Source organism: Providencia sp. Je.9.19, assembly GCF_051129765.1.
GTDB lineage: Bacteria > Pseudomonadota > Gammaproteobacteria > Enterobacterales > Enterobacteriaceae > Providencia.
This window is the reverse complement of record NZ_JBCPSS010000009.1, coordinates 1-57,671: the sequence shown is the minus strand read 5'-3', so window position 1 is coordinate 57,671 and position 57,671 is coordinate 1. Positions and strand designations below refer to the sequence as shown.

The 57,671-nt window shown below is 38.2% G+C and carries 61 protein-coding genes and 6 pseudogenes (1 of these 67 running past the window's edge); 34 read left to right on the top strand and 33 right to left on the bottom strand.

What is annotated here, in order from left to right; all coding sequences use genetic code 11:
• Both AAZR93_RS20380 and AAZR93_RS20375 read left to right on the top strand, forming a co-directional pair.
• On the top strand, nt 1–657 hold the 3' portion of the coding sequence (locus tag AAZR93_RS20380) for a ParA family protein (RefSeq protein WP_434720900.1). 588 nt of this gene lie to the left of the window's left edge; only the last 657 of its 1,245 coding nucleotides appear in the window; its start codon lies beyond the left edge, outside the window; its stop codon occupies nt 655–657.
• 5 nt (nt 658–662) lie between these two features.
• Nucleotides 663–1,685 carry a ParB family protein gene (locus tag AAZR93_RS20375; RefSeq protein WP_434720899.1) on the top strand — a complete coding sequence of 341 codons (1,023 nt, stop codon included), beginning with the start codon at nt 663–665 and terminating at the stop codon, nt 1,683–1,685.
• 562 nt (nt 1,686–2,247) lie between these two features.
• Here the strand turns inward: AAZR93_RS20375 and AAZR93_RS20370 are convergent.
• Nucleotides 2,248–2,436 (bottom strand): annotated as a pseudogene (locus AAZR93_RS20370) (hypothetical protein); the annotation flags it as partial.
• 38 nt (nt 2,437–2,474) lie between these two features.
• Here AAZR93_RS20370 and AAZR93_RS20365 point away from each other — a divergent pair.
• The 3 genes from AAZR93_RS20365 to AAZR93_RS20355 all read left to right on the top strand — a co-directional run bounded on the left by AAZR93_RS20365 (nt 2,475) and on the right by AAZR93_RS20355 (nt 5,544).
• Nucleotides 2,475–2,729 carry a LysR substrate-binding domain-containing protein gene (locus AAZR93_RS20365; RefSeq protein WP_434720898.1) on the top strand — a complete coding sequence of 85 codons (255 nt, stop codon included), beginning with the start codon at nt 2,475–2,477 and terminating at the stop codon, nt 2,727–2,729.
• 876 nt (nt 2,730–3,605) lie between these two features.
• Nucleotides 3,606–4,919: an NAD(P)/FAD-dependent oxidoreductase gene (locus AAZR93_RS20360; RefSeq protein ID WP_434720897.1), complete on the top strand. Its 1,314-nt coding sequence runs from the start codon at nt 3,606–3,608 to the stop codon at nt 4,917–4,919.
• 394 nt (nt 4,920–5,313) lie between these two features.
• Nucleotides 5,314–5,544 (top strand): hypothetical protein, encoded by a 231-nt coding sequence (locus tag AAZR93_RS20355; RefSeq protein WP_434720896.1) that lies wholly within the window; start codon nt 5,314–5,316, stop codon nt 5,542–5,544.
• A gap of 307 nt (nt 5,545–5,851) precedes the next feature.
• Here AAZR93_RS20355 and AAZR93_RS20350 read toward each other — a convergent pair whose 3' ends face one another.
• The 10 genes from AAZR93_RS20350 to AAZR93_RS20305 form a co-directional block, all read right to left on the bottom strand.
• Nucleotides 5,852–6,907, bottom strand: coding sequence for an MrpH family fimbial adhesin (locus AAZR93_RS20350; RefSeq protein WP_434720895.1), 1,056 nt, complete (start codon nt 6,905–6,907; stop codon nt 5,852–5,854).
• A gap of 14 nt (nt 6,908–6,921) precedes the next feature.
• A complete protein-coding gene (locus AAZR93_RS20345) occupies nt 6,922–7,431 on the bottom strand; it encodes a fimbrial protein (RefSeq protein WP_434720894.1) in 510 nt (169 codons plus the stop codon).
• An 11-nt stretch (nt 7,432–7,442) separates the two neighbouring features.
• Nucleotides 7,443–7,970: a fimbrial protein gene (locus tag AAZR93_RS20340; RefSeq protein WP_434720893.1), complete on the bottom strand. Its 528-nt coding sequence runs from the start codon at nt 7,968–7,970 to the stop codon at nt 7,443–7,445.
• Nucleotides 7,963–8,313, bottom strand: a complete 351-nt coding sequence (locus tag AAZR93_RS20335) for a hypothetical protein (RefSeq protein WP_434720892.1) — start codon at nt 8,311–8,313, stop codon at nt 7,963–7,965. Before AAZR93_RS20335 ends, AAZR93_RS20340 begins: the two co-directional genes overlap by 8 nt.
• 28 nt (nt 8,314–8,341) lie before the next feature.
• Nucleotides 8,342–9,070 (bottom strand): fimbrial biogenesis chaperone, encoded by a 729-nt coding sequence (locus tag AAZR93_RS20330; RefSeq protein ID WP_434720891.1) that lies wholly within the window; start codon nt 9,068–9,070, stop codon nt 8,342–8,344.
• Between the two features lie 13 nt (nt 9,071–9,083).
• Nucleotides 9,084–11,573: a fimbria/pilus outer membrane usher protein gene (locus AAZR93_RS20325; RefSeq protein WP_434720890.1), complete on the bottom strand. Its 2,490-nt coding sequence runs from the start codon at nt 11,571–11,573 to the stop codon at nt 9,084–9,086.
• Between the two features lie 34 nt (nt 11,574–11,607).
• The gene (locus tag AAZR93_RS20320) at nt 11,608–12,177 is read right to left on the bottom strand and encodes a fimbrial protein (RefSeq protein ID WP_434720889.1); all 570 of its coding nucleotides are present in this window, start codon (nt 12,175–12,177) and stop codon (nt 11,608–11,610) included.
• 44 nt (nt 12,178–12,221) lie between these two features.
• The gene (locus AAZR93_RS20315) at nt 12,222–12,773 is read right to left on the bottom strand and encodes a fimbrial protein (protein ID WP_434720888.1); all 552 of its coding nucleotides are present in this window, start codon (nt 12,771–12,773) and stop codon (nt 12,222–12,224) included.
• A gap of 183 nt (nt 12,774–12,956) precedes the next feature.
• A complete protein-coding gene (locus AAZR93_RS20310; RefSeq protein ID WP_434720887.1) occupies nt 12,957–13,226 on the bottom strand; it encodes a helix-turn-helix domain-containing protein in 270 nt (89 codons plus the stop codon).
• Nucleotides 13,227–13,273: 47 nt separating this feature from the next.
• The gene (locus AAZR93_RS20305) at nt 13,274–13,528 is read right to left on the bottom strand and encodes a helix-turn-helix domain-containing protein (protein ID WP_434720886.1); all 255 of its coding nucleotides are present in this window, start codon (nt 13,526–13,528) and stop codon (nt 13,274–13,276) included.
• Nucleotides 13,529–14,953: 1,425 nt separating this feature from the next.
• Between AAZR93_RS20305 and AAZR93_RS20300 the strand changes: the two genes are divergently transcribed.
• Nucleotides 14,954–15,307, top strand: coding sequence for a VOC family protein (locus AAZR93_RS20300; protein WP_434720885.1), 354 nt, complete (start codon nt 14,954–14,956; stop codon nt 15,305–15,307).
• A gap of 324 nt (nt 15,308–15,631) precedes the next feature.
• On the opposite strand, the gene AAZR93_RS20295 is transcribed toward AAZR93_RS20300, so the two are convergent.
• Nucleotides 15,632–16,117, bottom strand: coding sequence for a hypothetical protein (locus AAZR93_RS20295; RefSeq protein ID WP_434720884.1), 486 nt, complete (start codon nt 16,115–16,117; stop codon nt 15,632–15,634).
• Nucleotides 16,107–16,856 carry a winged helix-turn-helix domain-containing protein gene (locus tag AAZR93_RS20290; protein ID WP_434720883.1) on the bottom strand — a complete coding sequence of 250 codons (750 nt, stop codon included), beginning with the start codon at nt 16,854–16,856 and terminating at the stop codon, nt 16,107–16,109. The genes AAZR93_RS20295 and AAZR93_RS20290 overlap by 11 nt, the downstream gene beginning before the upstream one ends.
• 563 nt (nt 16,857–17,419) lie before the next feature.
• On the opposite strand from AAZR93_RS20290, the gene AAZR93_RS20285 reads away from it, so the two are divergent.
• Nucleotides 17,420–18,619, top strand: coding sequence for an IS91 family transposase (locus tag AAZR93_RS20285; RefSeq protein ID WP_434720882.1), 1,200 nt, complete (start codon nt 17,420–17,422; stop codon nt 18,617–18,619).
• A gap of 404 nt (nt 18,620–19,023) precedes the next feature.
• On the opposite strand, the gene AAZR93_RS20280 is transcribed toward AAZR93_RS20285, so the two are convergent.
• Both AAZR93_RS20280 and AAZR93_RS20275 read right to left on the bottom strand, forming a co-directional pair.
• Nucleotides 19,024–19,590: a hypothetical protein gene (locus AAZR93_RS20280; RefSeq protein WP_434720881.1), complete on the bottom strand. Its 567-nt coding sequence runs from the start codon at nt 19,588–19,590 to the stop codon at nt 19,024–19,026.
• 231 nt (nt 19,591–19,821) lie between these two features.
• Nucleotides 19,822–20,178 (bottom strand): hypothetical protein, encoded by a 357-nt coding sequence (locus tag AAZR93_RS20275; RefSeq protein WP_294350588.1) that lies wholly within the window; start codon nt 20,176–20,178, stop codon nt 19,822–19,824.
• A gap of 2,030 nt (nt 20,179–22,208) precedes the next feature.
• Here AAZR93_RS20275 and AAZR93_RS20270 point away from each other — a divergent pair.
• From AAZR93_RS20270 to AAZR93_RS20235, 8 genes and pseudogenes are all read left to right on the top strand, one after another.
• Nucleotides 22,209–23,048 (top strand): replication initiation protein, encoded by an 840-nt coding sequence (locus tag AAZR93_RS20270; RefSeq protein ID WP_294350591.1) that lies wholly within the window; start codon nt 22,209–22,211, stop codon nt 23,046–23,048.
• 488 nt (nt 23,049–23,536) lie between these two features.
• On the top strand, nt 23,537–24,370 hold the full coding sequence (locus tag AAZR93_RS20265) for a DNA replication terminus site-binding protein (protein WP_198623863.1): 834 nt from the start codon (nt 23,537–23,539) through the stop codon (nt 24,368–24,370).
• Nucleotides 24,367–24,663, top strand: coding sequence for a hypothetical protein (locus tag AAZR93_RS20260; RefSeq protein ID WP_434720880.1), 297 nt, complete (start codon nt 24,367–24,369; stop codon nt 24,661–24,663). The genes AAZR93_RS20265 and AAZR93_RS20260 overlap by 4 nt, the downstream gene beginning before the upstream one ends.
• The gene (locus tag AAZR93_RS20255; RefSeq protein WP_198623861.1) at nt 24,663–25,085 is read left to right on the top strand and encodes a hypothetical protein; all 423 of its coding nucleotides are present in this window, start codon (nt 24,663–24,665) and stop codon (nt 25,083–25,085) included. The genes AAZR93_RS20260 and AAZR93_RS20255 overlap by 1 nt, the downstream gene beginning before the upstream one ends.
• Nucleotides 25,086–25,117: 32 nt before the next feature.
• Nucleotides 25,118–26,170, top strand: a complete 1,053-nt coding sequence (locus AAZR93_RS20250) for a hypothetical protein (RefSeq protein WP_198623860.1) — start codon at nt 25,118–25,120, stop codon at nt 26,168–26,170.
• Nucleotides 26,171–26,478: 308 nt separating this feature from the next.
• Nucleotides 26,479–26,896 (top strand): annotated as a pseudogene (gene umuD, locus AAZR93_RS20245) (translesion error-prone DNA polymerase V autoproteolytic subunit).
• Nucleotides 26,896–26,988: pseudogene (locus AAZR93_RS20240) on the top strand (hypothetical protein); the annotation flags it as partial. The pseudogenes umuD and AAZR93_RS20240, both read left to right, overlap by 1 nt.
• A 141-nt stretch (nt 26,989–27,129) precedes the next feature.
• Nucleotides 27,130–28,164, top strand: coding sequence for an IS110 family transposase (locus AAZR93_RS20235; RefSeq protein ID WP_004264637.1), 1,035 nt, complete (start codon nt 27,130–27,132; stop codon nt 28,162–28,164).
• Between the two features lie 950 nt (nt 28,165–29,114).
• Here AAZR93_RS20235 and hxlB read toward each other — a convergent pair.
• From hxlB to AAZR93_RS20210, 5 genes are read right to left on the bottom strand one after another with little or no spacing between them, the layout of a single operon-like run.
• Nucleotides 29,115–29,636, bottom strand: a complete 522-nt coding sequence (gene hxlB, locus AAZR93_RS20230) for a 6-phospho-3-hexuloisomerase (protein ID WP_198623859.1) — start codon at nt 29,634–29,636, stop codon at nt 29,115–29,117.
• A 56-nt stretch (nt 29,637–29,692) separates the two neighbouring features.
• Nucleotides 29,693–30,151, bottom strand: a complete 459-nt coding sequence (locus AAZR93_RS20225; protein ID WP_198623858.1) for a PTS sugar transporter subunit IIA — start codon at nt 30,149–30,151, stop codon at nt 29,693–29,695.
• Nucleotides 30,152–30,158: 7 nt separating this feature from the next.
• Nucleotides 30,159–30,443 (bottom strand): PTS sugar transporter subunit IIB, encoded by a 285-nt coding sequence (locus tag AAZR93_RS20220; RefSeq protein WP_198623857.1) that lies wholly within the window; start codon nt 30,441–30,443, stop codon nt 30,159–30,161.
• 22 nt (nt 30,444–30,465) lie between these two features.
• Nucleotides 30,466–31,842 carry a PTS galactitol transporter subunit IIC gene (locus AAZR93_RS20215; RefSeq protein WP_198623856.1) on the bottom strand — a complete coding sequence of 459 codons (1,377 nt, stop codon included), beginning with the start codon at nt 31,840–31,842 and terminating at the stop codon, nt 30,466–30,468.
• Nucleotides 31,843–31,845: 3 nt separating this feature from the next.
• Complete coding sequence (locus tag AAZR93_RS20210; RefSeq protein ID WP_198623855.1) at nt 31,846–32,382, bottom strand: RpiB/LacA/LacB family sugar-phosphate isomerase; 537 nt, start codon at nt 32,380–32,382, stop codon at nt 31,846–31,848.
• Nucleotides 32,383–32,758: 376 nt separating this feature from the next.
• Between AAZR93_RS20210 and AAZR93_RS20205 the strand changes: the two genes are divergently transcribed.
• The 4 genes from AAZR93_RS20205 (at nt 32,759) to AAZR93_RS20190 (ending at nt 35,700) form a co-directional block, all read left to right on the top strand.
• Entirely contained in the window at nt 32,759–33,514 is a 756-nt protein-coding gene (locus AAZR93_RS20205; RefSeq protein ID WP_198623900.1) for a DeoR/GlpR family DNA-binding transcription regulator, read from the top strand.
• A 602-nt stretch (nt 33,515–34,116) separates the two neighbouring features.
• Nucleotides 34,117–34,674 (top strand): OsmC family protein, encoded by a 558-nt coding sequence (locus AAZR93_RS20200; RefSeq protein WP_198623899.1) that lies wholly within the window; start codon nt 34,117–34,119, stop codon nt 34,672–34,674.
• Nucleotides 34,675–34,777: 103 nt separating this feature from the next.
• On the top strand, nt 34,778–35,344 hold the full coding sequence (locus AAZR93_RS20195; RefSeq protein ID WP_198623898.1) for a TetR/AcrR family transcriptional regulator: 567 nt from the start codon (nt 34,778–34,780) through the stop codon (nt 35,342–35,344).
• Nucleotides 35,345–35,361: 17 nt separating this feature from the next.
• Nucleotides 35,362–35,700 (top strand): carboxymuconolactone decarboxylase family protein, encoded by a 339-nt coding sequence (locus tag AAZR93_RS20190; protein WP_198623897.1) that lies wholly within the window; start codon nt 35,362–35,364, stop codon nt 35,698–35,700.
• Between the two features lie 139 nt (nt 35,701–35,839).
• Here the strand turns inward: AAZR93_RS20190 and AAZR93_RS20185 are convergent, their stop codons facing one another.
• Nucleotides 35,840–36,169 (bottom strand): thioredoxin family protein, encoded by a 330-nt coding sequence (locus AAZR93_RS20185; RefSeq protein WP_198623896.1) that lies wholly within the window; start codon nt 36,167–36,169, stop codon nt 35,840–35,842.
• 219 nt (nt 36,170–36,388) lie between these two features.
• On the opposite strand from AAZR93_RS20185, the gene AAZR93_RS20180 reads away from it, so the two are divergent.
• From AAZR93_RS20180 to AAZR93_RS20165, 4 genes are all read left to right on the top strand, one after another.
• Complete coding sequence (locus AAZR93_RS20180) at nt 36,389–37,495, top strand: alkene reductase (RefSeq protein WP_198623895.1); 1,107 nt, start codon at nt 36,389–36,391, stop codon at nt 37,493–37,495.
• 85 nt (nt 37,496–37,580) lie between these two features.
• Nucleotides 37,581–38,282, top strand: coding sequence for a DsbA family oxidoreductase (locus tag AAZR93_RS20175; RefSeq protein ID WP_198623894.1), 702 nt, complete (start codon nt 37,581–37,583; stop codon nt 38,280–38,282).
• Between the two features lie 60 nt (nt 38,283–38,342).
• A complete protein-coding gene (locus tag AAZR93_RS20170; protein WP_198623893.1) occupies nt 38,343–39,116 on the top strand; it encodes an SDR family NAD(P)-dependent oxidoreductase in 774 nt (257 codons plus the stop codon).
• Nucleotides 39,117–39,396: 280 nt separating this feature from the next.
• Nucleotides 39,397–39,858, top strand: coding sequence for an Lrp/AsnC family transcriptional regulator (locus AAZR93_RS20165; RefSeq protein ID WP_198623892.1), 462 nt, complete (start codon nt 39,397–39,399; stop codon nt 39,856–39,858).
• A gap of 242 nt (nt 39,859–40,100) precedes the next feature.
• Here AAZR93_RS20165 and AAZR93_RS20160 read toward each other — a convergent pair whose 3' ends face one another.
• Nucleotides 40,101–41,360: an aromatic amino acid transport family protein gene (locus tag AAZR93_RS20160; RefSeq protein ID WP_198623891.1), complete on the bottom strand. Its 1,260-nt coding sequence runs from the start codon at nt 41,358–41,360 to the stop codon at nt 40,101–40,103.
• Between the two features lie 14 nt (nt 41,361–41,374).
• A complete protein-coding gene (locus tag AAZR93_RS20155; protein WP_198623890.1) occupies nt 41,375–42,589 on the bottom strand; it encodes a MalY/PatB family protein in 1,215 nt (404 codons plus the stop codon).
• 811 nt (nt 42,590–43,400) lie between these two features.
• Here AAZR93_RS20155 and AAZR93_RS20150 point away from each other — a divergent pair.
• The 7 genes from AAZR93_RS20150 (at nt 43,401) to AAZR93_RS20120 (ending at nt 48,162) form a co-directional block, all read left to right on the top strand.
• A complete protein-coding gene (locus AAZR93_RS20150; RefSeq protein WP_434720879.1) occupies nt 43,401–44,048 on the top strand; it encodes a DinB/UmuC family translesion DNA polymerase in 648 nt (215 codons plus the stop codon).
• The gene (locus tag AAZR93_RS20145; RefSeq protein ID WP_434720878.1) at nt 44,048–44,281 is read left to right on the top strand and encodes a DUF4113 domain-containing protein; all 234 of its coding nucleotides are present in this window, start codon (nt 44,048–44,050) and stop codon (nt 44,279–44,281) included. Before AAZR93_RS20150 ends, AAZR93_RS20145 begins: the two co-directional genes overlap by 1 nt.
• Before the next feature lie 356 nt (nt 44,282–44,637).
• Complete coding sequence (locus AAZR93_RS20140; RefSeq protein WP_294350662.1) at nt 44,638–45,633, top strand: ParB/RepB/Spo0J family partition protein; 996 nt, start codon at nt 44,638–44,640, stop codon at nt 45,631–45,633.
• A 2-nt stretch (nt 45,634–45,635) separates the two neighbouring features.
• Nucleotides 45,636–45,995 carry a single-stranded DNA-binding protein gene (locus tag AAZR93_RS20135; protein ID WP_198623887.1) on the top strand — a complete coding sequence of 120 codons (360 nt, stop codon included), beginning with the start codon at nt 45,636–45,638 and terminating at the stop codon, nt 45,993–45,995.
• Nucleotides 45,988–46,410, top strand: coding sequence for a hypothetical protein (locus tag AAZR93_RS20130; protein WP_198623886.1), 423 nt, complete (start codon nt 45,988–45,990; stop codon nt 46,408–46,410). The genes AAZR93_RS20135 and AAZR93_RS20130 overlap by 8 nt, the downstream gene beginning before the upstream one ends.
• 685 nt (nt 46,411–47,095) lie before the next feature.
• Nucleotides 47,096–47,575: an Hcp family type VI secretion system effector gene (locus AAZR93_RS20125; protein ID WP_198623885.1), complete on the top strand. Its 480-nt coding sequence runs from the start codon at nt 47,096–47,098 to the stop codon at nt 47,573–47,575.
• A gap of 8 nt (nt 47,576–47,583) precedes the next feature.
• Nucleotides 47,584–48,162, top strand: coding sequence for a hypothetical protein (locus AAZR93_RS20120; RefSeq protein ID WP_434720877.1), 579 nt, complete (start codon nt 47,584–47,586; stop codon nt 48,160–48,162).
• 740 nt (nt 48,163–48,902) lie between these two features.
• Here the strand turns inward: AAZR93_RS20120 and AAZR93_RS20115 are convergent.
• A pseudogene (locus AAZR93_RS20115) lies at nt 48,903–49,216 on the bottom strand (Tn3 family transposase); the annotation flags it as partial.
• Nucleotides 49,217–49,441: 225 nt separating this feature from the next.
• On the opposite strand from AAZR93_RS20115, the gene AAZR93_RS20110 reads away from it, so the two are divergent.
• A complete protein-coding gene (locus tag AAZR93_RS20110) occupies nt 49,442–50,146 on the top strand; it encodes an IS6 family transposase (protein ID WP_434720876.1) in 705 nt (234 codons plus the stop codon).
• A 637-nt stretch (nt 50,147–50,783) separates the two neighbouring features.
• On the opposite strand, the gene AAZR93_RS20105 is transcribed toward AAZR93_RS20110, so the two are convergent.
• Together AAZR93_RS20105 and AAZR93_RS20100 are read right to left on the bottom strand one after the other, a co-directional pair.
• Nucleotides 50,784–51,056 (bottom strand): cytoplasmic protein, encoded by a 273-nt coding sequence (locus AAZR93_RS20105; protein WP_434720875.1) that lies wholly within the window; start codon nt 51,054–51,056, stop codon nt 50,784–50,786.
• A gap of 24 nt (nt 51,057–51,080) precedes the next feature.
• Nucleotides 51,081–51,662 (bottom strand): recombinase family protein, encoded by a 582-nt coding sequence (locus AAZR93_RS20100; protein ID WP_434720874.1) that lies wholly within the window; start codon nt 51,660–51,662, stop codon nt 51,081–51,083.
• Nucleotides 51,663–51,871: 209 nt separating this feature from the next.
• Here AAZR93_RS20100 and AAZR93_RS20095 point away from each other — a divergent pair, with 209 nt between their 5' ends.
• Nucleotides 51,872–52,114 carry a type II toxin-antitoxin system ParD family antitoxin gene (locus AAZR93_RS20095; protein WP_434720873.1) on the top strand — a complete coding sequence of 81 codons (243 nt, stop codon included), beginning with the start codon at nt 51,872–51,874 and terminating at the stop codon, nt 52,112–52,114.
• A complete protein-coding gene (locus AAZR93_RS20090) occupies nt 52,107–52,400 on the top strand; it encodes a type II toxin-antitoxin system RelE/ParE family toxin (protein WP_434720872.1) in 294 nt (97 codons plus the stop codon). Before AAZR93_RS20095 ends, AAZR93_RS20090 begins: the two co-directional genes overlap by 8 nt.
• 114 nt (nt 52,401–52,514) lie before the next feature.
• Here the strand turns inward: AAZR93_RS20090 and AAZR93_RS20085 are convergent, their stop codons facing one another.
• Nucleotides 52,515–53,210 (bottom strand): IS6 family transposase, encoded by a 696-nt coding sequence (locus tag AAZR93_RS20085; protein ID WP_434720871.1) that lies wholly within the window; start codon nt 53,208–53,210, stop codon nt 52,515–52,517.
• A gap of 131 nt (nt 53,211–53,341) precedes the next feature.
• On the opposite strand from AAZR93_RS20085, the pseudogene AAZR93_RS20080 reads away from it, so the two are divergent.
• Nucleotides 53,342–53,689 (top strand): annotated as a pseudogene (locus AAZR93_RS20080) (transposase); the annotation flags it as partial.
• 167 nt (nt 53,690–53,856) lie between these two features.
• On the opposite strand, the pseudogene AAZR93_RS20075 reads toward AAZR93_RS20080, so the two are convergent.
• From AAZR93_RS20075 to AAZR93_RS20050, 6 genes and pseudogenes are all read right to left on the bottom strand, one after another.
• Nucleotides 53,857–54,401, bottom strand: a pseudogene (locus tag AAZR93_RS20075) (transposase); the annotation flags it as partial.
• 209 nt (nt 54,402–54,610) lie between these two features.
• Entirely contained in the window at nt 54,611–55,447 is an 837-nt protein-coding gene (locus AAZR93_RS20070; protein ID WP_434720870.1) for a hypothetical protein, read from the bottom strand.
• 42 nt (nt 55,448–55,489) lie between these two features.
• Entirely contained in the window at nt 55,490–56,065 is a 576-nt protein-coding gene (locus tag AAZR93_RS20065; RefSeq protein WP_434720869.1) for a fimbrial protein, read from the bottom strand.
• Nucleotides 56,065–56,586 (bottom strand): fimbrial protein, encoded by a 522-nt coding sequence (locus tag AAZR93_RS20060; RefSeq protein ID WP_434720868.1) that lies wholly within the window; start codon nt 56,584–56,586, stop codon nt 56,065–56,067. The genes AAZR93_RS20065 and AAZR93_RS20060 overlap by 1 nt, the downstream gene beginning before the upstream one ends.
• A gap of 12 nt (nt 56,587–56,598) precedes the next feature.
• A complete protein-coding gene (locus AAZR93_RS20055) occupies nt 56,599–57,156 on the bottom strand; it encodes a fimbrial protein (protein ID WP_434720867.1) in 558 nt (185 codons plus the stop codon).
• A 10-nt stretch (nt 57,157–57,166) separates the two neighbouring features.
• Nucleotides 57,167–57,671: fimbrial protein (locus AAZR93_RS20050; RefSeq protein WP_434720866.1), on the bottom strand; the 505-nt coding region annotated here is incomplete at its 5' end.

The following is a 57,671-nucleotide window of genomic DNA, read 5'->3' as shown; positions in this document are numbered from 1 at the left end:
GCAGGTTACTCTGAAGCGGATATTATCTCCAATATCCCATTCAGTACACATCTTCCGAATATGGATGTCATTACAGCCTTTCCCACAGATGATAGATTCACTGACCTGTACTGGCGCTTAAGTAAGGATGAACGAAATAAGCTTCTCACTCGTTTTAGAGATGTTGTCGTCCCTGTTCTAAAAGAGCATTATGACCTTATTTTTATCGATACCCCTCCACAAGACTCTCCAATCATATGGTCAACAAATGAAGCTGCTGACGCACTACTCGTGCCAATAACTCCGCGCGAGTATGACTTTGCCTCCACAACAAATTATATGTTAACGATTGGTACGCGTTTACAGCAACTGCCATCTAGGGGTGAAAATATCCAATGGATGAAGGTACTCGCTGTTAATGTCGATGACAAAAGTCAACATGAGGTTCGAACATTAAACAAGCTTGTACGCACCGTACAAGATAAATTCATGACAACTAATATAAAACATTCAGAAGCTTTTGTTGCGGCGGCAGAAAGGGGCAGGACAGTCTTGGATATAAAAAAATCAGAGGATTTATGTCCTGCAAAACAGTTTGATATAGCTGAAATGTCAGTAAGTTCGGTATATCAACAATTTATAAATGAAATCAAAAGTTTCTCTGCAAAAAGTGAGTAATCCGCATGACTGATGTAGAAAGAGGCACAAACAAAGAGATGTATTTAGGAAATCCGAAGAAAACAGGTTTTGAGCAGAGAAATGGACTCCCCTCTTTAAAAGGGGGAAATATCACCAAAAGAGTCTTTACACTGAAAGACGGGCGCAAAGTTGATGCTGAACACGTCATAGTCCCAGGGGATAAAGTCTCTGAGCAAACTGTTGTTCATTTTCTCAATCCACGTAACCAGGAAGCATTGGATGAAAACTCCATGGGCGATATTCTGGAACAAATTAAACAACGGGGAGTGGATACTGAAGGTATTGCTGTCAGAATGGATGGTATTTATCATTTAATTGAAGGTAGTCGACGTCGCTATTGCTGCATAAGATTATCTACTGACCTACCATTATGGGTTTTACCAAACGACATATCCAATGAAGATATTTTCTCTATCATTAGTGCTGCGCAAAGTTCTCGAAAACTATCTTACCGCGAGGTAGGCATACAGTATCAGAAACTAATGGAAGATAATAATTTCACAACTAATGAACAATTAGCCCAACATATTGGTATAAGCACTGAGTCAGTTCGTAAACGTATTCAAGCAGCATTAATTGATGTGCGCCTAGTCAATTTATTTCCTGACTGTGAAGGAATACCTAACACATTCTATGCCCGTCTTTCTAAACTCCAAAGTAATGCGAACAAAGAGGGCATAGATTTAGCAGTACTCTGCAAAGAGGTCAGAGATAATCGTAAAGGCTTCGTAATTAAAAATATCCAAGAAACACAAAAAAGTATATTAGACGATTTATCAACTATTTTAGAGTTGATGACAGACAAAACTAAGCCCGCTTCAGCATGGAAAACCTCTGATATTGTCGAATTCAATAACAAGGATCAGTATGCCCGTATTAGCTACAACGGAAACGGCAGAAAAGTACGTTTTGAATTTAATAGACTTAATCAAACTGTTATTGAAGAGCTCGAACGCTTGATAAAGCTAAAATTGTCTAAAATGGTTCAAGAAAAAAGTAAAGAATAAACAAAATAATGTGACTACGCCTCGCCGTAGATGGTGAGGCGCTCTATTTACTAGGTTGATATACCATAAAATAATATATCAAAACCAACCGTAATTCGCCAAAAAAACAAAAAAAATTAAATCAACATAAACAATACATTATGATTCAATTTTCATTTTCACGTAATAAAACAACCCCCTTGTTCGCCAAGAATCACAAAGCCTCTATTTTACCCAACACGCTATTAAACAGTGTATTTAAGTAGAGGATATTAGGAATATCAGTCAAATTGGCTTAGAGATATGACATTCTTACCAGAGACAATAGGGTAGGGGAGGTATCTTTTGATATCCTCCACGCCCGATTGTCCATAGTCTCCAGAAGGCTATTTGATAAGTTTTTATAGCATCAAGGAATAAGTATAATTGCTCCACGAGCTTGGTGGTTTGCAATTCGCTTGTGAGCAGAAGCTGCTTGGGATAATCGTAACGTACTGTCAATCAATAGCTTGATAAGTTTTTTTTTAATAGCAGGAAGCCATCTTGAAAAATCTTCAATATCACCAACCAATGTTCCTCGTAACTATTTTTGAGAAAAAAAGAAATTACGAACATCAATTGTCGCCTGTATGCCCGCCATAAAACCCATAGAGACAATAATTCCTTCAAGACGCACGGTATTAATTGTTTTTTGAAGAATATCGCCACCTAAATTATCAATAGCAACGTCAACCCCCATCCCTTCAGTCCATTCAATGATAACGGAAACAAAATCCTGTTCAGAAGCGTACGCAGGGAAACGTTGTTAAAGTGGAAACGACAGGGCGTTTATTATGCCAACAAGATTTTCTAGCGACACTGACATTAGTTAAAAATGGCGTCGGACTTATGCAGGTTTATAGGTTTACTGTTGAGCACGAATTACAACGAGGGGAGTTAGTGGAGGTACTGAAAGAATATGCCGGAACAACACGTCCGTTTATCCTAATTTATCCATATGCGTGTTATATTCCTTTGAAAGCAAGAAAATTCATTGAGTTTATGACGCTACCCACTCAAAATTGAAAATAGGTAATTTTACGTATTACTTCTCTCTACATATAGAGTGCATCAACGAATCAAAATTTAATATAGGTACTTTTTTATGAAAATAACGAATGGGTAACTGGCGACTATTTCACTTTAGCTGATATCTTTCTGTCACACACGCTCCTGTGGGCTAAGTTATGCCACATTGACCTAAAACCTGCTATTAACTATTCAGATTTTATTTGTTCCAAATATTTTCTCAAAGCGAGTGTGTTGTTGAGTTGATACCTTAACGTTGTGTTTTTTTCTGTCGGTTCTTTATACTTTCGAGATAACCCTTTATCCACAGAGGCACTTTGAAAGCATGTATTATTACGTTTATTCTGTACTAATTTTACAAACTCTAATGCACATCCTAAACGTTTATTGTCAAAATCATCCCTATTTCGCCAAAACAATTCAGAAAATTAAATAAATATAAACAAATAGTTATAATTTAATTTTTAATTTTACGTGATAAAACAACCCCCTTGTTCGCCAAAAATCACAACGTATCTATTTTACCCAATACACTGTTAAACTTTGTATTCATGTAGAGAATATTAAGCATTATAGTCAAATTGGCTTAAACTTCGTCCCCGTAAGCTGAAGAGGCAGAGCATTTTTGCCAAAGGTAGCAGGGGAGGGGCTTATAATATAAAATTAATTTAACTCATTATTTTTAATAAAAAATCTTATAAGAAACAAAGCTAATAGATAATGCTTTTGATATCCAATTGAATCATTTTAAACTTTAACAACAATGCCCTTTAAAAGGATACTGTGTTAAATTCAGTTATCTTCTGCTCTCCTAACGCTCGATTGAATGAGATCTACAGAGGGCTATTTGATGAATTTTAAAGGGACTAATAAATGAAACATGCATCTATACCTTTTAACCAAAATAAAAATGGATGGTTAAAAGAGAGTGACAAAAAGAAGGTTTATCCAAGATTAAATAATAACAATAGTGCAGATTGGGTCGTCATTGGGTCAGGTTTTGCCGGCGTATCGTTTGCTAGAAATTTAGCGATAAATAATCCACATTATAAAATTATTCTTCTAGACTCATCTACTGCGGCTGAAAGTTCTTCAGCTAGAAACTCAGGTTTTATTATTGGATTGCCTCATAATATAGGTAGTTCAACAACTGAATTGAAAAAAGCTCAAACATATAGAACGTTATTAGAAGAGGGTATAAATGAGTTAAAAACCTTAACAGAAAAATTCAAGATTGAATGTGAATGGGAAAATGCAGGTAAATACCATTGCCAAGTAAGTACGAAAAACGAGAGAGTACTAAAAGAATATATTGATAGTTTAAGCTCGATGAATGAAGCATATAAAGTACTTAATAAAGAAGAACTTTACCAAAAATTAGGTTCTAGCTTTTATTCCAAAGGAATTTATACGCCCAATTCTATTTTGGTCAATCCGGCTCATCTAATCATAGGTTTAGTCGATAACCTACCTGAGAACATTACTATTTATAATAATACTCCTGTTATGGGAATACAGGCAGGAACAATTCATAATATACTAACACCATACGGTACCATTAAAACACCAAACATCATGCTTGGCACTAATGCTCTATCCCGAGATTTAACACCTATAAAAAACCATCAAGCAGCCATGGCTACATTTGCAAGTATTACTGCGCCACTGAGTGATGAGCAAAAAGCAAAATTACCTAAAATGGATAGCTGGGGCCTAACGCCAGTCAATGCCATTGCAGGTGCCACTCTTCGCTATACTCAAGATAATCGATTTTTAATTCGTCAACATGTTATTCCTGCGTTAGATGGCCATGTAGACGCAAAAAAAACTTATCAAGTTTATGAACAGCATAAAAAATTGTTCTATAAAATCTACCCACAATTATCTGATGTTTCATTAACCAATACTTGGTCTGGTACTATTAGTGTAACCCGAAATGGCTGCCCAATTTGGGGCAAATTAATGAAAGGCATTTACGCAGTAGGAGGATGTAATGGAGCAGGGATTTCAAAACAAACAATCGCAGGAAAACTACTCGCTGATTATGCGATGGATTATGAAAACCCACTAATTCATTCTATGCAAGAATTAGGTAAAGCAAATTATTTACCCCCATCACCTATATTAGATATAGCTATCAACCTTTCATTAATGAAAGAAAACTTTATAGGAAGAACCGAGGTTTAATTGGTTTATTGACATCCTCCCCATCCGATTAAACTTAAAGGGGAGGTAAATAGTCAACTTTAGTTAGAAAGAAAACAAGAGTAAAACTCAACCTACGCTATATTATCAGTTTATTTTTTAGTATCAGAAATGCATCGTTATCTTGTTGATAAATATTACAACCAAGTCGCTCAATGAAGCAGGTATATCGGGCTACGGGGGTTGCCAACAAATCAGTAGGGCTTTAAAGAGCTAAATCATTGAAAGGATCCATCTCATGAAGTTATTGGTTATTACTTCCCGTTTAACATAATCTAGATTATGCGAACTTAAGTTGTAGTAGCAAAGTTGTAATGTCCGCTCTGGGCTAAGTTTAATATGTCCGTCACGTAGGCTCACCATTTAAGGGGTTCACATGACGGCTTATAGAGCGGAGTTTTTTACCTTGGAAGATGTTAAACGACTAAAAGTGATTCATGATAAACGTGATAATACACGTTCTCAGGATGTTCTAGCGGGTAATGAACCATCTCGAAGGCATACAGAAAATAAACCTCAACACACACTCAATAATGACGATATGATCGATGCCTTAATAAAACATCAAACTCGTTCAATAGAAATATTTAGAACAAATAAAATCTGAATAATAAGCAGTATAAATTTAATCATCTGATTTTATAGGTTATCCTTTTCTTGAGCCTGTACATATGACTCCAGTTAATAGTCCCGTTTAGGGCTGGCTTCAGGCTAATATAGCATAGCCTATGCCTAGCCCAAACGATAGAAAGATGTCAGTATGTATAACTCATGTTATTTCTTCTTTATTCATGATAACTAAGGGGATACTTTTAACATGCGTTTCTTTCAGACTATAACATTACTGATTCAATCACTACTATATTAGGATACGCTTTAAGGCTAAAAATTAACTTAAGAAATTAATTTGTATATTATATAAATGTACTAATCAGCCAAGCATTGCCTTTGTAGTCCCCTGGCTCTGCCTTTGACCCCGAGAGTTGGCTTTCAATACGAATACTTTTGACTTTATCAATCGTCGTTTCAATTTCTTTTCCACTTTTATTGGTTTGTTCATCATAAAGCATGACTTTAGAGTAAATGGTATTATTGCCTGATTTTAACGGAACGCGTTTTTCTGGGTCGCTGTCAGTGGCATAATCTAATTTTAATTTTACCTTCACGGGCTGAACACGTTCACAAGTATACGTAACGGTGCGTGTTTCCTTACTGTTAAATTCATAGGCATCCAGTGTTTTATGGTCAATATTGAGATTATCAATATTGGAACGGCAATTTGACGGGTAATTAACCACAGATGTCGTGAGGTCTAATTTAATAGTAGCTTTATCTGCAGGGACGTAAAGAGTCGGAGTCCCTGGGTCTTGGAATATACGGGTATAACCTGCAATCATCGCATCAGGAATAATAATTTTGCCATCAACAGGGATTTCTTTAACATAAACCCTCACTTCAAACGGAAATTGCGCGTTAAAGTAACCAGCGCTATGTGGCCCCATTTCGGTATATGAACATCCTGTAGCAGCGAGATTTCGCCACCCGCTAGTAATACCATTTTCAGAATAAAGGGTGAAAAAAGTATTTGAATTAATTTTATAGGCTTTTAATCCATTTAGTGAAAACCCGGCTTCTGGCATATAAGCAAAAACGCGATGATAAGCTGAAAATTGAGTTAGCCCTTTCCCATAATTTCCCTCAAGGTAATTAACAGTACATATTGTTTCGCCGTAAGCGGCTGCTGTCAATTGATCAATAACAATCCCCGAACTGTTAGGTGGGGCAATTAGGAAATATTCATTGTTATCTGTGCCCATTGTTGGGGTGCTCGCAACAACCGAATTGTTTGAAACTAAATTCATTTTGTAGCCCCCCCCCGCGGGTGCATAGCGGGTGGCCTGTGCATGTAGGCTGCTTAAACACAGCGGTAATAATAAAAGCAATTGCGAATACATTCTTAACATTTTCATACGGTTTCCCACTATTACAGGTAATCAATCATCACCGATAAGGCCGCGCTAAATGGCCCAGCGGTCAGGTTTTCTAAGGCTTGGTTAGTCACCAGTTGCGACTGAATAACGATTTTCCCTGTATCTCCACTGACAGTGGGGGCGATCCTTTCCCATTTGTGTAAGTTCAGTGCGGTGCTTTTATTTTCTTCTGAAAAACGAATACCTAACCCATTAATTGAGGTCGCCAGTACCGTTTCGTTATTAACGGTCAGGGTATTGCCTTCCTTTGGTGAAAGGTAAACCTGTAAGTTCTTACGAACATCACATTGCTTAATCAAAATACCAAACGATTGTTTTTCTTCCGTTAATCTATCTAAGGCCACTTCTCGGAAATTAATCGATAGCGCTTTTTCACCATTTTCGGCGGTTAACACACAAGCTGGCCGCACTAACTTGGCAGACAGGGACAGCAATATATCGGCTTGAGTACCAAAGGAAATTAATAGCCCCATGAAAGGGAAAATAAAGCGTGTCAGTTTCATGTTCATCTGCCTTATTGATAATCCAGGTTGAACGTCACGATCGAGGCAAACCCGCCAGTTTTTAAACGTGCATTAAAGGGTTTTTGCGCATACACCCCAAATGCCAGGGTGTTAATTGACCCCTTTCCTGATTCAGTGACGGTACTGACATCTATTTTTGTATTTAGGTCGAGCTCTTTGCCATTACTGTCGGTCAGCGCTAATAACACATTGGATTCACCGGTTGTTTTCAGGTAGTGAATACCATTGTGTACTTCTGTATTTTGGGTGTTTAAGGTGATTTTGATGGTTTTATTTAATGTCATCTCGGAACAATCCACGATATCCAGTTTAAAAGGTTGCATATCAGAGCGCCCCAAGGTTTCGAGGGATGAAAAGCGCAGCCCAGAAAGATATATTTTTTTCTGGGCATCATCATCACTGAGGCGACACCCCAATGGCATGAGTACCCCTCCAAAATACACTGTGAGGCTGTTGGCAAAAGTGTTATTCGCCGTGAGGAATAAAAGGCTAAATAAAAAGATTGTGTACTTAGTCATAATTTATTTCCAAACGTTGAGCCGCTTTATTGGCTGGAAGCGATAACACAAAAGTGTTATTGGACAGAGGCTGTGAGAACATGTACTTTTGAGTACCTAGCGTCAAAGTAAAAGGCACCCAAGTAGATTGCTGCCCTGATTTGCGGCAATGAGTAAAATTCATTTCCAGTTGATAATTTAGTGCAAGTAACATTTTTTCATTTAATTTCAATGAAATCACAGGCTGACAAGGAGCAGTCACAATACGGGCGTTGACATAGACGGTGCCCGTCGTGACGGGTGCAGTGGATTGTGCAAAAGTAGGAACTGCAAAAGCCCATAGCGCGAAGTAACTTAATTTCATTGTCCTGCTCCTTTCTCTTTTTGGCACATTATTCCGTGACACGGCACTGTGACGCTTGGCACTTGAATGCCAGTGACGGCTTCCCGCCATAATCATTAATGTAGGTCAGGTAAGGGGTTGAAAATTTTGCCGATTTAATGATTTGGTTTGATTTTGGTGGCACCATGATGGCTTCAAAATCACTCTCTTCCGATTGCTTTTGGCTATTGCCAATCCCAATCACTGTGAGATAAAACGGTGTGGGGTTATTTAACGTGTAGCCCGTGGCCGTAGGTGTTAGCGTGATATGTTTTGGCCAATCTGTTTTACTTTGTGCCACAATGCTTTCAGGGCGATAAAACAGTTTTACGCGGCTTTGTAATGCAATTTGCAACACACCGGCGTTGGATGATTTCGGCGGAATTTCACGCAGGTTGTAATAAAACAGCGATTCTCGGTCTTGGGGTAATTTCGCCACGTCAGGGGCGGTACTTAAACGCACTAAACTGGTGGATTTGGGCTCCATACGCTGAATAGGCGGCGTGGCAATAATCGGGCCCGTTTCGAGTTTTTGCTCTGTGTCATTTTCTAACCAGGACTGTGCCAAGTAAGGCAGTTCAGGGTTGTCATTGCGGATGGTAATGTTGATAGAAGACTGATTACCATCAAAAATAATACGCGTACGGTCAAGCGTGACAGCGGCGTGAGCCGTGCTCAAGACACTGACCGTGAGCGTAAATGCTGTAGTCAAATATAAAAAAGGGCGGTTCAATTTCATCTTAGTTCTCTTCTTAACGACAAATGATAGTGGGGTAAACGTCCTGAGGGTTAATGACGTCAGGAACGTGTGCACTGCACTGAAGTTTATTTCCCCAATAGATATTTAATAATTCTTTGGCTCGAATGCCGACAATCCACGTAATGCCTTGCTCACCAACAATGCCGAGCTCAATATTGTTGCTATTACGCACGCTGGCCCCAAATGGCGGGTAACTGTTATCCGCGAGTTTTAAGCGCGTAAAAGTTTTTTCACCTTGAATCACATTTAGGCTACGATAGCCAATGGCACCGCGAGTTAACGTGGCATCTGCGACGGTCTCTAATGCTTCCACATCTTTTGGTAACTTACTGGTATTAATCGATGCGCTGGTTTTTCGGTAACTGCTCACATTCGGTAAGACCGCAAGGCCAAAGTGGTTCGTTTGATACACCCCACCACTGAGCGGTACATTCGCGGCGCCCGGCGTTTCGACGACGAGACGAGTGCCTCCATAGGCTGCTTGGTGCATGGCGATCCCTTCTTTAATTAAGGTGAACCCGCCATTAATTGAGCCCCCCACGCTGTGGTATTCATTGGGCACATAGCTGGCATTCCCTGAAATAGAGGCATACGGGAGGTTTTGACTTAAATAGCCGCTGAAGCTGGTTTGGTTATCTTGGTTGCTCCCAGTTTGGTAGCCCACATTCAGGTTATAGCTACGCTGATCGCTGTACCCGCTGTAGCCCATATTGTGGGTTGAGCTATGTTTCCCATTTTGATCCCGCGTGTAGCCCTCCGAAAAGCTAAAGCTGCTGCCTTGGGATAAGGGAATGGTAAAATATAGGCTGATGGCATCATCTTGGTAGCCTGCTCTTTTTGAACGAGTTGCCGATGCAGTGAGGTTAATATTTTTCAGTCCCACCGCCGCCCAATTTAACAGGGTGCTCAGATATAAACTGTACTGTTCTTCAGTTTCACTATTCCAATAGGTGTTGTATTGGTAGTTGCCACCCAGCGAGAAATCATCAAAATATTTGTTGATATTGACTTGGTAGCTTTCTTTTTGTGCTTGGGTTTCATTGCCTGTTCGGCGCTCATCCAAGGTTTGCTGCAAAGAGCGGTAGGTTTCATCCGAGAAACGGTACCCTGCGAACGTAATATCTGTTCTGGCTTCGTCAAACGATTTGGAATAACTGAGACGGTAGCTTCGCCCAGTTAATGTTTTATCAATTAACTGTGCATGTGACTGCGTGGCGTCAAAGGAAAGGCTGCCGAACCTAAACAAGTCACGGCCAAAACCTGCCGAAAAGGCTTGGTAATTTTTTGATAAAACCGATCCGCCATAAACAGACCACAGGTTATTTAACCCATAGGACAACTCGCCTGACGCGGTTAAATCCCCTTCAAGCTCTCGGCCATTAAAACGAGGTTTCCCTGCGGCAAATTTATAGCGAATTTGCCCCGGCCTTGTTAAGTAAGGTAACGCGGCCGTGGTAATACTAAACTGTTGTTCTTCACCGTTTTCTTCACGCACCGTGACATCTAGCGTCCCACGAATGGAGCTATCGAGTGTTTGGATACGAAACGGCCCCGCAGGCACGGTAGTTTCTAATACAATACGGTTATGGCTTTTGACAATGACTGTCGCATTAGTCTGGGCGATACCAATAATTTCAGGGGCATAGCCTGTTAATTTTGGCGGCATCATATTTTCATCGGTTTCAAGGGAAATACCGGTGTACTGCCAAGAGTCAAAAATAGCGGAGTAAAAGTAGTTTTCACCCAGCGTTAAAATAGACGCGATGGATTTAATTGAGCGATACGCAAAGAGTCGGCTAAAGGCGACATCGCTGTATTGGTTCTCAAAGCTCCCCGTGGATTTACGGTAGTTAGCTTGGTAATCACCCCGTAAGCGCCATGCGCCGATATTCAGCCCCGTAGTTCCGTTGGCTGAAAGATACGACTCACGTGAGCCTGAATTTCTGCGCGTTAAAGAACCCGTTAGGTTGTAATCCAATAAAAAGCCATTAACCCCTTCTTCCCAACGGGAAGGGGGCACCCAACTCGGGTCGGTGTATTCCAAATAGCTTTGTGGAATTAAAATGGAGAGCGTGAGTGTGGACAAGTCCACATTTAAGGATGCGCCTTCAAGCGCTGATAAATCCAAGCATTTTCCATCATCACGGTATTGGACTAATTGGATGGCATCCGATGTTAGCCCTAAACGGTCTAGAATATTGGAAGGCACACACACGGTGCTGAATAAGTGACTTTGTTGGGATTGTGGTGCGATCACCGTAATATCTTGCGCACTGCCCACACTTTCATTATTCACTTTGACTGTTAAATGGTAAGTGCCAGGCATAATAAATCCGGCCTGAGAAAACTGGCTAAAATCAATATTCTGTGAATCTTCGGTATCTAGCATATCCGTATTAAATTCGACCGCATAGGCGATTGACGAAACCGACGATAAAAAAGACGTCACAATAAGGTAGGAATAAATATTCAGTTTAACCATGGTTTTTTCATCAAATTAATTATGCGTGTATTTATTAATCGTAAGTAACATTGAATTTAATCGTGGTAAAATAATCCCCAGGGATAATTTCATTATTACTTGTGCCTAGTTCTGTTTCATATTTCAAATAGCTTTCTTTACTTTTACGATCGAAATAAATATAGTTATCGGATATGGAATAGAGTTTATTTAACATTAATAAACTGTCATTGTTATCGTAAATATATAAAACAACACCGGGCTTGGGGCCTGAAAGTGTTATGGCGTTGCTGTATTTATCTTGCGGAGCAAAGAAGCGAATTTTAATGCCTTTGTGGTTATTATTATTATATTCGCTGATGCAGTTATTCAGTTTGATATAAAAGGGTTTTCGCGTTATCTTTCTATCTCCTATTTCATTAATATTAAAATTAGAAATATAGTCATAGTTGATATATTGATATTGGCTGTCTGTTTCAATAGAGCAGGGTGCCGCAACAATATAGCCTTGCATGACTGCCTCACCACGGAGCCCATCTTGCACATGCCCCACGTTAGAATTTATTGCATAAGCACTCAGCGGACTGAATAATAACGTCGTCCATAAATAAATGTGTTTTTTCATAATGAACCTTTTTATAGGGAGGAATAACCCTCCCTTTAAAAATATTACTCGTATGTGATTTTAAAATCAGCAATCGAGCTAAATTCACCTTCAGTAACGGCTGTTGCACCATCAACGCGTTTTGCTAATGCGGTAAATTCTAAAACGTTTTCGCCTTGTTTATTACGAATTTGGTTCATCACAGATTTTGCTTCATCAAATTTAAAGTCTTTGATCTGAACACCGATGTTTTTTGCAGAGCCTGTTGTTCCTAAGAATTCCTTGTTAGTACCAACATAGTTTTTGCCACCAAAAGTCATTTTAATGTCTTTAACCGCAACCCATTTATCGTCAGCATCTTTGCTGAACTCATCAAAATTACAGCCTTTAAGTTTAATCGCGATATCTTTTTCCGCGGCATTACCGGCTTCTAAAGCAGCACGAGAAAGTTGACCAAAAGGAACTTCTTGTTTAATACTTTCGGATTCGATATTACATGGTGCATTAACCACTTGGCCGCTGAAATGTAATTCGCCCGTGTTACCACTTGCTAATACAGCGCTAGACAATGTTGACGCAGCAAATAAAACAGCAACAGATAATTTATTTAATTTCATACTAAAATCCTTAATATAGATAACGATAACAATAGAAATAAAAATTTATTTCTAAAATTTAAACTACAAAGCAAGAATGGCAACAGCCACTCATTAGTAGGGGGTAAACCCACTCACCTGATCATAATGATAAGGCAATTAATAAACAGAAAATTAACGTTCTGCTTGAATTAATTCGAGTTATTAATATAACTGTGTTTTTAATCTTTCAACTTCTTTAGAATGGTAAGCGATTACACTAAATAAGAAATCAGTCCAAGTCTTATCTAAAACAGTTAGAAATAAATTTAGCATCTCAACATTAATGTTTGTAATACCACACTCATAACGAGAAATTTGTTGTTGGCTTAGTTTAACTAATTCTCCTAACTGGCTAGCAGATAGAGCTTTTTCTTGACGAGATTTACGTATAAAGCCACCTATATCTTCTCGAAGGTTTTTTTCCGTTTTCATAATATATTCACCAAATAAAATGATAATAAAAAATATAAAAATTCCATTTACTTAGTAAGAAAATAATTAATATCCACGCTAAAATATAGCGCTATTAGTGTTATTTTTGATATAGGGATATCACTATGGCCATTCTCATATTTTGATAGTTGCTGCTGTGACACACCAATAAATCCAGCCAAAATAAAACCACTTACCTTATATGTTTTCCTGATTGTTTTTATTTTTATCCCTACATTTTTAGCAATTATTTTTTTAATAGCAGATTTATCATGCAATACAAATTTAATTTCACTAAGCATTTTAACACCTTGATGACCCTATAAAAGAGAAAAAGTATAGCAATCATCTTGCCTCCAACCGTTTTCATAATACAATTATTCGTTGTTATTTCAATACTAAATACAGCTAGAATTTAAAAGATGTTTATATTAAAAAAAAAACTCAACTGTACGGCGTAAAAAAAAACAACTCTATAGCGTAATGAATATATAAAAAATAAATTAAACAATAATATACATAAAATTTAAATTAACATTTTAATAACAATTAAAGTTTTACTCTTTTTGTAACAATATATTACTAGTAATGTTATATTTACTAATCATAAGTATGCTTTTATTATTTTGACTCTCCCGTCAAGCCATATAGCTACATATGAATAGATTTCTACTAAAATAGTGTTTTTCATAATTCCTATTTGTTCTTATATCCACAGCTCACCGATGGAACATATTCTACCTAAAAAAAACCAAATCAGAATTAAATTTCAGTAAACAATGGAAATTAAAATTATTAATCTAATTACAAATCATTTTAAGACTCGCCAAGGAAAATTAAACCAAAAAAAAACAACAAACACTCTTTTAAAGTGTTTTAAATGAGTTGCATAATCTCTTGTTATACTAAAAATTAAAGGAAGACTAGCCACATTAATGACTTAATCGTCAGTTATCAATCACAAAGGTCAATCCAGTGTAAGCTAATGATGCAGGCTATTTATTTAAGCAAGGAAAACGCAGGACTTATATCGCTACAATACGTAATTTATTTGCATAAAAACGAGTTAATGGGATGTTTACATCTTAATCAGATGCAATACCAATGCTAAAGTACTGAAAATGGCTCGAGATATACTAAATTTTGTAACTATCCAATAGAAATGTAGCAATATTATACGAGGTTATAGCTGAGCAAAGTATCATTGGTATAATCGAAGGAAAACTACTAAACCAAAACCATTTATTAAAAATAATAAATGAATAACTCGAAATTTATTGGCTATTTATGGAGAATTTAGGCTTTATAAATCTTGATTTGATAAAGTTGACTACTGAATTTACAGCATTTATCAGCAGGTGAAGTTACCAGAACCAGTAATCCATTACTCTTTTATGTTGACCACTACAACTTAACCTTCATCAATTATAGAGGTAATAATCATTTTATCTCCAGTTGGAACATAAGCACTCCGTAGAATTAGGTATCGTTACAAAACAGCTCTATTTTAAGTAATTCTCTTCTCACCTTTTATATTCTGCTTTATGTATATTATGAATCTGGGTCAAGGCTAGATACGAAACCCAATAATTTCATTGTTAAATGAGATATCATATCTGTAATTGAGATTACATTTCTTTTACATTTAATCTCAAAACTAACAATAAATTTGGAGTCGTAAGAAAGTTAAAAAACGAATTTTTCAATTTAATTAGGAGAGTAAATAAATGATAAATAATAACTTTACGAGTATTGTTTCCGTTCTTCACGTAAATGATTTTGAAGGATCCGTTGAATGGTACGGCAGATGGCTTGGGCGCAAGCCAGATGTTACACCTGATGAAGGAATCGCAGAATGGAAACTAGTTGAAAATGCTTTGATTCAAATTTCGGTTACTCCTGACTTAAACCTTGTAGGTAAATCATTTGTAGTTTGCTGTGTTCGCAATATTGAAGCACAAAAAATAATTTGTCAAAACGTTGGTGTTGCCGTTAGCGAAATACAGGATCTAGGATTTATAAAGATTGCGCAGCTCAATGATCCAGCTGGAAATACTGTAATGTTCGTCCAAGAAATGTAGATTATAATTATCCACTCTCCCTAAAATAAGACAGCTATAATTAGATTTTCTGCCCTAACAATTGCAGAGGTTATGATGAAAAAAGCGCATTTTACTGAAACTCAAATCATCAGAGAAATGAAATGATTTGATTTTGACTGCAAAATTATAATCAAAATAGGACTCATGAAAGTTTAAATCACCTCCCACCTGAGGCCTATCGTAAACAGTTAGAAAACGCTAAGGTGGTGTTTCTTAATTAATGGGGAGTGAACACTACAGGTTTATCCACCATCCTATTGTTCGATTATAATTAAAGAAGTAAATTAGTAATGATATCTTAATTTATTTACTACTACAAATAAAAACAGGTGCTAAATTTTCCATAAAAAGATACCTATTACTATCTAACTTGATAATTTTAAAAATATATCTCTGATTTAATTTTGGTATTTTATACATTTTATTTTTTTCACCTACTTGATCGGCAGGGTCAATAAAAATGCCATCTACTTTAGAAAATAAATAATTCCCTTGTATCTTATAACTAAATATATATTTACGTGCTATATTGTAATTTTTATCATGTAGACGAAGATTACCGTTCATAACAAGTGAAAAATTATGTTCATTGCCCTCATCAAAAATGAAATTCAATAAATAACCTCCCTCACTAGTAGATGCTCCATCATTTATTTTTATTTTAAATATTGAATAACAGGTTGATATCGTTAAAGGTTCCTTTCTTTTAAAGAAAAAATAAATTACACAAAAAAACAAAATTAAAAAAAACATAAAAAACAATATTTTTTTTATATTTTTACTTTTCATAGAAGGTCTCACAACTCATCACTGGTTGATTTTTAGAAGTTTCAGGGCAGTATGATAAAAATAAAGTTCCCTTATCATCATCTCTCATCGAAATAGAAGAGACATAATAATAAACTTTAGCAGGGAGCTTACAATTTATGCCTAAATAACTAATTTTTTCTTTTAGCGTATTTTCAGAAAAGTTTTTCACATCGAGTTTGTAATCATCATTAATATAATAAACAATACATTGATCGATTTTTCCCACTATAGGGTAACTTACACTATAATTTTTATGTTTAATGTAAACAAAGCCCAAAATAAAAACAATACTAAAAATAGTCAATCCTAAAAAAAACCATAATTTTTTCTTAGACTTATTATTAATTAATAAATTTTTTTTGTTATTTAAGTTTTGAGGTTCGAGATTTATTTTTTCTTCAACGACAACCTGTGCAGAAAACTTAAATCCAATTTTAGGGATCGTTAAAATCATATCTTCATCAAAGAATGAAGATAAATAGCGTCGCAAAACAGATATATTACTGTTTAAATTATTATCAGAAACAACTTGGTTATGCCCTTGCCAGACAGATAGTAATAATTGTTCCCTATCTAAAATTTTATTGCTATTTTGCACAAAAACTAACATTAACCGATTTAAGGTTTTAGATAATCTAACCACTTCTCCATCATTGAGAATGTACAATTTCCCGTTAAGACTATCATATGTAACACGATCATTTATTAAGTAGTTCATTTTATTCACAATTAAAGTACTATAACTGAAGAAGTTTACTCTTATTGAACACTTTACCAACAAATCAGAATAGGGTTTATAGTATAGTGTCAAAATGAGTACATCACGGATAGTCCGAGATAAAATAAGTTTAACTACATCATAGAAAAATCGTATAGGGCCTCGAATAAGAACAGTATTGATAATACGACGATATATTGAGTTAATGAATGTCTCAAAAATATAAATTATGATTTATCTTACTTTTTGTAAGAAAATCAATTACATTACGACAACTAATGCTCTGAAAAAATTATTTGCTAACCATGTTCAAAATAACAACCTGAGTGCGTATAGTGACAGCTTCAATTTAATTTAATTTGACTACTAATTGCAAGCCTTATTTGCTCAGCTCCTTACATTTCAGAGAAATTAAAATAGATATCTTGAATCGATATCATAAGCTTCTACGCAAGTAAATTTTCTTTGATCTAATAGAACATAAGCACGCCTTTGGCGTGAGCATCGCGGCTAAGCCGCTCTATTTCTAGGCAACTCCCTTCCCGTCTTTTATACTCTGCTCTATGTATATTCCCAGACCCGCTAAATTACTATTTCAATACGATGACGGATGGAACCGCTTCATTGATAACAACCCCGTCGATGAATGGCAACTGCTCTCTGTCGAAAAGATGCTCGCCTGTAGCACCTGTACTATGGGCGTTCGCCGTTATTGCTGTTCTTCTCCTGAATGCACTCATTCCCGCTTCTTTTGTCAAACCTGTAAATCCAAAGCCTGCAGCGCATGTGGACTCAAAGGTACCGAACAATGGATCGCGCAACAGCGCCATATTTTGCCAGATTGCGAGTGGCAACATATCACCCTCACTATGCCCCACCTGCTTTGGCCTTTCTTCAACAATAACTGGCCCTTGCTCAACCAACTCTTTCGCTGCGCCACCCGCGCCATGCTCAAACACGCAAAGCGCATTGGGCTCGAAATCGGTATCTTTTGTGCACTGCACACCTACGGTCGCCAGCTCAATCAACATCCGCATATTCATTTATCGGTGACCCGAGGCGGACTTACGAAATATGACACCTGGAAACCCATTTTTTTCAAAAAGAAAGACGTCGAAAAAGTCTGGCGTAGTGCCGTTATTCGATTACTTCGCGACAGCTATTTTCCATTACAACCCAACACATTACCCGGCTTCGGGCATATTCGCGATTATCCGACCTGGTGTCGTTACCTTAATGCCCAATTTCAGCGCTATTGGAAACTGCATTTTGCTAAGAAAACCCGAGGCGCGTGGCACAACGTCAAATATCTAGGACGTTACTTAAAACGACCGCCTATCTCTGCCTCTCAATTGAAACATTACAGCGGTGGTGCAGTAGTTCATCATTATTATGATCACCACAGCCAGCAACATCGGCGACAAATTTTATCCCAAGAAGAGATGATACGCCGTTATGTTAGCCATATTCCTGCCCGTCATTTTAAAATGATCCGCTATTACGGTTTTTTAGCCAACCGCAAACGCGGCAGCTTATTACCGAAGGTGTATAACGCGTTGGACATGATAGCCCCTTCGATACCCGATAAACCGGGCTTTGCCGCTCTGACCAAAGGATTTTTAAACACCGATCCGTACCAATGCATTTTATGCGGCAACCGGTTGAGATTTATGAGTGCGGAAAAAGGGGCTCATGCCACTGAGTTACTATCAGTAAGACGCGATAGAATGGAGAAAAAGCGATGGTTACAAACGGCAGCCTAGGCTCAGTGTACTTAAAATTTGGTTTTCAGATGAAAATTTAACCTATCGATAATCTCAGGAGCAAGAAAAAATAAAATAACTTTAATTGAATGGAAGTACAGGCATCAAAACACCGTCATTAATACGTCACTCTATTGATTGAGGTTCCTAACCATCAAGTCAGGAATGATTTTACAGATCTCTGAAGCTGGTCAAACGCTAGAACACGGCATAGATCAATACCAACGCCTAGAACTGGCTGTATTCATCATACAGCAACTATCCGCAGCGTTAAAAATAAGTTATGCATGTACAATTGTAACACTTAAAAACCTGTATTGTATTGATTGTAATTAAAATAAAAAGCCTGAGTGGGTTCACTTCAGGCTTTTTAAATACAATTTAAATTTACAATAATTAAATACCTATCGTCTAGGTGGACTAAATTCTTCAGTTAATCTGCTTAACTCGTATTCAGCTAAATATAACATGTGACCTAATGAAATGAGTCTGGCTTCAGGTGTACCTAATCCTAGAGAAGCTGAAGAATCAACTCGCGTTTTTTCATATAGTTTATGTGACATGTTTCGCCAAGCAGAACTTAGCAGGGAGTAAAATTGAACTTCAACTACTGTACCATCTACAAAACGAACTAGAGTATGATAGGCAAAATAGCCACTTGCTAATTTAGCTTCTTGATCCACCTGTATATTGTCAATCGAGCTAAATTGTGCAGTTAAATCTTCTTCAGGTAACAGTTCTCTCCAAGCACCCAAACGTTCAGTGAACATCCTTGCGTGTTGTAGTGTGGGGCATACTACGGATGTTCTTATCAAGTCGGCTATTTCGGTAGATAATGTTTGTAAACATACAAAATTATCCGTTCGATTACAGTTTTTTCTCCAACACTTTTCTATGATTGATGCTGTTGATTTAAATAGTAAATCATACAGTTTTGGATAAGTTTCAGGAATAAATGCGTCCATCGGCACATCAAATTCACCAGCTAAAAAACCACCAAACTGAACTTTGCATTCTCCTTCTGTTCGTTGTTTAATCTGTAATAATAATTGACCTAAAACAGCCAGCTTATCAACGCTATTAGCCTTTAGTGATTCACGGAATTCAGTAATGTTTCTTTCTAAATCTAGCTCTTTTAGAGTTTACTGATGCCAATTAATGTAGCTATCTTTCTGATATTGCTTTGGGATCTCCGACATTAATTATACCTCTGTTAGAAAGTAGTATTTAGCTACTTGTTCAGTAACAGATTTTACTTCCATACTGCAATAACTATTTGATATTGCTTTATAAACTAGAATTGCACTGTCTTTTCTCTCTCCAAAACCATCTTCTATTTTATAAAATTGAGTGATTCCTGTTATGACCATTATTTCTTGCCCTATCCAGCGTCCTCCGCATTGGTGTTCAAATGCAAATTGTTTCGCGGGTAGCACTTTTGAAAGTTCTAAATAATCAGGTTTGGGTTCTAAGATGGTGTCCCATAATTCAAGTGCTTTTTTGTAATAGGAAAGAATGTCAGTATCAGCGGAAATTAGCTTTTCTATTGTGTATCGCATTATCATTTCTTTTTAATAGTTAAAGGTGGTTGATATAGTTACTGATCTAGGCTTGTTGGTCAATCTGAGTTCAATTTTGTTAATCATCTATAACAGCGAGAGACATGAAAACTTGTTTTCGTGTCTCTCGCTGTTGAACAAACGAGCGAAGTGAGTGCGTTAGCAATTTGGGTCTAGTTATTCACACTCGCGGGTATTTCAATATATTAAAATCTTTTTTTTCTTGATTTATCTTAAAACCTTAAAAACTTAGGGTGCTAGTTTATTCCTTTAATTTCATAATATTAGAAGTTTAAAGGTTGACATCTGCAAGACGAAAGGTTGATGTTTACAAGACGAAAGGTTGATGTTTACAAGGTTAAAGGTTGATGTCTGCAAGGCTAAAGGTTGATGTCTGCAAGACTAAAGGTTGATGTTTGCAAGATATAACCGCTCACTTTATGCTCACTGGTTGTAATGTGTACAAATACGATTTAATTGTTTGATTTTATTAGTAAATAATTAAAAATTTCCTGTGGATAAATGGATGTTTTATATGAATAATCATCATAAACTTAATGAGTTTGAAGCTGGTGAACTATTTATTTATCTGCAAGTAGTTTATTTGTGGTGCTGATCACAAAAGGTTGATGTTTGTAAGACAAACACTAAGATCGATAATTGGTAATTATATGTTATATATCAATATGATAACTTTATAATGTTGATGTTATTATTATAGTGTAAAAAAAGGTACTTTCCAAATTCACGATGAAAGGTTGATGTCTGCAAGACACCGGCTCGGTAATGAAATTTAGTTTAATCTATTAATATCAATGAGATAAGTGATTGCTGAGCCGAAAGGTTGACGTTTGCAAGACAACCGCAAATAAGATACTTTTCCGGTGAGGCGTTGAAAGGTTGATGTTTGCAAGACACCGGTGAGGTAATGAAATTCAGTATAATCTATTAATATCAATGGGATAAATGATTTCAGAGCCGAAAGGTTGATGTCTGTAAGACAACCGCAAAAAAGATATTTTTCCGGTGGGGCGTTGAAAGGTTGATGTTTGCAAGACACCGGTGCGGTAATGAAATTCAAATTAATCTATTAATATCAATCGGATAAGTGATTTCTGAGTCGAAAGGTTGACGTCTGCAAGACAACCGCAAAAAAGATACTTTTCCGGTGAGGTGTTGAAAGGTTGATGTCTGCAAGACACCGGAGCGGTAATGAAATTCAGTATAATCTATTAATATCAATGGGATAAGTGATTACTGAGCCGAAAGGTTGATGTCTGCAAGACAACCGCAAAAAAGATACTTTTTTGGTGTGGGTCTGAAAGGTTGATGTTTGCAAGACATCTGTGCGGTAATGGAATCAAATTTAATCTATTAATATCAATGTGATAAGTAATTATTGAGCCGAAAGGTTGACGTCTGCAAGACAACCGCAAAAAAGATACTTTTTTGGTGTGGGTCTGAAAGGTTGATGTCTGCAAGACACTGGTGCGGTAATGAAATTCAATTTAATTTATTAATATCAATGGGATAAGTGATTGCTGAGCTGAAAGGTTGACGTTTGCAAGACAATCATCGAAAAGGTATTTTTCGGATGTGACCCTGTTAAGTTTGATGTTTACGAGGTAGAATCTGGAATATCTAAGTCTTGGGGACTCTGAAGGCTTGAAAGGTTGATGCCTGTGAGACAAAAGTGGCAACTCACTATTGGTGCGGGTTCTGAGGGCTTGAAAGGTTGATGCCTGTGAGACAAAAATGGCAACTCACTATTGGTACGGGTTCTGAGGTCTGAAAGGTTGATGCCTGTGAGACAGGATCTGAAACCTGCCTGCTTTGTCGATTTTAGCTAATAAAAATTGATGTTTGTTGGGATGTTAAAATATCATTGTTTCTATGTTTCAGATTGCTAGAATTATTTTTTGGATATTGATAGCAACCACCAGCAAAAGGTTGATTTTAAATTTACCTAAATCAACCTTTGATGTATATTCATCATATATTCTCCTTTATTTTAAAAATTGTATGTTGCTATGAAGAAGAAACAGCTTAGTAACCTCACACTTTTCACGAATGTTCGTCATTCTGATGATTTCAATCTGTCACTTGCCAGTTTGCCAATATCTGCCAAGCGAGTCTTGTTTTTAATTCTTGCACAGATTTCCGATCCGAGAGAAAAAGTCGAAGATGAAGAAATTAGCTTTGATGTGACTGCAAAACAGTTTGCCGAGATATGCGGTGTGGATATTAAAACAGCATATAACGCTTTACCTGATGCAGTTGACACTCTTTTATCATCACATATTTATGAGGATCTTAGTGAAGAAGGTTTTAAACGAGCGTTTAAAACGAACATCACTTCAGGTGCAAAATACTTCTTTGATGAAGGATATTGTACGATTTACTTCAACCAAAAGGTTTTCCCTTATTTCTTTGAATTATCTAAGAAATTTACCACTATGAATTTATTCCATGTGGCTAGATTATCCGATGTTAACATGACGAATTTTTACCAATTAATTATGAAGCGGTATTCAAAGAGCAATACCGTTCGTGAGTACAACACATCTTTTACGATTGGTGTTGATGAACTGAAAGATGAGATGTGGTTATTTAAGCTCGATAAGAAGGAGAATAAGCAGTATTTATACCAGAATTACAAGGATCTAGGGCAGTTACTCAAGAAATTGGCTAGGGGATTGAGTGAAAAAACAAACATTAAAGACATCACTATTACAATTGAGTCTCGCAAAGTTCGTAAGGCTTCAGTATTAAGGATATCTTATTCAGTCATAAAAGAGAGCCCTGCTAATTCTTTTCCAACTGATGAAGAATTAGACGCTATCGAAAAACAGTTAGGTTTATTACAGTAATAATGCATAAAAACAAAAAGTTACAAGAAAAAATTACTCAGTTTGCTTCGCTGAATCAGAATTACAAAAAAAATGCGATTTTGTGTCATATTCAGGATGAATTATTTGAAATGAAATCATCAGGCATGTCTTGGAATGCGATTATGGACGTTTTACCAGCTTACGGCTTGATTGTCAGTGATACCTGTTTCAGAACGTTTTTGAAGAAAGCTAGAGAACAAGGATGATTGAATGACCGGTCATATTTCATGTTGTAAAAGTCCCCATAAAATATGCCAACATACAAAAGTAGTTGTGCTACATGAGAGCTCCATCCTGAGAAGCTGTGCTGTGGAAATAAAGGGGAGAAAAAAAGAGAAAAAGAGAGAAAAAAGCGCGAGTCAGGGGCGCAGATGTGTAAGCTTCGCTCCTATATTTGTTAGACTCTCATTTGTATGTTGGCATATTTGATTATGATGCTTTCTTTCTAAGAACAGGAGTTTCATGTCATGCTTGATAGCTATATTGGTTCATTGCTGAAGTACCTCCACCAGCTTGACTCACTTTTTCGAGATACAAAGGTAATTTCAGCCCTTACCTGTGTCATTCCACCGGTAGAAAATGGTTGTGATGATATAGGTAAATGCATTGAACCTGTTGTAAATTGGGGTCCTCATGCCTACACATCGGTTATCTCTTGTTGGCAGGACCTATACATATCTCCGTTGTATTCTCAAAAGTTTGCGAGACGTACAGCCGGATATGTACAGGTATCAACTGCGAATATGGAACTCTCCGATCATATAATCAAAATTAATACCGTAAAAAACAATATCAGAACCTCTATTGTTGCACTCCCAAAATCGGAGCGCTTCAGTGTTTTGCGTAAACACCTGAGTAATGTAATGACACTGCATCTATACCGGAATATTCCCATATTTAATACAGACGACGTAATCACACATGCTTCTTATACATGGGGCTTAAAAGGGCTTATGCAGAAAACTGATCCGGTTAAGCTGTATCAGCTCATAGCTGATATAGCAAAAGGAAACTCCGAGTTACAGGACTTAATGGATAAAATTCAAGAGTGCCCTGCTAGTAGACTCAGAACAAAGCGTAGCGTTACGCCTCAGCCTATCTGCAACTTAACCTTCGCCAGTGGTAAAAAACGGTGCATAAACGCTCCTGTGCCGTTTTTGATAGTTCAGGATAAGCAATTTAAAGTCAGCCCCCTACCATTGTTCGCTGCTGAAGCTGACCGACAGGAACGTTCTGACAAACACAAAACGACTCTCCTTGGTGTTTTTAGGGGGCAACAGATAATTAGGTTGGAAAAATGATGAAGAAAAATACACAACAGGGATTTTCAATCGTTCGTTTTTACTTTTGTGCTTCAGTTGCCGTGTTATCTTTGATTGGTTGCGCCTCATTGGAGCAACGTGAAAGAACTGCTTTTGAGCTGGTAACACGGGAACCTAATCAGGAAAACATTCAATCTTATTTGAAGCTGGCTGAAGAACTGCAAAGAAAGCAGGTTGATGAAGCCAAACAAGCGGCAGATACGGCTACTTACCAGCGTGACAAAGAGCTCAACAAATATTTCAAACAATATGGGAGGACCTATAAAAAGTGATGAATAACATAGCGCTGTTACAACACATAGGCTCAGAATTTATAACCCATTCTGGAGTTACAGCGACACTGGCATTAGAAAAAATTCATTCTGGTTATGAGGCGTTCATTAACGAACTGTCACCATCAGGTCTGCTTGAACTGCTCGAAAACCCTCTGCCTATTATCATCAATATTTTGACTGGTGAACCTCATTCCGTAATTCATAGCCACAGTGAGGACCTGCGACCCAATAGTAAAACCTATGGGTATGGAGTTGGTTATGAAGTAGGAAATATAATAATAATTTTGGCGAGTGGAATAGATACATATTATCATGCTCTAAAAGGAAAATTATTCCTCAAGAGTGAAAATTATATGCCATTATTCGTCAGTATGATTGACTTAAACGGCAAACATGAAGTAACAAAAGCTTACTACTAATTTAAAAATAACCAAATATATAAGAGTGTTACGTGACTATACCAGTAGTGTTTATAGAGCCAAAATTCATCAATAATACTACCTCCTATTGGGCTATGTTTTATGCAGCTATTTTTAAAGCTCTATCTTATCAAACCAACATGTTGCACCCACTTGGAGAACAATCACCTAAATCACACAGAGGGGATCTCTCTACGCCTTCAAACTATTTAGCAAGAATTAGTAGTAATCTACAAAATCATGCTTTTGAATATTTAATGATAGATTTGTTGTGCTCAGAATATGGTTCTACTACAAGAGACATTTTAGTTAATAACCTTTTATTTCAGTACGGTATAACAGATTTTGAATACAAGTATCTGAATTTATACAAAATGGGTAAGGACAGTATTCACCATAAGTTACAATTAGATAATTCATTTGATGTGAAGGTCATAACACCTATAAATCCAAAATTTCTAGGTAGTTCAAAAAATAAATATCAAGCATTCACATATCCTATTCATACAGCTTTTAATAATTTTCCATATTCAGACTTGTTACTTATTGTTTCTGATGGAAAAAAACATACCTATGGTTTTTTAGGTGAAATAGAAGGAAACAATGGACAACAATTATTTAGAAAGGGATATTGGGGAGCTGGTAAAGGTGATTATGCAACTTTTGCAATGGGCATTTCACCAAAAAAGAGCTTAAAAATTGACGGACATAAACACCAACTGAGTAACAGTATAGTATTGTTTAGTGATGAAAATAACAGACTAATATTGAACTACTCAAATTTTTCACCGTTTGCTAAAGATTACTTTAAAGCTATTAATAATATGGAACTATTTTTCAATGGACAAACTAAACATCTGAGTAAAGAGGATAAGGGGCATGAATATATCATTGATTTAATTAAATATAATTGGGATCAACCAAGCGGATATATAATTGAATTACTGAGCCAGCATGTAAAATACACCTATGATCCTGCATTCACCTTGTATAACCTTCCGGACCCAGAAATGAATAAGAAGTCTTTTAAACCAAATTTTCTGGCATTAGTAAACTCATATTGTTTATATCGAGTAATACCATAATTTCTATGGATTCATCCTATTAGGGGTTTGACGATCAACGGAATGGTTTATTACGTTATGCCTCTTTTTTCCGATAAATCAAGCACTCTAAACAACATCTTTGTATTCTATCTATAGGAATTACCTGCCCATGTCATTAATTTAAGTGCTAAGCATGAGTTTTCGTTCTACTGAGCTTTAGCCACCGATAACTGCATAGTACAATAATCACTCAATATTTCTGATGTAATATACCTGAACTTAACTTGCAATTTTCTAACTCGGATGCCTACAGTACTACTGTCTATTTGTACAGCGTTGAGGCGAGTATGAAATTAACCTTATGCAACGTTAATAAATCACTTCCATTACCTTTGTTTGCAGAACGGGTCCCTGCCGGATTTCCTTCCCCTGCGAGTGACTAGTTAGAGGACCGTATTGATTTAAACTCTTTGCTGATCAAGCATCCTTCAGCTACATACTTTTTACGTGTGTCTGGTATTTCTATGATGGACGCACAAATTCTTGATGGTGATATTAGTCATCATAGATAGTTCGATTGATGCAAAACACGGAGATATAGTCATTGCCTCACTGGATGGAGAGTTCACGATAAAACGGTTACAAACTCGCCCTGTTACTGCTCTGATCCCTATGAACAACAATTACTCACCTATCTACATTGGAGAAAATGAAGAATTGAGTATATTCGGTACTGTTACCTACATAATTCACAAGGCAAGATAATGTTTGCCTTAGTTGATGTAAACAGTTTCTACGCCAGTTGTAAGCGGATTTTTCGCCCAGACATTGCCAATAAGCCGGTTATTGTATTATCAACCACGATTTGAGTGGTGAGAAACGTTAGCTAATCCTATACTGTTATTAGCATCTTATTCTGTAGTGATGTGATGGACGTCCCTCTATGTAAGTTTTGCCATACTTATGTTGAGCGATTTTATTCACAGAGGTACTACATCATGAACGAGATTAAAGTTATCGGTATCGATCTGGCAAAATCTGTCTTTCAGGTTTGCGTCTGGATGAGTGATGGGAATATTGCATCTAACCGCAAGGTTTCTCGGGCTAAATTGCTGGATACTATTCGTCAATTCCCTCCTGGGTCGATGATTGCAATGGAGGCTTGTGCTACTTCCCACTACTGGGGGCGTACTTTTCAGTCAATCGGTTTTCAAGTCAGACTGATACCCACGCAACACGTAAAAGCATTAACACATCACCAGAAAAATGATGCCAACGATGCTCTCGCTATTTGTGAGACAGCTTTTCGCCCAGGTATTCATTTTGTCGCTATAAAAACTGTTGAACAACAAGATATTAAAGCCCTCAGAGCTGCCCGCCAGTTGATGGTTGAACAACGCACTGCACTGGCAAATCAGGCCCGGTCACTGGCGGCAGAACAAGGTGTTGAGATCCCTGTCGGGATTCATATTTTACAGCAACGACTGCCCGATATTATTGAAGATGCAGAACAGTTAATTTCTCCCGTGCTGCGCCAGTTGCTGTTCTCATTGCTAGAAAATATTCATTCACTTAATGAACGTATTCTTACTGTAGAGCACAGCCTTGCGGCTCTTTGTCAGCAACAACCCAAATACAAAGTACTGATGACAATACCGGGTATCGGTCCACTTATTGCAGCTGCTTTTTTGAGTGAAGTTAACGCAGAGCAATTTACTAACGGACGACAATTATCAGCCTGGTGTGGTCTGGTTCCTAGGCAACACAGTTCTGGAGGAAAAAGCAGCCTTTCTGCGATGACCAAAAATGGCAATCGTGATCTCCGGACATTGATCATTCATGGTGCGCGGTCTGTTATGCACTGGGCTCATAAACGCGATGACGCGCTGGGAATGTGGCTGAAACGGCTTATTGAACGAAGAGGAAAAATGAAAGCCACGGTTGCGCTGGCTAATAAGATGACACGCATTGTCTGGCGGTTACTGACAGAATCCACAAGTTTTAATATCGACAGGGCTTTTGCGATGAACTGACCGTAGTTGTATCCAGAGAAGAGAATTTATCCTGAGTTTGCAGGTACTGATGAGAAAACGGTAAACCGACCCTGTAATAGCCTGAACTATGCCATGGTAGTAACATACCGATGTAGTGATAAGGAAACAGGGTGCGGATGACATCATGGCGCGGGTCATTAGATCCACTAACGACGCCGAATATATGGCAGCAAACCGTATCAACTCAGAGCTTGCACAACACGGGACGTCCATATATGGTTTAATGAATTTGGCCACCTGAACATATTGTCCAGCAATTGAGTGAATAGGCAGATAAACACCAGGATATTATCGTGAACAACAAGACAAAGGCGAGAAAATCGGCTGGGAAAAAGGTCGTGAAGAAGGTATACGTGATGCTAAAATTATGATGGCGCGTAACTTGCTTAAAAACGGTGTGAGCCTTGAACTCATTATTGTAAGTACCGGTTTAAGCCGCGAAGAGCTCATTTCCCTGCAATAGACTGAATTTATTCTCTTTCCATTTTTACGCTTAACGCAAAGGTCGCTAACTCAATGAGATTAGTGACCTTTGGTGATTTTTAATGACGTTTATAGCTTCTGACACTCACATTCAATTCTTCCGTGGCACGTTGGAGTTTCGCACTCATTTAATCGAAAAGTTCAAAGTTTGCGCGTCTTCCTGTGATACTAAGGTTTTCAGAAGAGTAGTAGTTTGATAGTTAAACCAGTTATTTTGCTGCTTGCATCGATTTTAATACCTTAGAAATAGTATATCTCGGGCAGTTTATCAAATTTTCTATCTGGCTATAGCTTTTCCTTGCCATTAGAAGATCTTCAATTTTTTGATGTAATATTTTGGGTTCCAGCGAAGAACCCTAAAATCATACGGTCTCATTCTTTTTCCTAACGGAATAGTTGAATAATTTTGTGTTCCTCACATAGCCAATTTTTGCAACAAGCCCTTATTATTCAATATCAGCATGGCGCTCTTTCATTGTATTGCCTGTTTCGTTCAGTTTAACCATTAGCAACAGGATAATAGCGTCGTAAGTAAGTAATGAAGCTTGCTCGAAAAGAGTGCCCATGGGTTGGATACTATGCTCTACAGGAATGATTAATATATCATCTGCAAGATTTGCTAGAGGTGACTCTAAAGTGGTGGTAATCAGTGCAATTTTGACACCATTGTTCTTAGCTGTTCTTACCTGATGAATAAGGCGCAATGTTTTTCCGGAGGCTGAGCCTACAATCATGAGATCATTTTTTTGGGAGTGAGGTGAACTAATTTCGCCAACTACGCTGACAGAAAGACCTAGATGCATCAATCGATTTGCAAAGGCATTTATCATCAGCCCTGAGCGCCCTGCACCGGCAAGATAAATATGACCAGCAGCGGTGATGGATTTGATGAGCGAATTAAATTCTTTCTCATTAATTTTATCCACAAGTAATGATAGCTCGTTTAAAACGAGAGCGTAATTTTTCATAGTTACAATTCTTCTATTAAAAAAGGGCAGATACCTGCGTATTTGCCCTCAGTGTATTAGGATGCTGAAAGCATCTCTTCAACGTATTTCCCAACCTCATGCGTTTTAAGATTACGACATGACTCGATAAACGAAATATCCTGGAAAAGTGTAAAGAGGCGGCGTAACACAGACATGTGCTGATCACTGGTTGCAAATGCAAGATTAAACATGATGCTGCATTCAACCGTCAGGTCAGCGTCCTCCATCTGCCCAAAAACCACGTTTTTATCAAAACGCACGATACTTATACTGTTTATTTTAACTAAGGAATAATCTGCGTGTGGGATCGCAATGCCCTGTCCGTTAACCATTAATAAGCCAGTTGGGTAGGACTTCTCGCGTATCAGACAAGCTTGGATGTACTCTGGTGTGATGTAGTCCTTTTCCAGTAGCTTTTGGCCTGCAAACTGAATGGCCGCAGACCAGTCATCAATAGCTTCTTCAACGTCATTTACCAGAATCTTAAATATCATTATTTACCTACTTCAGTATTTCTTCTTTAACAGCATCAAAAATTTCATCTTCACCTAGCCCAGTTAACAAGCCTGCCCCTACGATCACTCGAGTGGATATGCCTGGGTTGTTCAGTTTGGTGGATGATACGATCAGGTCATATCCGTTAAATGTGTCTGTAGTGCAAGCCATCAGAGATGATTTATCAACTTGAGCTTCTATATTTTGTTCTTTCAGATAGTCCTGTAGAACAGAAACCATGATGGAAGAAGATGCAATACCGTTTCCACATACAACTAAAATTTTTTTCATTTTCAATTACCTTTTAAATGGTTTAAACCGTTTTTCCTGATTCAGGTTCAACGTTTAACTGACGGCGAGATTTCTGTTTAAGTAAGTATCCTACGGATAACAGCAAAACAGCGGCGAGAATATAGCCAGCAAGACCTATATGACTGAGGCCTGCAAAGAATCCTGTGAACGGGTTAGCTGACGGATTAAGTGATGAATACATTACACTCGCATCAGGGTTAGTGCCGAATTTTTGGAACACTTCATTAGTTGAGGGAGCCATCCAAGATGCGATATATAAACCACCGCCAAATAAGATGATGGACGTTGCCCAGGTACGAATGATATTGCCATTGAAAACGGGTACCATGCATGCAATAAAGAATACAAACTGCGACAGGTCACCAAGTGGCATCACTCGGTTGCCTGGCAATACTACTGCAAGGATCACAATTACAGGGATAAGTAGTAGGGCTGGAGCAATCACTGACGGATGACCAACAATTAAAGCAGTATCCATCCCAACGGTAATCTCGCGATCTGGGAATCTTTTTACCAGTTTCTTACGTGCGACGTTAGACAGTGGTACAAGACCTTCCATCATGATAGAGGTCATACGTGGTAACAAAAGCATAACAGCAGCAAGATACATGCCTAATTGCAAGCTGGCGATAATGGTGTGGTATGGGGATTTCCAGCCATAGCCACAGAAACCAAGAAGAATACCAATGATAAAACCAACCATTGTAGGATCACCTAGGATACCAAAGCGCTTCTGAATACTTTCAGCCGTGACGTTTAAGTTACGGAAACCTGGGATACGATCATAAATCCAGTTAAATGGATATGCGAACAGCAAATAAGTGTTTGCAACTGGGTGAGAAATGGCAACACCTTTAGGTAAGTTGAAGTATTTTTCGTTATTTTTAGCCCCCAAATCAGCTGCAATAAGCGCCCAGACATGAAATAAAGCTGCCGTAAGTACACCATAGAGGAAGCTATCTGAATACACTCCTACGATAGCTCCCATTGAAGCATTCTGGTGCAGGTTAAAAACGTCAACGTTTACACAGTCAGTCAGGCGTGCAAATAGCATGGCAATATTAACGGCCACACATAGAGGAATAATAATAGCCCCCATGCTTGAGCCAAATCCCATAACTGCGGTCGCTGCGCCGCCAACGTCAATGGCATTCAGTGAGGAACCGGTGGCTTCAGCAAGTCCGGTTACGGCAGGTTGCATTTTTTCAAGCATCAGCTTGATAGTCATGGTTAACGCAATAAAACCGATACCAACTTTAATGGCTGATGAAATACACTCTGACAGTGGTCTCCCGAGGACCTTCATCAAAATTAGAAAAATTAATGGGATGAAAATAAAGTTACCCAGATCATTGATAAACTGCGTAATCAGTTCCATTTTTTAGTCCTCAGATTTCTCATTATCTGGCTTGAAACCCATATTCCATCGAACGTGAGCAGGTTTCGTCAGTAACGTATTGTCACTGCGTTCAGCTTCCAATAGGTTTTTCTTGGAATTTAATCTTGCTGTATTAAAGTCAAATGCATTGTCATACCATGCATCAACAATCATTTTTGTATATTCCAGATCATTAATTCTGCAGCCAAGTCCAATTATTTGCGCATTATTACTGAGCCTTGCCCGTTTTGCTGAGTAAGGATTAGTGACTGCAACAGCGCGGATTCCCCAGTGTTTATTTATCTGGCAAGTGAAACCAATACCGGTACCACAAATGTAAATGCCAAGGCGGCATTCATCTCGTTGAATAACCTCGGCCATTTCATCCGCAAGACGAGCAAAGTTATTGAAGCCATCTTCTTTTCGTTTCACAGGATCATATATGACCTCCGCATTCTTCTCTTTCTCAAGATATTTTTTAATCTCCTCCTTACGTTCAAATCCCACATCATCACACGCGATTGCAATTTTAGTTTTCATCGTAATTAACCTGGTTAAATAATTTATACCAAGTATATGATTGGTAAATATTGGTTGTCAACTGAGATCAATCTCACATAATTTACAACTCATTGATTTTAAATGAATTAAATACCAATAAATACAAACAAAAACAACTAATAGCCAATTTTAGATGTTTTTCCATAAAATATATTCAATAATAAAATGGTCTAAAATATGTAAAAAAAAATCAAATATTGTTATTAATCAACTAATTAATTTTTTCATTAATATTATTTAGAAAATAAATATCATATTAAAAATACTTTTCCATTTTTTTTAGGTTTGTTTTAGTTTGTATTTTCTGTGATATGATTTGTACTTACATGATATTCAATGGTTGATTGGAGGAAGGATGTACCTAGTTGAAGAAAGAAGAAAATTGATCCTTGAGGAAATTATTTCGGCAGGAACCGTGTACGTCAGTGACCTCGCCAAAAAATATGGGGTTACTTATGAAACTATCAGAAAAGATTTGACCTTTCTTGAGCAGAAAGGATTACTAGTTAAAAGCCATGGAGGCGCAACTTTAAAACAAGGAGCTATAGAACATCCTTTTCAGGTTAGAGAAAAAGAAAACAGTTCCTTTAAGCAAGCCATCGCTAGAAAAGCTATTGAGTTTGTTCCCCCGAATAGTTCAATGATCATCGGCACAGGGAGTTCTAATTACGAATTGGCTAATCTGCTATGTATGAAATCGGGATTTAAGATCTTCACAGATTCTCTGCCAGTAGCAAGTGTTCTGATTGAGTCGGATAACCAAGTTTTTCTGTTTGGTGGCGAACTAAGGAAGAAAAGCTCCTCCGTCTTCGGTGGTTGGGCTGTATCGATGATTAATGACATTAACGTTGATTTATGTTTTATCGGAACAGATGGTTTCAGTAATATGGCCGGTCCATCCACTCCATCTTCATCTGATGCATTTATAGACAGAACAATCATCGCTCACTCCGAAAAGAAATATATTCTAGGGGATTATACTAAGTTCCAGAGAAGTAGCTTGTTTAAGATTTGTGACTGGTCCGAGATTACCGCGCTAATAACCAATGACATTGCTGATAAAGAGGCGATTGCTGAGGTCTCCAAATATACAACGGTAATAACATGTTAATTTTAAAGTATTGAATAGTGACGCCTCACTTACTTATCGTTATCTCTCCGTTTTGGTGATGTAGGTATTGACGATATGCTCATTAGAGGGAAATAGGTCAGAGTATTTTATACGATTCTATAATGCAGGCTCTGTAGTACCAGATAATATTATATCTTCAATGTATTTCCATAAGGTGGTGTTTACGTTCAAGATGGCCGTGGTAGCACTTCTCACGCATCAGAAGCTTTGTTTCGCTGCGTGCTATGTTTGTCATGATTAGCCTCGAATGTGTAGGTAAAATCTATTTTAATGCGTTTGCCACTTGTATACATTTCTTGTTATATGGATTGATCAAACTGCTGCATGACCCCTCTTTTAGTCGAAGTGTATCGATCGAAATTAGATTGCCTAGCCTTCGCTCATCTCCCACAATAAATATTTTTATCGTATATGGTTTTGTTAAAAAATTGCCTTGATATAGGCTATTTTTCGTCTTTTAAGTAGATCCGTACCATGGCTCTAGCTTAAGGGGCTGGACAATACATATTTATTCAGTTAACCTATCAACTAGTAGGTAGTTTATTGTGACTTATCGTCATCAACCTTTATTAGGAGTGAATATGTCTCACGCAGTGAAACCCCAAGCATCGGCTAATGCTATCAGCAATATTCGCGAAGCCGTACGCGCAGAGCCTGGCCTAGGCAACATGTCGTTTCAAGTAAAAGCACGCTCACACGGTGGTTTAGCGGTTCGCGTAGAAACAGGGTCATCTTTTCAGAATGGTAAAGAGGATAACAGTCGCGCTGGAAAATTTTCAAATATCGGTGATGAGCCTCCGGGAATTCTGGGGGCGGATACTGGTATGAGTCCGACGGAGTATATTCTACAGGCTTTAGCGGGCTGCTATACCGCTACCTTAACCTTGATGGCGGCAGAAAAAGGTATAGAGTTAGAAGGAATCGAATTGGATCTTTATTTCGACATTGATATGAAAGGCTTTCTTGGTTTAGATCAAAATGTACGTAAAGGTGCCAAAAGTATTCGTGTCAACGTACGCCTAGACAGCAATACCGCTACCCGTGAGCAGCTCGAAGAGCTAGTTAGGCTTCTACCGGAAAATTCACCTATCCATGATACTCTCGCAAATCCTGTGCTGATAGAAACTCGCTTAGTGTAATTATCTTCGTTAACGCCTTAGTCCGTTTTCTGTGGCGTGGAGTCTTGCGATATCATTTAGAGAACAATATAATCTACCAACTAGTAGATTATAGAGGTATATCATGACAACAATGACACGTGAACGCCTTCTCTGTGAGGCTGAGCACTTGATGAGAGAGAAAGGCTATTCAGCCTTCAGTTATGCTGACCTGTCTAAGAGTATTGGTATCACTAAGGCTAGCATACATCACCATTTTCCGACAAAAGACATACTCGGCGAACAGGTGGTCAGGCAAGCATTTTTGGATACACGTAACTTATTTGACCAGATCGAATTAACAGAAAATTCGGCAGCTGGAAAAATAGCGGCATATGTAGATCTTTTTACAGAAAGTTATCGAGCTTCTTTGCTGCCGTTATGCTGTGCACTTTCAGCTGAGACGGCTAATCTACCTCAAAACATTACAGAGCAGACGTCGTTATATTTTGATATGCAAATCAAATGGTTAGTTAGCATAGTTGACCAAGGCAACAGTACAGGAGAGTTTTCTTCAAACCTGACCGCTGTCGATGCGGCTTTGCTGATTATCAATATATGCGAAGGTGCCAGTGTCGTGGCGAGGGCAACCGGAAGACCAGAGGTATTCGGTAGTAGCTTGAAGCATATATTACAGATTCTTAAAATTTAAAAACAAAGGGGGATCCCATGCAAGATTGGAATAGTTACCGTACAGAACTGATGCAACGCCTTAGCCAACTTGGCAAATTAGCACCTGATACTATGAAAGGCGTGGTGACGCTGGGTAGCGCAGGTAGTAAAACTGATTTGCTCGGTGCTAAAGTTCGTGAGCTTATCGCTCTCGCCTGTGCAGTCACTACCCGCTGTGACGGTTGTATAGCTTTTCATGCTGAAGCCGCGATTAATGCAGGTGCAACAGATGACGAAATTGCAGAAGCTCTAGGTGTGGCAATTAATCTTAATGCCGGTGCTGCCGCTGTATATTCTGCTCGTACTCTAGATGCTATCAACCAGATGAGAAGCTGATAGATGTTATGATCCTGATATAATTTGATAATTTTTCAGGCATAAGGCATCTGATGAACTTTACTAGGTGTCTTATTATTTATAAAATAAATGAGACCGGAATTTATGCAAAATAGATCATTTTTGATAAAAAAGGGCATTATAGCCCTTTTTTAACATCGTCTATCGCACCGGCATAAAAAGCAGCTGATTTCACACCGGGTATACGCCTTATCAGCTGACCTTCCTTAAATATCAAAACTGAAGGTAGTCCCCAGATTTCGTATTTTGTTGTTAATACCGGCGCCAAATCAACGTTCACCTTACCTGCCTGTACGTCATTATCAAGCTGATTGATGAATGCGTTAAAAAACGCCTCACTTGCTTGACAAGGTGGACACCAAGGCGCAGAGAAGCGCACTACTGATACTCCTTCATAGCGTTCAATATCGCGAAAATTATCTTCGTTATAATGGATTATTTCATGCACGATTTACTCTCCTGATATTTATGTTTTTCTGCAGTTGTAACTGGATTTAAGTAGCAGTATAAATAATTCACGTCAATCTATCAACTAGTAGATAGGTGTGATATGCTTTATCGACTTTCCAGAGGATGAAGTGGATTGGTGTCATTAGTTAACTATTGTTCAGTACACAACTGCATCCTAGCCCGTGTTATATAAAATAAACAAATTATGAGGTATTCGATGAGTAAGTTATTCACGCCTTACAACCTGTCTGGTCTTGAGTTAAAAAACCGTGTGGTGATGGCCCCCATGACCCGTACTCGCACAATGAATGATGTCGCGGATGATGTTGTTGCACTTTATTACGCGCAGCGTGCGTCTGCAGGACTTCTTATAACGGAAGGATTGCCAGTTTCAGAAGAAGCTCGCGGTTATCTCTACACGCCAGGAATTTACACAAATGCTCATGTCGATGGCTGGCGTAAAGTGACGGATGCTGTGCATGAGAAGGGAGGTCGTATTTTTGCCCAACTGTGGCATGTTGGTCGAATGTCTCACGTTTCTTTGTTACCAAATCAAATGGTACCTGTTTCTTCAGGCACTGTGCAGGCAATCAACACGACGGTGTTTGCGCTGACAGATTCAGGTGAACCGGGTCCTGTCATACCCAGTGCCCCGCGCGCTTTGGAAACAGACGAAATTAGTCGTGTTACTCAGGATTTTGTCAGCTCAGCTCGATTAGCAATGGATGCTGGTTTTGACGGCGTTGAGATCATGGCCGCTAACGGGTTTATTTTTGACCAGTTCCTCAGTAGTGAACTAAATACACGTACGGATGGTTATGGTGGTTCTGTTAAAAATCGTCAACGCTTTCTGCTGGAAACTATCGATGCAGTTTCATCCGCTATAGGTAACAGCAAAGTTGCCGTCCGGCTTTCTCCGTATGGCCGTATCTACGATCTTGCCCCTTATGAGGGGGAAGACGAAACTTGGAATGAAATGGCAGCGGCGCTGGGTCAACGCGAATTGGCGTATGTGCATCTTTACTATCAACCAGAGTATACCAAAGCACTGACACCTGAAGGATTCAAAGCAGCTTTCAGGAAGGCTTTCACCGGTACGTTAATCGCCGCGGGTGGGTTCAACCGTGATATTGCCGAAATGGCGCTAAAAAACAATGAAGTGGATATGGTGGCCTTTGGTGTTCCGTACATTGCTAATCCGGACCTGGTTGAAAGAATGCGGAATGGCTGGCCACTGGCAGAAAGCGATCGCTCTACCTACTACGGTGTTAGCGGCAATCCTGAAAAAGGGTATACCGATTATCCTTTTTGGGCCGCTGAATAAGACATTACTTCCGGAGTCTTATGCGGCGGTATCCCAATGTAACGGCATCCGGAAGAACTAATTTTAATATTTATTAGGAATAAAAATGGAAATTCTTAAACCTATTATCACTATCGATATTTGGTCAGACTTAGTCTGCCCATGGTGCTGGATAGCCAAAAAACGCTTTGAAAAAGGGCTTGCCGCATTTGAACACCGAGATAGTGTCGTGATACGCCATCATGGTTTTCGTATTTCAGGCGATCGTCCTCCATTGCCCTTTCGGGAGGCTCTGTATAAAAAATTTGGGGGGCAGCACGATGCTGAATTAATGATGAACCAAGTGGAAACGGCCGGTAAATTGGAAGGTCTTCAGTATAATTTTGACACCATGCTATTTGGTGATACTGAAAATGCGCTGACCCTGTTGGCTGCTGCACATCAGGAAGGCATGGGCGATATGATGGCTGAACGTTTATACCTGGCCGGAACCACAGAAGGACGCTCTATTTTTGACTCTTCAGAGTTGATTAAGCTGGCTGAAGAAGTTGGTATGAATGCATCTGATGCACGCAGCGCTTTAAATAACGAGAGCCTACGAGCCTCTGTGCATGACGATGAAACTTATGCTCGTTCATTGGGGGTCAGTGGCGTACCGCTTTTTCTGTTGAATGAGAAGTATGCTATTAGCGGTGCTCAGTCTGCAGAGAATTTTCTCAGCGCTTTGCTGCAGGTCTGGGATGAAAAGCAGGAAGCTCTACTCAGTACGAACGGCCAAACATGCGGCATTGATGGCTGTAGCATTTAAATACCCTTTATCGACAGTATAAGTATTGGCTGAATATAACCTGCAAAAATGGAGTGAGAAATGAGCGATTTTTTCAAAGGTAAAAAACTTTTAGTCGTTGGCGGCACAAGCGGAATGGGGCTTGAAACCGCCCGTATGGTACTGAAAGCCGGCGGTAGTGTAGTGCTGACTGGTAATAGAAAAGACAAAGCGGAGGCAGTTAAAGAAGAGTTAAGTCAGTTCGGGAACGTTTCGGTCATTGCGGCCAATCTAATGACTGAAGATGGAATGAACTTTATCCGACAGGAAATTAACACTCATCATCGTGATATTAATCTGATGGTCAATTCTGCGGGTATCTTCATTCCAAAGAGTTTTATCGAACACGATGGTACGGACTATGACATGTATCTTTCACTTAATCGAGCTACATTTTTTATTACCCAAGACGTGGTGAAAAACATGCTGGCTGGAAAGTACGAAGGCGCTATTGTTAATGTGGGCTCAATTGGTGCTCAAGCCGCTCTAGGTGACTCACCTGCTTCAGCCTACTCTATGGCGAAGGCGGGTCTGCACGCGTTGACTCGTAATCTTGCTATAGAACTAGCTAGCACAGGTATCCGTGTTAATGCTGTATCACCGGGAATTGTACATACGCCTATTTACGAAGGTTTTATGGACAAGGATGATATTGCAGAGGCAATGAAGGCCATGAACGATTTCCATCCGCTCGGACGTGTGGGTACTCCGGAAGATGTAGCGAACACCATTATGTTCCTGTTGTCAGATAAAGCCGCTTGGGTGACTGGTGCTATCTGGGACGTTGATGCTGGAATTATGGCTGTTCGTCGCTGATTTATGAAAGCAATTTTATGCCATATTGACAACCAATCTTGAAACAGAAAGAGAGTACAATGCACAAGAATTGTTCTTCACTAATTAATGCCTCTAACTAATCTCTATCGATGTTGGTACAATTTATTGTTTTTTCATCTGAGATTGCTTAACAGTATACGTGCTGTTTTTCGATTTAAAAGGTACCAATTAAACCATTTTGTTTACAGGCCTTAATATTTAAAAACAAGATATAATTATTAAAATTACCTAATTATGATTAATGCCATAGGTTACTAATATGATGAAGCTTGATAAAGTTGATATGCAAATACTTAAGCTCTTGCAAGCAGATGGTCGTTTAAATAATGCGGAGGTTGCTAAGCGTGTTTTTTTATCGCCACCTGCATGCTGGAAGAGACTTAAACTTCTTGAACAAGAGGTTATAAAAAAATACCAAGCAGTTATTGAACCTAAAAGTTTAGGGTATAATTTTTACGCCTTCATGAATATAACTCTAGACTTTCATTCTGAAGAAACCATGAAGCAATTTGAAAGAGAAATTTTGAAAGTTGATAATGTTATTGTTTGTCATAATATCTCTGGTAGATATGATTATCTTTTACAATTAGTTATTAGAGATATGGACGATTTTCATCACGTATCAATGGAGAAAATCAGGGCAATAGGTAACATTAAAGAAATGAATACTAGTTTTGGTATTAGAGAAATAAAATCATTTAAAGGTTTACCAATAACATAGTTATATATTGTTTAGTTTATAATATTAAGGCTTGCTGAAATTTATTTTCCCAGCAAGCCTATTCTCCTTATCGTTTTATATGATTTATTATTACCAATCTAATTGTATTTATCTTTTTAATAAAAATTAGTATTTGATAGGAAATTACATCCCCGCATTATACTATCAAGTTCCTTGGTGTTGGCACTACTTTCCATTTAATATATGTATAAATTAAAACTTAATCAATCTTAAAAAAAATTTTATTCAAAGAATTTTAAAAATGGCGATATACACAGTAATATTCCAAAAAAGGCAATGTAAATTGATGAGTATGTTTTGTATTTATGTAAAGATTTGACTTTGTAAACTAAATAAACTGGTATTAAACATGATACAATACCGTACAGAGGTCCAGCTAATTGAAAAACTAATAAGACAGGGAATTTAGTTGAAACCCAAATGGATAATGATAGGGCTACAAAAACACCTATTGAGATATTTAATATTTTATTATTAATTTTTTCTCTAGAAATAAAACGTGAAATTATATTAACAACTATTCCTTTCAAAGATTCATGAATACCTAAGTAGATCCCTAAAAATGCTGTAATAAGTGAAAAAACATTTAACATTGTTGCCATTACTTTTACGGTTGATCCGGGTATAACTTGTGCTGCGATTGCTAGAGCTGAAATATTTTGCTCAAATGCAGATGTAGCTTGCTCATAACTAATTGAAAATGTGAATGAAAATGCATAAAATAGCACTACAATTGCTAATGCAGCATATGCTATTCTATTTGTTCTTATTGCTCTATATGTTGCTGTTTCTCTATTTTCCTCTATTTTTCTGTAAGCGATATTCATAGGGTTTAAAATCTGAACAAATAATATCGAATATAATGTAAAAGGTAAAGTTAGAAATACATCACGTACAAATGATAAAAAATTTGGCATAGCCTTAATATTTTCAAAATTCCAATGAGGTATCATAAAGAACCCCAAAACCAAAATAATTCCAAATTTTATAGCTACCATTGGACCCGATATTTTAAATAAAATCTTCTCGCCTTGAGAAGCTATAAATACTAATGATGATATTAATAATAAAGGAAACCAAAATGTATCTGAAAGAGTATCATTAGTTAATCCAAATGTTTTAAAATATGATGCACCATCGTACGTTATTGCAAGTGAATACCCAAGTATTCCTGTTAATAGCATAAAAAAATAGATAGCACCTAAAGTTATCCCCCAATTTTTTCCTAGATATTGAGTTATAATTCCAGAATAATCATCGCATTCTTTTGTTTCTGATAAGGTTCTTAGGTAAAGATTTTGTAGTAGGTATATGGCTGGATAAGAAAGTATTATTGAAAATAAAAATACCCATACTCCTTTTAATCCAATTTGAACTGGCATAAGAACAATTCCAGAACCAATTGCCATTCCAATACATAATACAACCCAACCAAAATCATATAGGGTAAAAGGTATTTTATTATTATGATTATTTTTCATGATTAAAATTCACTTTAATTTAGTGATAATAATGATTGTTTTATTTTATTTAAACCTTCCATTAATATTGATCTAGGACAGGCTAAATTTAATCTTATAAATCCATCACCATTACTTACAAACATATTTCCACCCTCCAATAATATTCCAGAATTGTTAGCAAAGAATAACGATAAATTATTTTTATCGAAATCAGCCGGTAAATATTTATTTATATCTATCCACGCCAAATAAGTTGACTCTGGGATTTCAAAATTAGATTTTGGGAAAAATTCATTAAAGAATTCAAATGTTAATTTAAAATTATCATCTAAATATTCTTTTAGTTTTTCGAGCCAATTATCACAGCTTTTATATGCAGCTTTAGTTGCAACTAAACTAAGTGGTGATATAAATTCATCATATAATTTTAACCATTCATCTTTCAGGTTTTTGTCTTTTATAAATAAATTAGACATTAAATTACCCGCTAAATTAAATGTTTTGCTTGGAGCCATACATGTTATTATTTTTTCTTCGTTAGGAAAAAGTTTAGCTAAAGGAATATGTTGCACATTATTTCTTAGTAAATCACAATGAATTTCATCAGATATAATCCATATATCGTTTTCAATACATATATTTCCCATTTTCATTAGTTCGTTTTTTGTCCAAACTCGACCTGTAGGATTTTGTGGGTTTGATAAGATAAATAATTTAATATTTAATTCTTTATCCTTTAATTTTTTTTCAAAATCAGCAAAATCAATTTCATATTTTCCGTTTTTATATTTAAGGTCGGAATAAATTACTTCTCTAGAGTTATAGTCCCCAGCATTTTTAAATGGAGTATATGATGGAGTGTGAATTAAAATTCTTTCATCATTACTGATCACCAATGGAACTAATCTATTTAAAGCAGGAATAATACCTGGTGATATTACTATATCATTTACATCAATATCCCATTCGTATCTTCTTTTACACCAATCTTTAAAAATGTCATTATAGTCATCGCTATAAATCTTTGTATAACCTAAAATTTTTCTATCTAGCCTTTCTTTTATTGCATTTAATATTTCAGGTGGAGTTGAAAATTCCATGTCTGCAACCCACATTCTGATGAATTCCTCATCTTTAAAATTATATTTGGAATTTTTTTTGTCATTAAATATGTACTGTCTCCATCCATCATAATTTAATGAATCAGTGTTTTTTCTATCAATAATTTCATCAAAATCATATGTCATATTAACCTCTGGTTTTTATTTAAAATTAAATTTTCTTGCTTGTTTTTTGGAAATTAATTTCATTTTTATACTATCAATATCAGTAAGAAATTTTTTATCTTTAAATACTAATATTTAATTTTTTTTTGGAATTTAATTAACTAAATTGTAGATTTAACTTAATTATATTCATCAAATTTAATGTTTTAACGTGGATCACAGAGTTCAATTATGATTAAACTTGACAAGGTTTCTTGCAAATTAAGAGGGATGAATATGGCGCTACTAAATATTGCGCTCGCCTTGGCGAACTCTGCAATGCAGCATCATTGCGCAAGCTGATAATGGGCTTTATGTACGGGTGAATTAGGCTGTTCAGTTATGCAATTGTCTGATCAAAAATGGGTTTCTTAGGGAGGACTGGACGAGGCATATTATGGTAGAACTAAAATTTAACGTGTGTTTGTCGGTGGTGTTGCCATTAGGTATGACCTCTATGAGGCGTATAGTCTGCCTATCCTCCGCCTTTGTGTTATGAGTATGCAAGGGACAAGATGAAACTGTAATAGGGTCTGAAATTTAACCAAACGATTAAGTACACCACTTTGTCTTGATGTCAGAAAGTGAGCAAAACCAAAAGCGGACAGGCTGAACGTTCCGTACATCCCTTACGTTCAGAGGTTTCTGCTCATGGAACGAAATCACCAGTTAAGCTTAAAACGCTTAACGTAGGATAATTTCCAAATTCCAAGCGGCTCCCAGTATTGATGAACAATTCCTTGATATGACCGGCATGACTAGAAAATTACGGTCAGCAGGTACAAAAAAAATTTTGCAGATTACTCATGTACCGGTCGGTGTCGGTTTCGCTCAAACTAAAACACTGGTTAAACTGGCAAACCCTGCAGCTAAAGCATGGACCAAAACCGGTGGTGTAGTCGATTTGAGTATTCCTTCACGTCAGAAACGGCTTATGGCTCTTTTGCCGGTTAATGAAGTGTGGGGAGTGGGTAGAAAAATAAGCAGCCGGCTTAATACTACGGGGATATTTACAGTTCTTGATTTGGCTAACGCTGAAACAACCATGATCCGTAAAACATTTGGTGTGGTTGTCGAGCGTACGGTGAGAGAGCTGAATGGTGAATCTTACATCGAGCTTGAAGAAATCGCAAAAACTAAAGAACAAATCATTTGTTCACGCTCATTTGGGAAAAAAATTGAGCTCTATGAACATATGCATCAGGCTATTTGTGAGTATTCAGAAAGAGCAGCAGAGAAACTTCGAACTGAAAAACAACTCTGTTCTATTGTCTCTATTTTTATCCAGACCAGTCATTACGGAAGGGGACCTCAATACCACAACCACAATTCAGAACGTTTAGAATATCCAAGTTCTGATACAAGAGACATAATCAATGCAGCAGTGCGTTCATTAAAGACCATCTGGAAATCAGGGGTCGGTATCATAAGGCTGGTATAATGCTCACTGATTTTTCAGATACTTCAGTTGTTCAACTGAACTTATTTTCTGAGAGTAAGCCCTTCAAAGGAAGTGAGCAATTGATGAAAGCATTGGACCTGATAAGTAATCGTGGCATTAGAAAAGTATGGTTTGCAGGAAAGGGAATAGACACAAGTTGGCGTATGAAACGAGAAATGCTTTCACCTGCATACACTACAAAAATTACAGATCTGCCTGTGGTAAAGGTTTAGAAATTAGGTTAGGAAGAAACTGATTTGATAACTCCTTGCGTTTGGAATTATATATACTTAATTAATCATTATTCAGATATTGAAACATTCATTATCAATTTATGATTGTTGCCATATATGATTGATCTGTATTGAGTATTATATACCCGTCATTAAACTAATTCTATTTAACCAATTGATAACAATGCACATAAATTGAAATGATGCCGTTTTACCTATGTAACTAAGGAAAATAGAAAATCCTGTGTGATAGCCTTACGTCGAATAAAAATAATACCTAGTTACACAAAGACAAGGCGAGGACTATGAATACTAACGCAGCAATTTCTACGAATGGCAGTCAACTAAATTCTGATATGAGCAAGGTACTTCTCAATGACCTACCCTACCCTACGCTGAAAAAAAGTACTGAAGCGCACAACATCTCCACATTACGCAAAATGTCAGATGCCTTTGAAGAAAAGGTGTGTACGCGTGGTGATATTTATCGAATCAACGTAGAATTACTGTACGTACAGGAAGGGTTCAACCTGCGCGAGATCGATACTGAACATGCCGGACGTATCAAAAATTCATATGTAACTGGTGTCTATGTACCACCAATCGTTGTGAAAGTAGCAACAATTGATAATCTCCCTCGTTTACAGATTATTGACGGTCATCACAGATACTGTGCTCTACGTATGGCTATGGAGGAAGGCTGCTCAATTAAAGGTGTATACGTCACCGAGTTTTCAGGCAGTCAGCAACTCGAAATCGTTAACATGCTGACATCATCCGAAGGTAAACCTTTAGCCCCGTTGGAAAAAGCCGATGGTTTCCATCGTTTACTCAGTATGGGATGGGAAAAAAAGGAAATAGCACGCTATACAAATACCAGTGTTGTTACGATTAACCGTTTATTACGGCTGTTCAGAGCTGATTACCGAATCACTGATCTCGTTAGAAAGAACTTGATTACATCTGATTTGGCTATCGAAATACTGCTTGAGTGTGAAGAAACTAATCAAGAGGCATATGATGTGATCATTTCCGGATTACATAAAGCAACTGATAGCGGTAAAAATAAAGTTACGAGAAAATTTGTACCTTCAACGAAGAAAGTACCTTTTTCCAAAAAAGAAATACATTCTGTATTTTCACAGTTAAGTGAAATTCGCACAACGATTCATGACAAAGTAGCTGATCTACAAGAGAATGATGAAACTGTCACTGTCGAAATGCCGGTTACAATTATAACCCTACTAAATGATGTACTTCAGAAGTTTGCAAATGACGAGTCCGGCGCATCTAACGATGATGAAAACGAACCAACCGTGGCTGAATCTATTACTGAAGATATTCAGGCATAACAATGGAATTACTTAACAAAGTGCAACTAATAGCACGATTAGGTACGACTCCCAAAGATAACCTGAAATACTCAGAACGGGACGGCGAGGCTATGACCTACTTCTCTGTTGCTATTAACCGGCATGACTCAAAAGGGAATTCGATTGCTGATTGGTTCAATATCAGTGCATACGGAAAAATAGCTGAAATTGCGGCTAATTTCGGTCAGAAAGGGCAGCTTGTATACATCGAGGGAAGGCTGCAACCCAACAATAATAGTACCGGTAGTAATGGTTGTTCGATAATTATGAATTACCACACGGGTGTATTCAGAGTATTACCAATTAGCAAGAATTCTAATGCAGGAGCGCAAAATGGCTAAATTAGATCAGGTTTCAAATTGTAATGTGCAAAATCATAATTATGCGATGTCGGAATTGAAAAGAGATCAAACTGTGCTGAATTATGCGTTGTTTAAAGCGCGTGAGAAGCTCCAAGAGCTCCAGCACCTCATCAATATATCACAATGTAGTGAAACTGAAATAAGGCGTTATAACGGTGTTTTGGATATGCTTGATAGTATATTTTCATCAGATGAAAAAGAGCGTCAGACTTTGTATCACTCTATGATCATGTCAGGTGTACAAATCCTGTCTGGCAAGTTAAATGGTGAGAAGCAACAAGCCATATTAGAAGCCACAACTCAGGTTCAGTTGGATGAGGTATTACAAGAATCAGAAGCTGAAGTATGGTCTGAACTCCAGCTACTATGTGATCAGAAAACTAACCTCAACTAAGAATACAAAATGAAACTTACAATATCCCTGCCCTTCATTCTGATAACTTCTCTGATCTCAATACCAGTATTGGGTAGCGGTTATTCCGCATTGGAAGGAATTGAAGGGCAACGATATTCTGACTTAGAGAAATACAAAGCCAACTGTTCGGTGTGTATAAGTGTTGCACAGGACATTATAGATATCAGGTATCGAGCATGTAATCAGTCAGTCACAGTAGACGATGTAATAGTTAGGGACCCTTTATATGGTTATCTGAACAGTATGAAATTCATGCTAAATAATGATGTATATAATCAAGTATTATCTATCCTTATTAATGAGAAGGACTGTATTGACAGCTTAAATTGGCTTGAACGAGCCAATTTAAGAATTGAACCATTGGTAAATAAGCCTATTTAGTTCGTGACACCCCAAAATCTCCAGCGGTAGCGTATCTTTAACACAGTCACTGTATTTCTTCTTTTACATCGATTTCTTACCGATTCGTAACCAAATAACGCCGTATAGCGGCGTTATTACCTATCTATGAGTTTCTGGCATATGCCAGATTGATAGCCCCACAACAATTTAGTTAGGTACAGAACGTAGCAGCTTTTAGCTCAACACAACCGACCCCCTTATTGCAAATTTTAGGAAATAATGCATTAATTAAGGTAAATTTAACATATGAAATGGAATATCTATGTCAGAAATGATTTACTTAACGCTAAAGGGAAACAAGCAAGGGCTTATTTCAGCGGGTTGTTCTAGCTATGATTCAATAGGTAATAAGTATCAGGATGGTCATAAAGATCAGATACTTGTCTACTCAACAACCTATGATCTAGCACGAAAGCAAAATATATCTCACGCGCCATTTATCATGATAAAAGCTGATGACAAATCCTCCCCCCTTTTGGTAACAGCAATTTCAAATAATGAGATTTTAGACTGCCTTTTTGAATATTATCGTGTCGATAAAAGTGGGGTAATGATCCCTTACAAAAAAATTCGACTCACTAAAGCGTCCATCATCCGTGTTACAAATGAGTCACCGAACTCGTTAACTGAAAATGAAATGCAACCATTTGAAAAAGTGTCACTTATATACGAAAGTATTACTTGCACACATAATACTGCAAACACTTCAGGTTATAGCATCAGAAACGAATCAGTCATGTAGGTATGACAATGAAAATCAATGATGTGTACTTTAATAGATTCGATGTTCCCATAGTAAGTTCTCCAAATATTTACAATGATTCGTTAATAGATGACCCTGTTAAAATCTTTATTGTTGTTAATTACAATTGGGGAATTGGGCACACAGGCATGGTGGTTGGAGAAGGTGAAGATGCTTTTTTATATGACCCATCAGGAGGTTACTCTGAGTGCCCTTCCAGAGAGTGCTATAATAATATTGAAGAATTACGGGCTCCACGTAGTTCAGGTGAATTTTTCGAATATCCTGAATTTAATTGGGATGATTACCTTTCTTTTCAATTGTGGGATGGTCCAGACGTTCAGATAATTGAATTTGTAGTGCCTAGAGCTCAAGCTGAAAAAATTAAAGAGCTAATTTATGAACATGGAGGAGCAGGATGGGCTATGTGTTCAGAAACTGTGTTCTATATACTTAAAGAAAGTGGTGGTATATTTAACTCTCTGGATAAAAAGATCTTCTTCCGCGAAGATCCTTGGAATCTCAGAGAGAAATTAATTGACCTACACTACCCAAAACGTGGGGGGGTCATATCAGGTGCTTATTAAATCGAATTTTCTTATCACATTAATATCACTATTTATAAGTATTGTTTGTTTTTACTTAGAAACAGTTCATGAATATTTTTTTAAACTTTATCCCCACTCTGTAGATTCTAAAATAGTTATTGAAATACAAAAATTACTCGCACTTTCATTTTTTTCTTATCTGATTGCTCTTGCTTTGATTATGCCATTTTTTATTAAAAAGATTAGTTTTAATAAAAAAAACCGTTTTATCTTATATTTTTTAATACCTTATTTAATCAATATGATTGTATGGTATTTTAATGGATATCAAACTATTAATTACAAATATAATTCAGTAATGATTTCTGATTTTTTCTTTACATCTTATATTTTACACTTCGTTTTTATTATTCCTATCATCGCATATATACTGGATTACACCTTTCGTTTTAGAATAAAAAAGTGAATACAATCGCGCACATCGAACTCCCCACACCTATCATATTAAAAAAAACGCCACAATGTGGCGTTATAACCCTAGTGTTAGTGCTTATTATAATAATATAGCGCATGGCAAAACTAATTATACACATAAACACTTTTGTGTGTATGTGTGTATGTGTATATGTGTGTTTGTGTGTGGATGGTCACATAACCACTTATGTGTTGATGTGTTTTTACACATATGAGCATGGGGTTACTTTTTATAATCCATTTGCCTACTAGGGGTCCGCTTGGAAAACGGAAATTATCCCACGCTAAGACTATATTTTGTACAGCAGTGGAGAAGGATGAGAGACCAGCAGTTCATTAACAGGGACTCCTTTTTGCTTAAGCGGCTCAATGGTTCTTTCTATATAAACCGTATTCCAGAGTGTTATCGCCGCCGTATGTAGTGTCAGCGCCGGTGGCGTGGTAACGCTGATCCTCCCACCCCCAGATCCCTGATTTCATTCAGCCGGTGCATGAAGGATGCTCGCCCAAGGGCCTCACCCTTATTCAGCCCCGCCTGTATGCATCGGCCTAAGCCTTTATCGCAAAATCAGTCCAGCATAAACAGCGTCCGATCTCTGCAGAAAATCGCCCTCTGCGCTACGAGTTTGAACGCATTTACTCTGTTTATAGGTAACATTCGCTCCACGATATAATGATATCGGCAACGTATTCAGCATCCTGAGCATGAGTCAGAAGGTGATCCGCCTTACCCAACGAAATGAAACTCTTGGGATGCTTTGCTGCTTTGAATATTTTTGGCACTGTTGCAAAGTTTAAGTAGCCGGTATGCTAAATTAACTATTTCATTACTGAGGTCCGTTTGGTGAATGCATTTAAAGGTCGTCATTTCACTGGTATTATCATTCTTTGGGCTGTGCGTTGGTACTGCAAATACGGTATCAGTTACCGAGAACTTCAGGAAATGTTGGCTGAGCGCGGTGTAAATGTAGATCACACGACAATCTATCGCTGGGTTCAACGTTATGCACCAGAAATAGAAAAGCGGTTACGTTGGTATTGGTGTAATCCCTCCGACCTCAACAATTGGCATTTAGACGAAACTTATATCAAAGTGAATGGGAAATGGACGTACCTTTACCGAGCTGTCGATAGTCGAGGGCACACCATTGAATTTTATCTCTCGCCTCGTCGTAATACCAAGGCGGCTTATCGATTTTTAAGAAAAATATTCAATCGCGTTAAAAAATGGCAAATCCCCAAGGTTATCAATACAGATAAAGCCGCACCTTATGGCCGAGCGCTTAACCTTCTCAAAGAAGAAGGAAAATGCCCTACACATGTAGAACATCGACAAATCAAATTTCACAATAATGTCATTGAATGCGATCATGGAAAATTGAAGCGCGTGATAAATCCCACCTTAGGGTTTAAATCACTTAAAACAGCACATGCGACCATTAAAGGAATTGAGGTGATGCGTGCGCTTCGCAAAGGTCAAGCTGAACATTTTTACTATGGCCAACCGTTAGGAGAAGTGCGCCTCGTGAATAGAGTATTCGGACTTTAATCCACTTTGAGCGGAAAAGCTCAGCTTCACGATTCTATTTGCAACAGTGCCTATTTTTGCCATAAATTGTGAATAACAAAAATTGCGATTTTTCCAAATACCAGTAATAAATTATTCGAATACCACCCCGTTTTCCTTTATTTCTTTTAGAGTCAGAAAATCGAACTTTCCGTAAACCGCCTGTGTGTTGAATAACATCACCACATAATGGATCGTTTAATAACATAAGCTGAAAGCTTCGAAACTCATCGTCCGTTAGATAACTTGCCCTATGTCGCTCAAAGGCGGGTAATTCCACAAACAATGCTTTCATACTTGTACCTAGATTTGCTGTTATCATTAGTATATCCCCATAATGGGGATAGTCAATACTAGTGTTTCATTTTATGCTCATTTACTTATAGCTTTAAGGTATATCCCAACGATATACGCCAACATTATCGATTTTATACTGATGAAATAACTTATAATCGTTCTTCTTACTAAAATAATTTCAAGGTGACATGTACATACAAATTTATCTAAAAAACTTTAATCAAATACCAATACCAGATGCTGAACCATTACATTGAGAATCGATACAGTCTCTTTGCAAGGGTTATCCCTTATTTACAAGCAAACCACGCCTCTTTTAGAGTTAACTTTCCTTTAAAAACCAACTACTTCCACCGTACAATATAGGTCCCACTACATTTTGCCATGTATCTAGCTCGATAAGGCTGTGTTTAACGGCGTGGAATTCCAGAGGGGTTAAAATAGATTCTTCTTCTCCTGTTTTTGACATCAAGAGGTATCCTTCAGGAACCCGCACTAAAGATTGAGAGGTCACCTTTGCAGATAATCGATAAAATGTTGCGATATAGCAGCCCCGACCTAATAGGTCTAACAGACGTTCTGCTGAAATAGCCATAATTCCCCTAAAGTATATTTTGTACTATGAACCTATTTTTGCTTTCACTCTGAGTATCGTCTGACGTGTGGTATTAAATCCTCGTGCAATAGCGCTAATACTAACTCCATCTTTTAGGCGTTCAATCACAATCTGCTTTTGCTCATCGTTGAGAGTAGGAGGGCGACCAAAGCGTTTACCCGCACTTTTTGCTCTCGCGATACCCGCATGAGTTCGCTCAATTAACAGATCTCGCTCAAATTCAGCAACGGCTGAAATCACCTGCATCGTCATTTTTCCTGCTGGACTAGTTAAATCCACACCCCCAAGCGCCAAACAATGAACCCGAATATTGAGTTCTGAGAGTTTTTCGACAGTTTTCCGAATATCAATCGCATTGCGACCAAGGCGATCTAACTTAGTCACAATCAGTACATCACTGTTTTCCATTCTATCCAGTAACCGCGAAAATCCAGGTCTGTCACTTGCCGCGACAGAACCACTGATATGCTCTTCAATCATTCGATGTGATTCAACCTTGAATCCAGCCCCCTCAATTTCTTTTTTTTGATTTTCGGTATTTTGTTCAAGCGTCGATACGCGACAATAAGCAAAAACTCGTGACATTACGTAATTATCCATCCGAAATAGATGTACGAATTATAGCATGTGTACGAAATAAATTAAGCTTAGTTTCGGACATTATTAATTACCACTGTACGGAACCGAACCATTTAGTACACGCAAATAACAAAATTGATATTAATATTATCTTTTGCATAATTCATACCTCATTGCTAGAATTATATTACTGAGTAATACAAAGGAAAAATATTATGTCTAGAGTGAGTAGTTTTACATTAGGCGATCATTTCACCAACTTTGTGAATGAATTGCTTCAATCTGGTCGTTATGGTAATGCTTCTGAGGTTATCCGTGATGCTCTTCGCATGATGGAATCAAGAGAGCAACGCGTTAATAATGTTCGTCGTATGGTTTGCGAAGGTCTGGATTCACCCGTAAGTAAAAATAGCATTGACGCAATTTTTGAAAAAGCGAAAAAGGATATCAATGTATAGCTTATCCTCACTCGCGGAAGACGATATTTATCAAATCGCAATTTATACCATAACCCATTTTGGGATACACCAAGCAGAAAAGTATCAGCGAGAGTTAACCGAAACGCTTACACTGTTGTCAAATACGCCTCAAATTGGGTGTGAATGCAGTTGGATAAAAGCGGGGATTCGCAGTTTTACCTTTAAAAAACATACGATTTATTATCTTGAACAAGAAAATAAAATACTGATAGCGCGTGTTATTCATCAATCTATGGATGTCGAACATCAAGATTTTTCTGACTAAAAAGTCATTAATCGTAAGCGTCCGGTAAACCTCACCTAGCCTTACGGTCGTCAACTTAATTCGGTTCTGTCGCATTAGCGGAGGTAAGTCAGAAAAAGTTGCGCTGCCTGTTTTTCAAGCAGCCAACCAATGGAATTGTTCTGCCGGTGATAAATCCGCTCCGGCGAGATGCTGAAGTTGCCCTTTACGTATCATATGCACTAACTCAATACCTGCCAGTATCGTCTGCGCCCGGCGGAATGATTTAAATCTCAGCATCGGTCGTATTCGCCGTTTGATATTCCGGTGATCTTGCTCAACCAGGTTGTTCAGGTATTTGCTCTGCCTGATGAGCATCCTTTCTTCTTCTGGTTTGTTGGTATTGAGTGTCGTCAGGGCGGACGCGTTGGCACCGCTTTTATCAATAGTAACCACCTCGGGTTCGCCGTGATGACGAATGGCCTTGCGAAAGAAGCGCAATGCAGCGGCAGCATCCCGTTTGGCGGTCAGCAGGAAGTCGATGGTTTGGCCTGTTGTATCCACCGCGCGGTACAAATATTTCCACTGACCTTTGATTTTTATGTACGTTTCGTCCATTCGCCACCGACGTCCAACAGTGCGCTTATGCCGACGAAACGCCTTATACAGCAACGGCACCAGGCGGATAATCCAGCGGTGAAGTGTGGAATGGTCAACAAGAATGCCGCGCTCGGCCATCATCTCTTCGAGATTGCGCAGGCTCAGGGCATAAGCCAGATACCAGCGAACACACTGGGTAATAACATCAACGGGATAATGTAGGCGTTTGAAGGCGTTTCGTATCAGCGACATGGTCAGGCAACATCACAAAAAAAAACAGCATGTTACCGGAAGACGCCTTAATGCGACAGAACCCCAATGCAACATCTACAACGAATGGCCTGATTCTACTTATAACCTCGGTTAAAAACGGGGGGATTACCGACAAAATGATACGGCGTTATGTCAGCCATATTCCAGCGCGACATTTTAAGATGATCCGCTATTACGGTTTTTTAGCCAATCGCAAGCGTGGGCGCTTATTACCCAAAGTCTATGACGCGTTGGATACGAACCATCCTAATGTTCCAGAAAAACCGGGGTTTGCGGCACTGATTAAAGGATTTTTAAACACAGATCTGTATCAATGCATTTTATGTGGAAACCGACTGCGATTTATGAGTGCGGAAAAAGGTATTCATGCCGTCACTTAATTATCAGACAGACGAGATAAAATGGCTCAAAAACGATGGTTACAAACTGCAGCCTATGATCAGTGTGCCTATAATTAGGCTTTTAGGTCATAATTTAAACGAATGACTGTTCTTATGGCTAATCAATGAATAAATAATCAGAATTTAATAAAAGTATAGCACTCAAAACCCTCGATTCGTACGTTACTTCATTGATTGAGATCCCTAACCATCAAGAGCAAACCACCCGTTATACGGGTGGTTATGATTACGGTTGAATGTTGACGAACTTTAGCAGCAATACAATCTGAATAAACAATAGAATAGAGTGATCTAAAGGTCTATTTTGCCACTCAATGACTTGTTCAATAACTGCGTCAGTCACCTTACTAATTAACGATGCGGAAACATCTGCATCATACATCTCTTTGAAAAAAAAGACAATCTCTCGGTTAGTCATACCTTTTGCATATAAAGAAAATATTTGCTCATCCATATGAGTCATACGTTGTTTAGTGCTTTTTGATAAACAGTGGCTCAAAAGAAGATTGGTGGTCTCGATGAATTTCAATTAATAGGGTACCTTCTCCGTTTTTAGCGCCTTTTGACTAAAACCATTCCTAGAATTATCCGCCACAGTTGGCTGATTTTTGTCATATCCAAGATGTTCAGAAAGCTCAGCATTCAATGCGGTTTCGATAGTGAACTTTTTAAGCAGAGAAAGCAGAAATGAAAATTCGCTGAGATCCTTCTCATTTTTAATATTTTTAGCCAACTCTAACGCGAGAGCTTTGATAATACTTTTGTCCATTTAAGTTAAGCTCCTTCTTTAGTTTAATCAATAAGATAATCCCAAAGGAGTACTTACACAAGAATTAGAGCAGTTTCTTCTACAACGTTAAACGAAGGCACGGTTCCGATAATCAACAGTCGCCTGTAGAGTATGAAAAACGATATACAGAAAGATTAGTTAGTGTCTACTGAATTGGTAGCTATTCATTTATTTATAATAGAATAGCCTTAATTATATCCAACAATTAAGGGGTAAAATTCTGAAAATTCCCCTTCGATATTTGGAATTCCAGTAATGCTAGCTTCAAATGTAATTGTTGTATTACCGGCAGAAGCAGTTATATCTACTGGTAATTTACGTTCGTTAACTGTAGTATGAGCCTCTCCCCAAGGGAAAGTAATAATGCCTTCTTTTCCTCTTGCATCATTTAACCTAACATTTGCAGCATAATTGCAAATTAAGGAAACACTCTTAGTTAATTTTTTATCTATACTATTACCTATAGCAACAGCACCAAAATCAAAAGTAACATCACTATCAATATAACATTGAGGATCAGGTGTAGGAGGAGCATAAGTACAGACTAATTCACCATTATTATATAACCGGTTATGAATAACAGCCCTTGCACTGTTCGCACCAGCTACAACCACACATTCTGAAACGGGTCCAGTACTTGCACTCTGATGCCCTACAATTCCTGGTCCAGTATTGCCATTTATAGTTATCCACTTTTCTTCGACCTGTTTCCAAGTATCGGTAGGATATGTACTAATACATTTAGTAGCAGCAACTCCGGAATAATAACCATTAACGCCGTTATCACAAAAATAACTTTCAAAGTCATGAAATTCATAAGCACCAAAATATCGTACCTGACTAGGGATAACTTCATTATCAAGCGGGCCAGGTACCCTTATCCAAGTAATTTTATAATCACGGAAAGCCGAATTAAGTCCTTTCCCCCCTCTAGCTTCTATACTCGTTAATACAATAGTTGCATAACTTTTCGGTATTACAATTGGCAGCAATAAAAATACCCCTAATGAAATTTGCTTTATCATCACACTATTCCTTCATCCTCTTTACCTCATAGTTAGAGGTGATTATTGATATTCTACTCTCATTGTAGATGAGGCCCTAAATGCCCCCACATTTAATGTAGTATTAGGTTTCATCACTGGTACTGCATATAATTTTGGGGCATCAGCCGGAGAGTTGTAGGTGAAATTCACCCACGTATTTGGTGCCAATGGAGTATTATCTCGCTGTAGTTGTATCCCAAAATTCGGTACATTAGGTACTTCTAATACCAATGTTGGTCCTAATACAGTAATTCCTGTTCCTTGAATTTGTAGTTTTAACATATTGTTATTTAATTTATCTGCTGGGCAATTTAAAGTATAAGGAATAGGTTTTCGGTAATTGACCCCGTCCACTCGTGTGATCAACACATCCCCAAACTCTACTAATAATGGTTGATTATTATTAATTGAACAGGGCGAAGAAACTACAGTTACCTTTACCGTCACTTGTGAGAGGCTACCATAACTCCACCAGGGCGTCATAATCAAAACTCCACTCAACAATATTGATTTATAAATCCTTCTCCATGCCAGTATATTATGCACACTCTCCCCCTTCTTTTTTAGCTGTTCGCTCCCCACTATTTGTTGCTTCATTATGGATACTCCAACGTAAAGGTGGCCGTTTCACTGAATGCCCCACGCACTATCGTCTGAGTGGCTATCGCCTCCGGCTCACCCTGCACATACGCCTTAAATTCCAATTGCGAATTCGGTGAGGACAACGCCAACGCATCCGTCGCTTCGTTAAACTTCACCGCCTGCGCACTCAATGTCTCTATCCCTATCGCTACCCCACGATTTTGATCGCCTACCGTCAACAATCCCGGTAAGGCCAAACTTTCAGTCCCGATAAACATCACGTTCACCGTGTTCCCCAGCGATAAGTCACAATCCGCCAGTTCAATCGCAAACCGCTGACCCAAGGTTCGTGCATTTTGGTATAAATACTTATCTACAATCGTCCCAAAATCGACCTGGATGTCTTCTGTCACCACCGTGCACGGCTCCGTCACTAACGTGCCGAACAACCGCACATTCGGCGCCGCTTCCGCACCACTGAGACTGCCCAACAACAGGGCGCTCAACAGGTATCCATTAATTTGATTCCGTATCATTATCGTCCTCGCCTATTGATAGTGGGCTTGCAAGGTGACTAACGTTTCAAAGCCCCCTTCCACCAATGTGGAGCCAGGCCGTTTCACCGGGACCGCCATCAGTTGCGGCGGGTTTTGGGCGTCCGTGATATCAAGTTGACTATTGGGCTTAAACACCGTCCCATTCGCTTGGTAAATGCGCACCCCTAAGTTATTCTCATTGGCCTTGTCTGTGCCCAAGCTTGTGGTGTGAAACACATCCCCATCAAAAGGGCTAATATCTCCGTTCAACGATAAGGTAAGCGTCCACCCGTGCGGGCTGGTATCGTCACATTCCAAGCGGTATTCAAGTGGCTTAGCGTAAGCCACGCCATCAATTTTATTGACCCCTAACCGGTCACCAAAATTCACCTCGATGCTTTGACTGTCATCCACCTTGCACGGCGGCGGCGCAATTAATGTGCCTTTAAAATTCATCTCGCCTTCGGCAAAAGCCGACGGCGCCACGAGACTCAACAGCCCCATAAATAGCGCGAACCGAAACGGGGATTTTCGGGACAGCGGTAGACTAGGTTCATGCAGAATACTCATGCTCACCCTCCTATTCATAACTCAGGTGAAAGTCCACCACGGCGTGGTAAGCCCCGGCATTCAAGGGCGCCGCGGTACGCATAGGGGTGACGGTGTAACGCAACGTGTTTTCCCCCTGACTCAGCTGCAATGGTTGCCCTCGGTCACCCAAACGCACATCGTGTCCGTACTCATCCAGTAGGCGTAATCCCACACCGGAGACCCCATGCGCTTTGACCCACTGCGGAGAGTCCGCATCCCGCACACTGCGAAAACTGACCCGCACCGCCGGTTGCCCTATTGAATGCACCCGTTCTCCGGTCCGCACATCCTGTAAACCGACCCCTGAGTCAAGGCAATCAGCCAAACGTAACTCAAAACTGACCGGATCACCGGCAGCCCCAAAAGCCCGCAATCGACCGGTGCCAATTTCATGCAAATCAATGTCTTGCCGGGCACTGCTCATCTCCAGTCGGCATGCGCTTTCCGTTAAAGCCCCCTGGACATACAGCGTGCCCTGCGCCCCGTCCACATCC

Coding starts and splice junctions, on each gene's coding strand:
- AAZR93_RS20235 (WP_004264637.1), top strand. CDS start 27,130: ATGAACGAGATTAAAGTTATCGGTATCGATCTGGCAAAATCTGTCTTT.
- AAZR93_RS20060 (WP_434720868.1), bottom strand. CDS start 56,586: ATGATACGGAATCAAATTAATGGATACCTGTTGAGCGCCCTGTTGTTG.
- AAZR93_RS20130 (WP_198623886.1), top strand. CDS start 45,988: ATGGCTAAATTAGATCAGGTTTCAAATTGTAATGTGCAAAATCATAAT.
- AAZR93_RS20335 (WP_434720892.1), bottom strand. CDS start 8,313: ATGAAATTAAGTTACTTCGCGCTATGGGCTTTTGCAGTTCCTACTTTT.
- AAZR93_RS20315 (WP_434720888.1), bottom strand. CDS start 12,773: ATGAAATTAAATAAATTATCTGTTGCTGTTTTATTTGCTGCGTCAACA.
- AAZR93_RS20085 (WP_434720871.1), bottom strand. CDS start 53,210: ATGTCGCTGATACGAAACGCCTTCAAACGCCTACATTATCCCGTTGAT.
- AAZR93_RS20205 (WP_198623900.1), top strand. CDS start 32,759: ATGTACCTAGTTGAAGAAAGAAGAAAATTGATCCTTGAGGAAATTATT.
- AAZR93_RS20160 (WP_198623891.1), bottom strand. CDS start 41,360: ATGAAAAATAATCATAATAATAAAATACCTTTTACCCTATATGATTTT.
- AAZR93_RS20140 (WP_294350662.1), top strand. CDS start 44,638: ATGAGCAAGGTACTTCTCAATGACCTACCCTACCCTACGCTGAAAAAA.
- AAZR93_RS20270 (WP_294350591.1), top strand. CDS start 22,209: ATGAAGAAGAAACAGCTTAGTAACCTCACACTTTTCACGAATGTTCGT.
- AAZR93_RS20360 (WP_434720897.1), top strand. CDS start 3,606: ATGAAACATGCATCTATACCTTTTAACCAAAATAAAAATGGATGGTTA.
- AAZR93_RS20065 (WP_434720869.1), bottom strand. CDS start 56,065: ATGAAGCAACAAATAGTGGGGAGCGAACAGCTAAAAAAGAAGGGGGAG.
- AAZR93_RS20195 (WP_198623898.1), top strand. CDS start 34,778: ATGACAACAATGACACGTGAACGCCTTCTCTGTGAGGCTGAGCACTTG.
- AAZR93_RS20375 (WP_434720899.1), top strand. CDS start 663: ATGACTGATGTAGAAAGAGGCACAAACAAAGAGATGTATTTAGGAAAT.
- AAZR93_RS20310 (WP_434720887.1), bottom strand. CDS start 13,226: ATGAAAACGGAAAAAAACCTTCGAGAAGATATAGGTGGCTTTATACGT.
- AAZR93_RS20285 (WP_434720882.1), top strand. CDS start 17,420: ATGTATATTCCCAGACCCGCTAAATTACTATTTCAATACGATGACGGA.
- AAZR93_RS20275 (WP_294350588.1), bottom strand. CDS start 20,178: ATGCGATACACAATAGAAAAGCTAATTTCCGCTGATACTGACATTCTT.
- AAZR93_RS20070 (WP_434720870.1), bottom strand. CDS start 55,447: ATGATAAAGCAAATTTCATTAGGGGTATTTTTATTGCTGCCAATTGTA.
- AAZR93_RS20300 (WP_434720885.1), top strand. CDS start 14,954: ATGATAAATAATAACTTTACGAGTATTGTTTCCGTTCTTCACGTAAAT.
- AAZR93_RS20355 (WP_434720896.1), top strand. CDS start 5,314: ATGACGGCTTATAGAGCGGAGTTTTTTACCTTGGAAGATGTTAAACGA.
- AAZR93_RS20220 (WP_198623857.1), bottom strand. CDS start 30,443: ATGAAAAAAATTTTAGTTGTATGTGGAAACGGTATTGCATCTTCTTCC.
- AAZR93_RS20215 (WP_198623856.1), bottom strand. CDS start 31,842: ATGGAACTGATTACGCAGTTTATCAATGATCTGGGTAACTTTATTTTC.
- AAZR93_RS20350 (WP_434720895.1), bottom strand. CDS start 6,907: ATGAAAATGTTAAGAATGTATTCGCAATTGCTTTTATTATTACCGCTG.
- AAZR93_RS20265 (WP_198623863.1), top strand. CDS start 23,537: ATGCTTGATAGCTATATTGGTTCATTGCTGAAGTACCTCCACCAGCTT.
- AAZR93_RS20055 (WP_434720867.1), bottom strand. CDS start 57,156: ATGAGTATTCTGCATGAACCTAGTCTACCGCTGTCCCGAAAATCCCCG.
- AAZR93_RS20260 (WP_434720880.1), top strand. CDS start 24,367: ATGATGAAGAAAAATACACAACAGGGATTTTCAATCGTTCGTTTTTAC.
- AAZR93_RS20325 (WP_434720890.1), bottom strand. CDS start 11,573: ATGGTTAAACTGAATATTTATTCCTACCTTATTGTGACGTCTTTTTTA.
- AAZR93_RS20345 (WP_434720894.1), bottom strand. CDS start 7,431: ATGAAACTGACACGCTTTATTTTCCCTTTCATGGGGCTATTAATTTCC.
- AAZR93_RS20135 (WP_198623887.1), top strand. CDS start 45,636: ATGGAATTACTTAACAAAGTGCAACTAATAGCACGATTAGGTACGACT.
- AAZR93_RS20295 (WP_434720884.1), bottom strand. CDS start 16,117: ATGAAAAGTAAAAATATAAAAAAAATATTGTTTTTTATGTTTTTTTTA.
- AAZR93_RS20105 (WP_434720875.1), bottom strand. CDS start 51,056: ATGGCTATTTCAGCAGAACGTCTGTTAGACCTATTAGGTCGGGGCTGC.
- AAZR93_RS20180 (WP_198623895.1), top strand. CDS start 36,389: ATGAGTAAGTTATTCACGCCTTACAACCTGTCTGGTCTTGAGTTAAAA.
- AAZR93_RS20210 (WP_198623855.1), bottom strand. CDS start 32,382: ATGAAAACTAAAATTGCAATCGCGTGTGATGATGTGGGATTTGAACGT.
- AAZR93_RS20090 (WP_434720872.1), top strand. CDS start 52,107: ATGTATAGCTTATCCTCACTCGCGGAAGACGATATTTATCAAATCGCA.
- AAZR93_RS20200 (WP_198623899.1), top strand. CDS start 34,117: ATGTCTCACGCAGTGAAACCCCAAGCATCGGCTAATGCTATCAGCAAT.
- AAZR93_RS20125 (WP_198623885.1), top strand. CDS start 47,096: ATGTCAGAAATGATTTACTTAACGCTAAAGGGAAACAAGCAAGGGCTT.
- AAZR93_RS20255 (WP_198623861.1), top strand. CDS start 24,663: ATGAATAACATAGCGCTGTTACAACACATAGGCTCAGAATTTATAACC.
- hxlB (WP_198623859.1), bottom strand. CDS start 29,636: ATGAAAAATTACGCTCTCGTTTTAAACGAGCTATCATTACTTGTGGAT.
- AAZR93_RS20340 (WP_434720893.1), bottom strand. CDS start 7,970: ATGACTAAGTACACAATCTTTTTATTTAGCCTTTTATTCCTCACGGCG.
- AAZR93_RS20095 (WP_434720873.1), top strand. CDS start 51,872: ATGTCTAGAGTGAGTAGTTTTACATTAGGCGATCATTTCACCAACTTT.
- AAZR93_RS20170 (WP_198623893.1), top strand. CDS start 38,343: ATGAGCGATTTTTTCAAAGGTAAAAAACTTTTAGTCGTTGGCGGCACA.
- AAZR93_RS20165 (WP_198623892.1), top strand. CDS start 39,397: ATGATGAAGCTTGATAAAGTTGATATGCAAATACTTAAGCTCTTGCAA.
- AAZR93_RS20155 (WP_198623890.1), bottom strand. CDS start 42,589: ATGACATATGATTTTGATGAAATTATTGATAGAAAAAACACTGATTCA.
- AAZR93_RS20225 (WP_198623858.1), bottom strand. CDS start 30,151: ATGATATTTAAGATTCTGGTAAATGACGTTGAAGAAGCTATTGATGAC.
- AAZR93_RS20100 (WP_434720874.1), bottom strand. CDS start 51,662: ATGTCACGAGTTTTTGCTTATTGTCGCGTATCGACGCTTGAACAAAAT.
- AAZR93_RS20290 (WP_434720883.1), bottom strand. CDS start 16,856: ATGAACTACTTAATAAATGATCGTGTTACATATGATAGTCTTAACGGG.
- AAZR93_RS20175 (WP_198623894.1), top strand. CDS start 37,581: ATGGAAATTCTTAAACCTATTATCACTATCGATATTTGGTCAGACTTA.
- AAZR93_RS20320 (WP_434720889.1), bottom strand. CDS start 12,177: ATGAAAAAACACATTTATTTATGGACGACGTTATTATTCAGTCCGCTG.
- AAZR93_RS20145 (WP_434720878.1), top strand. CDS start 44,048: ATGCTCACTGATTTTTCAGATACTTCAGTTGTTCAACTGAACTTATTT.
- AAZR93_RS20120 (WP_434720877.1), top strand. CDS start 47,584: ATGAAAATCAATGATGTGTACTTTAATAGATTCGATGTTCCCATAGTA.
- AAZR93_RS20330 (WP_434720891.1), bottom strand. CDS start 9,070: ATGAAATTGAACCGCCCTTTTTTATATTTGACTACAGCATTTACGCTC.
- AAZR93_RS20305 (WP_434720886.1), bottom strand. CDS start 13,528: ATGCTTAGTGAAATTAAATTTGTATTGCATGATAAATCTGCTATTAAA.
- AAZR93_RS20190 (WP_198623897.1), top strand. CDS start 35,362: ATGCAAGATTGGAATAGTTACCGTACAGAACTGATGCAACGCCTTAGC.